This window comes from Prevotella bivia DSM 20514 (genome assembly GCF_000262545.1).
Lineage (GTDB): Bacteria > Bacteroidota > Bacteroidia > Bacteroidales > Bacteroidaceae > Prevotella > Prevotella bivia.
In genome coordinates this window covers 454,646-512,316 of sequence record NZ_JH660660.1, presented here as the reverse complement: position 1 = coordinate 512,316, position 57,671 = coordinate 454,646, and the positions used below count along the sequence as shown (strand labels likewise).

Below are 57,671 nucleotides of genomic sequence, written 5' to 3'. Positions count from 1 at the left end.
TCAAACAATAATTAACAATGATCTGCAAACACAACGCGAAATTGCAGCTTTGGTATATGGTGTCGATGTTGAAGATGCTCGACAAATTCCATTGAAAAAATATATTGAAGGCTGCATCAACGGAGAAGAAGACCACGACATAAATCAATATGCAGAGACTAATAAACAATTTGACACTGTATTAGAAGAAGTTATACAATGTATGGACAATGCGCTTATCGATAAGATTATACATTGTTTGCATAAATTAACTCGAAAGAGCGATGTTATTCTGCGTGTATGGCAAAGAATAGCACAATTGAAATTAAAAGAATCCATAGAGAAGCAGGTGTTCCCTGTCGAATACCAAGAACTGCTGTTGCATTTAGACACGGAAAGCCAAAACCATGTGATTGCTCAATTATATAAGAAGATAGTTCGGTTCAATGACTTCAATGGCGGCGACTATTTCAAAACGTTAGATGCAATAGACAGGTTTATTGCGCAAAATAAGTTGGCGTGCGATTTTACGTCATTGATTGAAGCAAAAACAGTCAAGCCAAATACATTTATCGATTATATTCAAGCTGCAAATGCAACAGATGCTGCCTATCGGGATAACGCGACAACTAAAGCATATAAATATTATCAAGTAGCAACAAATTCGGAGGCGCTCGATAATTATTTGGCAAACTTACTACCCGATAATTTCGACCATGCAGATATTGTAAAAACGTTAAAAGATAATTCTACCTATACGTTTCCAACGCTTTTGCAAGCGATCACGAATTGCATTGATGAACAGAATGTAAATAAAGATAATATAGGGGCTATATTTACAACCTATCGTTTATTGGCATCTGACGAAGAAAGACCTTTACCTGTAACGTTAGATTCAACCTACATAAATCAGTTGCATTCTGAATTAGAAACTGATGGCCGAAACATTAAAGAGTCTGGATATTACGATTTAGTCGCCATGCAATTGGCACATGGTCATTCCGTTTCCTTAATAGAGGGTGGAGATATAAAATATGTTGCAGAACTCATGGACTATTATGTGGATCATGGAGACTTATTAGTAAATAGTGTGGGATGGAATATACCGCTATTAAATGAAACACTACAATACATGGTAAATCATAAACTTGGCTATAAATTATTGCTCTCAGACATATTGCCCCAATTTGAAGATATTAAGAACAGAATAGGTGTAACGGATGAGGTATTTATCGAGCATTTAGCAGAGTGGAATACCGATTTGGATAAGTATATCACTAAGAACAATATTAAAGATGTAATTCCTGACGCATCTTTTTACGATTTGACCACTAAAATAAGCAATGTCCTGACCGATCATATCAATAAAATAGCGTTCGAAGCGTTGTCTGAAATAAGTGTTGATACATTATACGCCCAAAGAACAGCACATACATCATATTATTGGTTTGTCGCAATAAAACATTTACTGGCTAAAATCAAATCCTTGCCAGATAACTTGACTGAATTTGGCAAAAAGATTCTGATGGATATTGCTTCTGGAACTCAAAGTTTGAATCCTTTCCCTAATTGTTTCAAGAATATAGTTGAAAGATTGGATAAACGAAAAATTAAATCGACAGTTACCGATATAAGAAATGATTTCTGCATCGGTAAAAAGACTATCAATGCAATAAAGTTTCAATTTTTCGAAACATGGCTTAGATCGCATGGTAATTTGAAAAGTCAAGCTGGAGACGTTATTGATAAAATAGTGAAACCTGTAATTTCCGATGGGGCATGCCGTTCATTGATTCTGCAAAACAAAGATTTTTATATGGATTTAATAAATACAGCAGGGGATGATGCTTATGAATTGAAAAAGAGTCTCCGAAACCTCATACAAAAAGATTCAGATCCGCAATTGGTTAAATTTGTCAATTCGATAGATTCAGTACCTGAGGTTGAAACCGCGTAAGTATTTGTCTAACAAGTCCGAATTTTACGATTTTACCCGTCAGAACTGAAGTGCCCCCCAAAAAAATTGTATCCAACTTTTGGGGGTCACTTCAAACTTCGATAGGGATAATTTTCAATTTTGGGGACTTGTTAGACAGTCTCATTATCTGGTAGCAGTTTACACAGCACCGGATCGTTTTTGATACGCTCCAGTTCCTCCTGCACAATCTGCTTCACCTCTTCCTTGATGCGCCGGTAGTTCGCCTGCACCGTTTCCTTCATGCGGTCGTTGCCGTCCTCGTCCGTGAAGTTTGTAATGACGGGAATTTTCTTGTAGGCACTTTCTTCCCGTTTCACCTTTTCGGCATCCACCACAATCTCGCAATGAAAAATCTTCTGCTCGATACGCTCGTTGAAGTTGTCGGATACAGAACCGACAAACATTCCCTGCGTAAGCCCGGAAATCTTACTCGGTGGAATGAGCGCGTCCATCTGCGTGTTGATGGAGGTGGAAACATCCTGCCGGTTGATGGAGATGGACTGCCGTTTCTGCAACACCTTACCGAACCGCTCGGAGAGCGTCTTGGCTGTTTCCCCCACCACCTGACCGGAGAAAATATTGCCGACAGTGTTCATCACCACTTTCGCCTCTTTGTCCCCGTAGTCACGCACTAACTGGCTGAAATCCTGAAAGCCCAGACACACGGCAACCTTGTTGCTTCGGGCGGTAGCTATAAGATTGTCCAACCCTTTGAAGTATATTGTGGGCAACTCGTCGATGATGACCGATGACTTCAGCATCCCCTTCTTGTTGATGAGCTTCACGATACGGGAATTATACAGACCGAGTGCCGCACCGTAGATATTCTGACGGTCGGGATTGTTGGAAAAGCCACACTAATTTGACCCACGCTGGCAAGTATTTTAGACCCAGTAAGGTTAAAATAACCAGCCCCACCTTGCCAAAATAAGAATGACCCTTTGAAACGCTAGTTTTTTAGGGTCATTTTGTAGTTTTGTGTTACTGTCCTGGTCGGCATTAAAAACATAAAACTATTATTTATATGACAAAATTAAAGAATTTATTGCGCTGTTACGCATCTGGTATGGGAATAAGAAGTATTTCTAGTACTTTCCATATATCTCGTAACACCCTCCGCAAGTATGTCCGTAAATTCCAAGAAAGTGGCTTGTCTATGGAGCAAATTCTGTCGCTTTCAGATGATAAGCTAGCGGACTTGTTTTCAGATGGGCATTCTCGTAACCGTCCGCCTTCTGCTCGTAAGTTGGAGTTAGAGGCACTTGTTCCTGATTATGTGAAACGGCTTAGCAAGAAGGGTGTTTCTATCTTATCTCTTCACACGGAGTATCTCAAAACTCATCCTAATGGTTACCAGTATTCTACTTTCAAACACGCAATCCATGCCTACAGATGTCAAACACGAGCCGTAGGACATGTAGAGCACCTTGCTGGCGATCAGATGTATATTGATTATGCGGGTGATAAACTAGAGATAGTCGAAGAACAGACGGGTGAGGTGCGGAAGGTAGAGGTTTTTGTGGCTACCCTTCCATGCAGTCATTACACCTATTGCGAGGCAGTGTGGTCGCAGAAGAAGGAAGACCTTATCGTTGCTTGCGAGAATGCTCTTCATTTCTTTGGTGGTGTACCCAAGGCTGTTGTGCCTGACAACTTAAAATCAGCCGTTATCCGCAGTGATCGTAATGAGCCTGTTATCAATGACGACTTCGCTGCTATGGCTGAATTTTATGACATGGCTGTTTATCCAGCTAGGGTGCGCCGTCCCAAGGACAAGGCACTGGTTGAGAATGCTGTAAAGCTAATGTATCGGTCGGTATATGTAGATATTGAAGGGCAAATTTTCCATAATCTAGAATCACTTAATATTGCTATACGCACATCTTTAGAAGCATTTAATAGCCGTAGATTGAGTGGACGTAAGGAATCCCGCCAAGAACTATTTGAGGAAATGGAAAAAGATTTTCTTCGTCCTCTTCCTACCGCTCGCTATCAGATGAAGTCTAGAAAGTCTGCTACTGTCATGGCTAATAGCTTCGTTATGCTAAGAAAGCATAGTTATAGTGTTCCAACAGAGTATATCGGCAAACGTATGGAGCTTATTTACGATAATGACAATGTTCAAATCTACTATGGGTTAAAGTTAGTTACCATCCATCAGCGAGATGATACTCCCTATACCTACTCACAGAAAGATGCACATAATCTTCCTGGTCATCATGGTAGCTTTGAAAAGGATTTGGAGGAAATATATCAACGGGCAGGGCAAATAGACAACATCCTTCTGCTTTATCTCAAGGAAGTCGCTACGCAGATGAAATATCCACCAAAAGCCTTCCGCTCTTGCCGTGGTATCATGTCGCTGGAGAAGAAGTATGGCATGGCTCGTCTAGTAGCAGCTTGTAACTGTGCTTCGGAAGGACGACGCTATGGCTATAATGAGATAAAGGATATACTACAGAAGGGTGATGATGCTTCCTATATATCTATGGATGAAGATAATATGGAGCTATCTCCTGAATATAAATCAAAAACGCATAAGAACATACGAGGCAAGGATTATTTCTCAAAGCAATTATCCAATAATAACAATAATAGCAAACAATTAAAGTAAACAACTATGGAACTAAATAATAATAAGACAGCACCTATTGTGCAAGAAATGGATAAGAATCAGTTATCTCTTGATTTAATGCATAGAATGAGGCTTACGGGTATGGCAACTGCCTTTGAAGAAAGTCTAACAACTACAATTGCAGATACGATGACACCAGATGCCTTTTTATCATGGCTCTTATCTCGAGAATGGGACTATCGTTCCGCAGCTGCTATTGAAAGACTCATAAAATCAGCAGGGTTTAGATATAAAGCCTATCCTGAGCAAATAGATTATAATATCAATCGCAACCTTAGCCAAAACAAAATGGAGAGAATACTCTCACTTGATTTTATCAAGCAAGGACGCAATATATTTATTACTGGTTCATCAGGAACTGGTAAAAGTTTTATCGCTACAGCTATAGGCTATCATGCTTGTAAAAATGGTATTAGAACGATGTATGCTAATATGTCAAAATTACTAGGGATACTTAAAGTCGCCAAGAATAAAGGAACGTTAGAAACAGAGCTAAAGAAGATAGAGCGATGTCGCTTGTTAATCCTCGACGATGCCTTCCTTGTACCTGTAGATGCAAAAGAGCGTCCTATATTACTTGATATTATAGAAGATAGGCATGAAAGGAAGTCGATTATCATATCTTCTCAACTTCCTGTGGACAACTGGTACGATGCAATAGGCGACCCTACCGTGGCAGATGCTGTACTAGATAGAATCGTGCATAGCTCATATCAAATAGAACTAACTGGAGAGAGTCTTAGAAAGATAAAAGCAAAGAATATTGGTAGGTAATAGCGAAATAAAATGACCCACCCGACCAGGGCATTTAGTGGGTCAATAATAAATCGTTTTACTGGGTCTAAAATACTTTGCCAGCGTGGGTCAAATTAGTGTGGCTTTTCCAACACCAAACCGTCCGCTTACTTCGGGCGAACTCTTTCAAGGGATGAGCCGTGCCATACCAACGGGGCGTGTCGTACTGCCTTATGGTCTTGACGTTACCTTTGACAAGACCGTGCATCTTATCTTCCCTTCTACTATTCGTTATGTAGACTTAGGTTCGCAGAATATCATTGCAGGGAAAGCGGAGGATGCTGAGAACGTGTTGCGCGTGAAGGCTGCCGTGAAGGACTTTGAGACGGAAACCAACATGAGCGTGATTTGTGAGGACGGCTCGTTTTATGCTTTCAATGTCAAATATGCCGATGAGCCTGAGAAGTTAAGTATCGAGATGAAAGACTTCTTGTCACCAACGGACGGACGCCTGCCAAGTAATCGCTCTGACATTTACTTTAAGGAACTCGGCAACGAGTCGCCCGTATTAGTAAAGCTGATGATGCAGACTATCTATCAGAACGACAAGCGTACCATCAAACATATCGGTGCACAACAGTTCGGCATGAAGTTCCTGCTTCGTGGCTTGTATGCCCATAACGGCTTGCTGTATTTCCACACTCGTATGGAAAACGGCACGAATATGCCGTACTCAGTGGATTTTATCACGTTCAGGGTGGTGGATAAGAAGATGGCAAAGCGCACTGCCATACAAGAACAGGTGTTGCAGCCGCTTCGTGCCTATCATCAGGTGATGCAGGTAAAGGGCAAGGATAGCGAGCATTCCGTGTTCGTATTGGAGCAGTTTGCCCTCTCGGAGGATAAGCAACTTGAAGTGACACTCTATGAGAGAAATGGCGGTCGTACACTGACTTTTTATGTAACGGCAGAAGACCTGCAGTTGGCAAAGAAGATTGATAATCTCAAACTGAAATGGTAATGAAAAAAAAGAATATCATTTTGACAGTATGCGTTGCGGTGGCTATGACTTTCAGTCTGCCATCGCAGGCACAGCGACTTATCCCCAAGCAAAGGGGAATAGAGGTCGTAGGGAGTGTTCCGCTTATCAAGGGAGAGAAGCTTTTTACAGATGATAATTTCGGTGTAGGCATATCGCTTCCCCGTTATCTCAAAAAGGAGAACTACACCTTTGTTATGGCAGAGTATGAACAGCAGAATATGCCGTACAGGAGTTATAACGTAAACCTCAAGGATGCGCTTTTGCAGGTAGGCTATATGCACCAGATACTCTCCGACAATGGCAAGAACGTGTTCCTCTATGGTGGCATATCCGCATTAGGTGGTTATGAAGAAATCAACGAGGATCAAAAGCTGCTGCCCGATGGGGCTACGCTGCTCGACCGTTCCCGCTTTGTCTATGGTGGTGCCGTGCATGGCTCGGTGGAAGTATTCCTTACGGACAGGCTTCTGTTTCTTGTCAAGGCACAAGGGCGGTTGCTCTTCGGCTCTGACGTGCATCGTTTCCGTCCTGCGCTTTCGGCAGGATTTAGGTTTAATCTTTAACTGGTAAAAGCAATGAAAAAGAAAATATTGAGTACTATTTGGGTAATGGGTGTGCTGACTCTTGCCGTGTTTTGCCTATCTGCTTGTGATAGGGAATTGGATGTTCAGCAGTCTTATCCGTTTACGGTGGAGACAATGCCGGTTCAGAAGGACATCATAAGAGGACAGACGGCTGAGATACGCTGCACACTGAAGAGAGGCGGTGAGTTTGCCGACACTCGCTATACTATCCGCTATTTCCAGCCCGATGGAAAGGGAACATTGAGGATGGACGATGGCACAGTGTTTAAGCCCAACGATTGCTATCCGCTCACCAAAGATGTGTTCCGCTTATACTACACCTCGCTGTCATCTGACCGTCAGACGATTGACGTGTACGTGGAGGATAATATGGGCGGTATGCAGCGACTGACCTTCAGCTTCAATAATGAGAAGGAGGATAAGGAAAAATCCACCGCACAGTAGCTACCAAAGCCTTGAACGATGCGAACGGTTAAACGCTTTGCTTTATTCTGTATGGTGTGCTTGTTCTGCCATCCGATTCTTGCCCAACGCAGAGTACGGCTGGCAGACTTGCCACCTTTTGAGCGTGCGGTAGTTGTTGTTAAATACTTTGAGGGACTTCATAATAAGCCGAAGGATTTTCCGTATGTTGGATATGGTCATCAGCTGCAACCAGGAGAACGTTTCACTGCGGATATGACGGAACGGCAGGCTGACTCACTGCTCCGTGCCGACCTTTGGAAATGCTTTGAACACTTCAAAGGCTATGGTAAGGATGCCCTGCTGCTGACCTTGCTTGCCTATAATGTGGGTGTAGGACGATTGCTTGGTTATGGCAAGCACCCCAAGAGTAGGCTGCTACGAAAGATAGAAGCAGGAGATAGAAATATCTATCGGGAGTATGTTTCGTTCTGCCAATATAAGGGAAAAGCCTTGAATGGGTTAGTTAAACGCAGACAGGTGGAGTTTGCGCTGTTTTATATTCCATGATTTTACACAGAATGACTCTTGTGCAGATTCAAAATCGAAGTGCAATAAAAGAGTACCCCTCGCCGAGAGATGCAGACGTTCTCGAAGCGTAGCGAGAGGTTGTCTGCATCTCTCGGCGAGGTAAAGAAACAATCAGCAATACAAATAAAAAAAGGGAGACCGAAATCTCCCTAAGATTAATTAATTTTGTATTGCTATGTCAAATCAACTAATCGAAGCACAAAGATACGAAATCTATCTTGGACTTCAAAGGAAATGGAGCAAATCCCGTATAGCAAGGGAAATCGAAGTGTCCTGCTCAACGGTCATCCGTGAAATCAGGCGAAACTCCAAGCCAGACGGCACGCATGTGTGGAAGTATGCACAATCCAAGTGCGAAGCCCGCAAGCACGGCTTTAAAGGCAATCACCGCAAGCCTGAGGACTTATGGTGGCGTGTTGACCGCATGATAGAGGATGAGGACTGGTCTCCCAGCCAAATTGCAGGCGTGCTCAGACGTGAGGGTATTCACATCGTGAAGCAGACCATCTACAACCACGTCCATGCAGACACCACCGGAAAACTTGCTTCACATATGCCACATAGGCTCAAATACACAAAGAGGAGCAAGGCGTTGCGTCCTACGAAGGCTACCAATATCCCTAACCGTATAAGCATACACCAGAGACCAATGCAGGCTGACGGCACGCGCTTCGGAGACTGGGAACTGGACACTATCGTCGACTCGTACGGTCATGCCATTGTCACCTTAACGGAACGCTCGACTAACTACATTCTCATGGAAAGACTGCCGCAGGGACGGAAGGCGTTACCAACGGCAAAGACCGTGGCAAAATTGCTCTTTCCATATAGGGAATCACTGCTTACCATTACCACTGACAATGGATGTGAGTTTGCCGCACACGAGGAAATAACAAGGCGGCTCAGCATGAATGGAAGAAATCCGGTGGTGGTTTACTTCACCGATTCTTACTCCTCCTGGCAGAAAGGTGCTGTAGAGAACGCAAATAAACTCATTAGAAGGTACATACCAAAAAAGGCAAACTTCAACGATTTCTCTGACCGAAAAATAATGGAAATACAAAAGAAAATAAACAGAAGACCAAGAGAAAAATTAAATTTTGATACCCCTAAATACAAATTCTTCGAAAACTTTCCATAAATTTGCATTTGCTGTTGGACTCTACAAAATTGGTTTTACCTAGTTTAAAAAAGAAATTATAATGAAAATATGGAGGCTAAGAATATGAAGATTAATAATGAATGTTGTTGTGGATGCAAAACAGAAAAGCCGGATCAAATTAAAGACAATTGTCCTGTATGTAATAATGAAGGGATTTCCGTTAGTAAAGTAACTGTTGAACATCTAGTGGTAGATGATTATCGTAATGCTGTTAACGGAGATCAATATAAGATTTGCATGAACGAGGACTGCGACGTTGTTTACTATAACTTAGATAATGAAATAAAATTCTTGAAAGACCAAGTTAGAGTTCCTATCTGGTTTAAGAAAGATGCAGATCCTAAGTATGCTTGTTATTGTAGCGAAGTCACAGAAAATCAGGTAATTGAAGCAGTTGTAAAGCATGGCGCGAAATCCGTAAAAGAAGTAAATGCCATCACTGGGGCAATGAAAAATTCTAATTGTAAAGAAAACAATCCGTTGGGAGTTTGTTGTCATAAGATTATTCAGGAAGCTATCGATAAAGGCTTGAAAATGAAATGATTACAGTCGATATGTTCCTACAAACGAGAGCCAATCTTTGATATGTTTCCATCTACGAGCGTGGATATGTTCCCCATAACCATAGGGGTTGAGACTGTAGTATTGATGTCAAGAAAATAGAATAACAAGCTATAAAACTTATAAAATCAATGGCTTATAGGATTTTAAAAGAAATCAGTTTTATAATAAATTAAAAATCGTGTTGGTAGAAAAATCGTCTACTTCTACCAACACGATTTTACAAAGAGCCAGTACTTACATCTCTTTTTCTCCTGTAAAACTATTGTATCTTGATACTTTAAGGAGTTTCAATCATTCGATCTGTTAACCGTTATTTTTTGGATCTAAACTTAATAAAATAGCATTAATGGCGACGATGACTGTTGACACAGACATTAGAATTGCTCCTAATGCAGGGCTTAATGTGATACCAATAGGAGCCAAAATTCCTGCAGCTAGAGGGATAGCTATAATGTTATAACCAGCTCCCCAAAAGAGATTTTGTTTCATTTTACGAGTTGTCTTGTGTGCTAATTCAATAAATGATTCAATATCTCCTGGATCAGATTGAGTCAAGATGACATCAGCTGAATCCAACGCCACTTGGGTTCCAGCGCCTACAGCTATACCAACATCTGCCAAGGCAAGAGAAGGAGCATCATTGACACCGTCACCTACCATGATAACTTTCTTTCCTTCTTCTTTAAGTGTTTTTACTAACTCATATTTGTCTTGTGGAGATTGATTTGATCTATATTCAATCTCTAAATCTTCTGCCGCTCCTTGAGCTGCTTTTTCATTATCACCTGTTGCCATAATTGGTTGAATATTGTTCTTTTTAAGAACTTTAATTAACTCTTTGCTCGTTGGTTTTAATTCATCCCCTAAAGCTACAGCACCAATAGCATCATCGTTTTCTACTAAGACACTGAGAGTTGCTCCTTTTGGAATATCCATATCCAGATTACGTCCGTAGGCTTTTTGGCTGATTAATTGGTAACTATGGCCCTTGGCTTTGCCTTCTACGCCAGCACCGGAAATCACATCAATTGAATCAAAAGATACTGGACTTATACCTTGCTGCTTAGCGAAGCTTATAATTGATTGAGCAATCGGGTGGCTAGATCCTCCTTCAATACCTGCCAGTAAGGCAATGATTTCCTCTTTATTATATTTGTTATTAAAAAGTTCAACGTCTAATACTTTAAACTCACCAGTTGTTAAAGTACCCGTTTTATCTAAAATCATCACATCTGCATCTTGAGCTATTTCTAAGGCTTGGCGGTCTTTTACTAGTAAGCCACGACTTGCCCCTAAGCTTGTGCTACGAGCGGTGACCAATGGAATAGCTAGACCCAAAGCGTGAGGACAAGCAATAACTAATGTAGTAGTTGTAAATATAACTGCCGTTGGCACATCTTCTATAACCATCCATGTTACAAAAGCAATTAGCGCGACAATAACAGCAATATAGAAGAGCCATCCTGCAACCTTTTGAGCAATATTTTCTACTCTGGAAGGCTGACTTTGAGCTTGGCTGATTAAATTCTGAACTTGAGATATAAAGGATTGATCACCTGTCTCATTCACTTTAATATAAAGAACCCCTTCTCCATTTGTTGAGCCTCCGATTACTTCATCGCCAGGACCTTTTTTAACTGCTTTTGATTCTCCAGTTAGAAGAGCTTCATTTAAACGTGATTCGCCACGCTCGATAGTTCCATCTGCTGGCACATTTTCTCCAGCTTGAACTCGAATTAAATCACCTACCTTTAAGTCAGCAACTGGTCGTGTTTCTATTGAATCGTCATCTAATACTACATGAGCATCTTTTGGTACTAGCTTAGCCAGTTCTTCTTGTGCATCTCCTGCTTCTCCAATAGCTTTCATCTCAATCCAGTGACCTAATAACATGATTAATAGTAATGAAGCAAATTCAAAGAAAAAATCCATAATTTGTACACCTGTTACGTAGCTTGCTATTACAGTATAAATACTATATAAATATGAAACACTTAAACCTAAAGAAACGAGAGCCATCATTCCAGGTTCTTTTTGTTTAAATTCGTCAACTGCCCCTTGATAGAATGGACGTCCACCATAAATAATTAATATAGTAGATAAAATAGCTACTACAATATCAGAATATGGAAAAGCAAACTGGAATGGTAGTTCAAACCCAGCCATAGGGGATAAGAGCATAATAATGATTCCTATTGGCAATGACTTTAAGAAAAGTTCCTTAAAGTTACCGTGATGATGATGCTCATGCCCACCGTGCCCGCTGTGGTCATGCCCACTGTGCCCGCTGTGATCATGCCCAGCATGATGTTCTTGATGTTGATCCTTATAGTCTCCATGTTCTTCCGTGCTTACGTGCTCATGTTTTGAATGATCCATGTCGCCATGATTATGGTGACTGTGGGATAAATGTTTGTTGTAATTGTTCATTTTAAATTCCTCCTTATACTTAATAATGATGTAAATGACATTTGCATTGTCTATGCGATTCCTGAAAAAAGTACACAGTTGATTGAATATTACTGGGACTGTATACCGGTCATTGGATTAAGACCTGAGAGTGTACACACCCGAAACGGGTTAGGTGCCAACTCATATACAAAGGTACATATATTCTCTCGTTTGGCAAAATCCGACTTTGCACAGAAACGATCTGTGGCGTCCCTTTCGGCTTAAATGATGCCGCAATAAATTATATTTGGAATTTGGCAATTTATGATTTGTACCGTAAAATTATTTCCTATGGTATTGAATATTTCTCCAGTGCGATTAATTGGGAGGGTAAAAAATTAAAAACAATTGAAGACTTAAGAGAAGTAAAAGATTATCAAATTATCTCTGGTACTTTTTCTCTCGGCATCATTCCACATGAGGCCCATTTCTATCTTGAACAGTGTCGAGAAATACGGAATAATTTCTCAACAGCTCATTTTCCTATGGGTGCATTAGATAAGATAGAGACATTTAATTTTATCAAGAATTGCATAAAGTATGTTCTTACATACGATCTACCAGCTCCAGGATTGCAAATTAAAGACCTCATAGAAAATTTGTCATCAGAAAAACTTGAGAAAGGTGAGGAGATATGTGCTATTATAGAAAATCAGTCGTCAAAAATTCATGGTCCTATTTTACATAATTTGTTTTCAAATTATATCAAACCTGATTGTAATGCAAATCTAAAATACAATGTAAAATTGATTGCTCCATCATTATGGAATATTGTTTCTGAAGATGTAAAAAGTAGTATAGCTGTTAAGTTTGCATCTCTGCGAGAAGTTAAAGGGAAAGATGGAGCTAATGAAGCACTAAGCTTTTTAAAACTAGTTAATGGTGTTTCTTATATACCAGAATCTTATAAAGAAGTTATTTTTAAGAAACACGCTCAGTTTCTCATAGATGCTCATTATGAATGGAACAATTTTTATAATGAACCAAATTTTGCCAAAGAACTTGATGCCTTAGGATATGAAATTCCAATTGCATCCTTAAACACCTATTTAAAAGCAGTTTTATTATCTTATTTAGGAAATTGTTATGGAGTTTCTAAAGATGCCCAAGAATATAATGAAAAGATGCTTTTAAATTTAACCCAAACAGGAATAAGAGGATTGTTTAGATTAATTGACAAAAATGTAGATATCGTAAGAATTTTATCAAGTATAGGTCCTGTTAATAGGCTCAAATCCCTTATGGATTTAATAAAAGAAAAAACAATGCTCTGGAAAAGCCACACTAATTTGACCCACGCTGGCAAAGTATTTTAGACCCAGTAAAACGATTTATTATTGACCCACTAAATGCCCTGGTCGGGTGGGTCATTTTATTTCGCTATTACCTACCAATATTCTTTGCTTTTATCTTTCTAAGACTCTCTCCAGTTAGTTCTATTTGATATGAGCTATGCACGATTCTATCTAGTACAGCATCTGCCACGGTAGGGTCGCCTATTGCATCGTACCAGTTGTCCACAGGAAGTTGAGAAGATATGATAATCGACTTCCTTTCATGCCTATCTTCTATAATATCAAGTAATATAGGACGCTCTTTTGCATCTACAGGTACAAGGAAGGCATCGTCGAGGATTAACAAGCGACATCGCTCTATCTTCTTTAGCTCTGTTTCTAACGTTCCTTTATTCTTGGCGACTTTAAGTATCCCTAGTAATTTTGACATATTAGCATACATCGTTCTAATACCATTTTTACAAGCATGATAGCCTATAGCTGTAGCGATAAAACTTTTACCAGTTCCTGATGAACCAGTAATAAATATATTGCGTCCTTGCTTGATAAAATCAAGTGAGAGTATTCTCTCCATTTTGTTTTGGCTAAGGTTGCGATTGATATTATAATCTATTTGCTCAGGATAGGCTTTATATCTAAACCCTGCTGATTTTATGAGTCTTTCAATAGCAGCTGCGGAACGATAGTCCCATTCTCGAGATAAGAGCCATGATAAAAAGGCATCTGGTGTCATCGTATCTGCAATTGTAGTTGTTAGACTTTCTTCAAAGGCAGTTGCCATACCCGTAAGCCTCATTCTATGCATTAAATCAAGAGATAACTGATTCTTATCCATTTCTTGCACAATAGGTGCTGTCTTATTATTATTTAGTTCCATAGTTGTTTACTTTAATTGTTTGCTATTATTGTTATTATTGGATAATTGCTTTGAGAAATAATCCTTGCCTCGTATGTTCTTATGCGTTTTTGATTTATATTCAGGAGATAGCTCCATATTATCTTCATCCATAGATATATAGGAAGCATCATCACCCTTCTGTAGTATATCCTTTATCTCATTATAGCCATAGCGTCGTCCTTCCGAAGCACAGTTACAAGCTGCTACTAGACGAGCCATGCCATACTTCTTCTCCAGCGACATGATACCACGGCAAGAGCGGAAGGCTTTTGGTGGATATTTCATCTGCGTAGCGACTTCCTTGAGATAAAGCAGAAGGATGTTGTCTATTTGCCCTGCCCGTTGATATATTTCCTCCAAATCCTTTTCAAAGCTACCATGATGACCAGGAAGATTATGTGCATCTTTCTGTGAGTAGGTATAGGGAGTATCATCTCGCTGATGGATGGTAACTAACTTTAACCCATAGTAGATTTGAACATTGTCATTATCGTAAATAAGCTCCATACGTTTGCCGATATACTCTGTTGGAACACTATAACTATGCTTTCTTAGCATAACGAAGCTATTAGCCATGACAGTAGCAGACTTTCTAGACTTCATCTGATAGCGAGCGGTAGGAAGAGGACGAAGAAAATCTTTTTCCATTTCCTCAAATAGTTCTTGGCGGGATTCCTTACGTCCACTCAATCTACGGCTATTAAATGCTTCTAAAGATGTGCGTATAGCAATATTAAGTGATTCTAGATTATGGAAAATTTGCCCTTCAATATCTACATATACCGACCGATACATTAGCTTTACAGCATTCTCAACCAGTGCCTTGTCCTTGGGACGGCGCACCCTAGCTGGATAAACAGCCATGTCATAAAATTCAGCCATAGCAGCGAAGTCGTCATTGATAACAGGCTCATTACGATCACTGCGGATAACGGCTGATTTTAAGTTGTCAGGCACAACAGCCTTGGGTACACCACCAAAGAAATGAAGAGCATTCTCGCAAGCAACGATAAGGTCTTCCTTCTTCTGCGACCACACTGCCTCGCAATAGGTGTAATGACTGCATGGAAGGGTAGCCACAAAAACCTCTACCTTCCGCACCTCACCCGTCTGTTCTTCGACTATCTCTAGTTTATCACCCGCATAATCAATATACATCTGATCGCCAGCAAGGTGCTCTACATGTCCTACGGCTCGTGTTTGACATCTGTAGGCATGGATTGCGTGTTTGAAAGTAGAATACTGGTAACCATTAGGATGAGTTTTGAGATACTCCGTGTGAAGAGATAAGATAGAAACACCCTTCTTGCTAAGCCGTTTCACATAATCAGGAACAAGTGCCTCTAACTCCAACTTACGAGCAGAAGGCGGACGGTTACGAGAATGCCCATCTGAAAACAAGTCCGCTAGCTTATCATCTGAAAGCGACAGAATTTGCTCCATAGACAAGCCACTTTCTTGGAATTTACGGACATACTTGCGGAGGGTGTTACGAGATATATGGAAAGTACTAGAAATACTTCTTATTCCCATACCAGATGCGTAACAGCGCAATAAATTCTTTAATTTTGTCATATAAATAATAGTTTTATGTTTTTAATGCCGACCAGGACAGTAACACAAAACTACAAAATGACCCTAAAAAACTAGCGTTTCAAAGGGTCATTCTTATTTTGGCAAGGTGGGGCTGGTTATTTTAACCTTACTGGGTCTAAAATACTTGCCAGCGTGGGTCAAATTAGTGTGGCTTTTCCATTCGGGCATGGCAAGGGTAATAAGATGTCCCATCGCCCAAGTAACCACATAGCCACTACCTTCTATATATCCGTCTTGTCTATTATTTGCCCCAACGATACGGGCAATGTCTCTGGCTACCGAGGGTTTCTCGGCGATAATACAAGTTGTCATAGTCGGTAAAGGATTAAGGGTTACATCTTACGTCCACGGGACTTCTTCTGCTTGTTTTCGTCCTGCTTCTGCTTTTGGGCGGCAGTAGGTTGTGTCTGCCCGGTCTTCAACGGCTCCTTCACGTTCTTGGTGGCTTCGTTGGTCTTACCGTGATTATTCACGGCAACCTGTGTCTTGTGTTCCTCCGCCACGGCTTCGACCTTGACGTTTTTTTGGCTCTTATCGGGATTCCATTTATAGAAACGAGGACGGTTCTGCTCCTTGTCCATACGGACATAGGCATTAAATGAGTTGCCCTCCTTATCGACCATGTTCTTCAGATAGAGCGTGCGCCCATTGTCCAAGGCTTCACGCTGCTTCGCTGAGAGTTCCAAGCCGCAGAGTTTGCGGGGTGCGCCCTGCTGTTGTGTCTGCTGCTGGCGTTCCTTGAAACCACGGTTGTTGTCGAAGATAAACTCAATCCCCTTCCGTTCGGCATTGACCTGCAGGGTGGCATTGAAGGTCTTGCCGCTCTTGGCTGTCATGCCCTCCATCTTCACGGCTTTGCCCTCCACGAGGTCTTTGTATTGTGCATCGGAAAGCGTAACACCCTTGATTTCCTTGGGAATGTTCACGCGGTCGGCACGCAGGGCGACAAGTTCATTGGTCTGTGGGTCGATGGAAACGTAGGCGGCAAAAGGCTCTCCGTTCTTGGGTGTTACCTCAATGGTCTTGCCGAGGTTGCCTGTAGTGAGTAGTTGCTCCTTATCTTCGGGCGAGAACTTATACCCCATATAGGGAAAATCGAGTTGTGGCTCTTTCCTCAAAGGATGGATAGCCAGCCCGATGTTGCCCTCGCCGTCCGTGCGGAAGGCAAGACGTGCATCGGTGTAGATGGTGGTATCGCCCATCGGGATGGCAATCGTAACGAGATTGCTTTTCTGCCAGTTGAGCATATTTGTGAGTTCTCCGCTCTGCTCCAACTGCTCACGGGAAAGTCCGAGGCGGTCGAGTTGCTTCCAGTCCACTTTCTCCGGGTCGATGGCGGTGGTGTTCTTCTGCTGTGGCAGATAGTCCTCAAAGGGTACGCCAATCTCTGCCAGCTGCTGCTTGCTTTCGGGCTTCTCACGGCTTTGGAGCAGGGTGCGCAGGTTGCCCACGCCCTGCTCCACATTGCTTGCCACCACCTTGTACAGTCCGAAACGGGTCGGCTCGTTGAACTGACGAAGGAAATTCTTCATGAAGTTCTCCAAGAGTCCCTCCTTGCTGTTGAACTTCAGAAATGCTGCTTGGTTGACGGCGGTGGCTTCGGTGGTCTTGAGGTTGCCCTTGTCGTCGATACCAGATACTACGGAGAGTTTCCCCGTTTCTTTCTCGTTCTTTACCTCTGTGCGGTCTTCCAAGACCAGCACATAGTTGTCATTGCTGTTTGATTCCATTTTTTATAAATTGTAATGATGAATACTAAAATCATCTGCTAAATTATAGTTATAATAAGAGAATGAAGAAGATGAAAGAAAAGCGGGAATTATTGGGAAATAACAAGAAAGTCTTTCTGTTTTAAATGAGTTTTTATCAGATGGAATCTGAATGATTGTCACCGTAAAAGTGTTGCGAAAAGTTAAAAAATAGCATTATGAGCATTTTTTTTATTTTTTATTGCGAACGATGCAAAAAATTGCTATCTTTATGCCGTCAAAGACAATAGATGATTCCGGAATTTTATCGCGTCAAAAGACCTTACTATGGGATTCATAGTTCGTATATGTTTAACTTAAAGCACTTCATCGCTATGAAATTACTAAAAGTTGAAGCCATTGAAGACCTTTTCGCTGTAAAAGGTGGCATAGGAGAGAATGAGCCTGTTGAGCAGGACACTACAATCGTGGTTCATTGTAATGTTGCAAACTCAGGGATTATCGTAAAACATCAAACAGCTGGATAATCCCCACTATTAGGTAGGATTGGAGAATTTATGGTCTCCAATCCTACTTTTAAATATTCACGGTCGCAATGTATATTGTTTTTAATCCCAAATATGCTCTTCGTAGTGATGAAAAGAGAGTCGTTATCTTTGACTCTACTGATGGAGATGGTTGGATGTCATATATACATCCTATCCACGCTATTGTATTGGCTACAATAAGTTACACAAATAATGTAGCAGAAACAGAATCTTGGTTTTATGAAAACATGGGAATTTCTAAACAGATAATTACTTCTTTTGTACATTCTCTATTAGATAATCAAGAGATTACCTATGTTAAATTTGGGGATATGAACATTTCGTTCCCTCCTAATACATTAATATCATCTACAGAAGTAAATAAAAGGAAATTTGATGATATTATCCATATATCTCTGAATATGAACGATGTGGACTTGAAAACGAAAAGATTATATACAAGTCCCGACAAGATCGTTATTATGCTAAATAATAAATGTGCTGTCAAGTGTAATTATTGTTATGCTGATACATACACGACAAGCAGCGATTTAAATTTTGACGATTTTTGTAATCTCATTACAGAATGTAAGACCATTGGAGTAAGGAAAATAGAACTAATTGGAGGAGATGTTTTCGTCAAACCAAATTGGGAAGAATATATTTCATTCTTATTAAATTCTGGTTATCCTGTTGATTTTTTATCAACAAAAAAACCGTTGAAAGAGTCTGATGTCAATAAGTTAATAAATCTTCAATACAGAGGGGATTTGCAAATTTCATTAGACACAGTTGATGAAACAATACATAAATCATTATTATATGCTCCCAATGATTATTTAAAACAATTGCAACAGACATTTGATATATTATCTTCATTTCGTGAGTTACCATTTAAAGTAAGAATAAGTACAGTTCTTTGCTCTAATAACGCATCTTTTGATTCCATATTCCAACTGTTCTCTTTTTTAAATCAGTATAGTATAATTTCTCGATGGGATATTTGTTATGCATTATTGCCATTCAAAAAGGGCAATATTGAGTTATGTACATCTAGGCAAGAAAGTTTAGTACGCCAATACATTCGAAAGATTCAATTATCTTATAATCCATTTTTTGAGATTGTACTAAATGCCAAGGGTGTTGATTCCAAAAGCACAGAATTGCTTTGTAAAAATCAAGATGCTAATTATCGTTGTTCAGCCAATGTTAGTTCATGCTTTATTCTTCCAGATGGAAAAGTTACTTTGTGCGAACGATTATATTGGAACAAAAATTTTATCATAGGAGATTTGAAGCAAGATTCATTGGCAAAAATTTGGAGATCCCCACGAGCGATCTATCTGTCAGAATTAGAAAAACATATTGATGAGAAGAGTCCTTGTTTTTCTTGTATTGGCAAAACTGATTGTTATGGAAAAAACAAAAGATGTCTTGTTAATGTATTCTTACGATATGGTAATAATATTACCTTTCCAGACCCTTCATGTATAAATAGTATTTGAAAATGAAAAGATTCTTTATTTTTTTTATAGTTTTATTCTCGAATATCGTTATGTTCGCTCAGAATCAGAACTATAATATCAGATCACGAGTTTTAACCTTAGAAGATTCCATCCCAGTAAGTTTCGCAACAGTGAGACTCATGCAGACCGACTCCGTTATGGTTGGCTCAACCCTTACGGATTTGAACGGTCTGTTCGGTTTCGACACCCCATTAAAAGAAGGGATGTTTCTTTCCATATCCTCCGTAGGATGCAAAACCACAGATGTAATCCTTCCGTGTGATACCACGATTTATATTGAAAGCACCAATAAACTTGCAGAAGTCGTGGTTCGGGGAAGTAAGAGATATGTCAAGGGAACGCCGAGGGGCTTGCAAATCTCAATGGCAGGAAATCCTGTTGCAAAACTTGGCAATGCTATGGAGGCGATCAAGTACCTTCCGATGATTGACGCATCTGGCGGTGGGATATCTGTCCTTGGACATGGAACACCCGTTATCTATATCAACAACAGGCTTGTGCGTTCAATAAGTGAGTTGTCTTCACTTTCCGCCAACGATATATCCAATGTAGAAATTATCACCAACCCTTCATCAAAATATGGCGCCAATGTGTCATCTGTCATTCTCATACGCACAAAAAAACTTAATGAGGGATTCCATGCTGTCGCAGCAGGTAATGTTTCGGCAAGTGAAGAATGGTCAGAATCTGTCGATGTGTCACTGAATTACCATACAGAAAGCGGACTTACCGTCTTGGGAGATTTATCATACGGCTTTTCTGGCTTCAAACAGGATAGACATTATATTGAAGGTTTTTATTCAGAGAGTAACCCTGAATCAAAATATCGTACTGATACTTATTCCAAAGCCAAAAGCAGAAGCCAGTCCCTCATGGCAGACGCTGGCCTAAACTACGATTTCGGGAACAACTCCATTGGTGCAAAATACACGTTTCAGCGCACTCCCAAGAGTCACTATAGCGGCAATGCCAAATCCGTTATGGAAAATCAAGGGACCGAAGATGTAATAGCATCAATAAGTGACCTGCATAGTCAAAGCTCTATGCATCATGTCAACACCTTCGGCAGTTTTTCCTTGCCTGCCAATATCGGGTTACGCATAGACGCCGATTATGTAAAATCCTATCGTACTTCCAACTCGGGTGTAGATGAGAACAATTCTACCAATATGATCTACAATTCGAATGTAAGCAAAGCCTCTTTATGGTCAGGAAAAATTGTACTGTCAAGAAAAATCAGCAAGGTAGAGATAGAGGCTGGCTCGGAAATCTCATATACACGCAACAATCAGGATTATTTGGGGTCCTCCACCGGGAATCAGGATTTTATTGCTCCAGAAACAGACAATGTAAAACAAAATCTCTATGCAGGATTTGTCGGTTTTAACTGGACACCCAACAACACATGGAATATGTATGGTGGACTTAGACTTGAATCAACCAATACAGATTTCAGACAAAACAACGTTCTTCGTGAAGATTTATCAAAATCATATACAGACTTGTTGCCTAATTTGGGCATATCCTTTAACTCATCTATTCGTATGAGCTTGTTTTACAGAGCATCCGTGTCTCGTCCGGGATACCAATCTCTTGACAACACATACGTTTATGTTACTCCTACCCTTTGGGAAACGGGCAATCCTGAACTTCGTTCAACTCTCCGCCACAAAATAGGATTGAATCTTTATTATAAGAAATTTATCCTTCAAAGCTCATTCACAATGAACAAACGGAATGTGACCTCAATATATCGCTATGACAACACCGATCGTATTAATGTTGTACAACCAGTCAATCTGCCAGATTATAACTCATTCCAACTTGTGGCTGTCCAACAACTTGATTTCGGCTTTTGGCATCCCACCATACAGGGCGTGTTCTACGTTCAGGATTTGAAGTATGGCTCACCCGTAAGAAAATACAACAAACCACTCTATACTCTGTCGCTTAACAACCGGTTCGATATTCCCAGCAGCTTCTATGCTTATTTTAATCTGTTCGGTCTCGGGACCGGCAATCAAGATGTGATTTATAGCCGTGGTTCGTGGCAGGCATCGGTGACCTTGAACAAAACTTGGAGAAACTGGGTTTTCACACTCTCGGCTAATGATGTATTCAATACATGGAGACAGAAAATTGACACGTTCACCAATACTGTCGATTATTCTTCTGACATCCAAGGGGCATCCCGTTCAATCACATTAAGCATACGATATACTCTTAATGCAGCAAAGGGTAAATATAAAGGAAAAACATCTCGACAGGACGAGATAGATAGATTATAACTCCATACAATGAAGAAGATGAAAATTATCATGCAACGTGATGCTATGCAATGCGGTATAGCATCATTAGCTATGATTTCTAATTATTTTGGTCGATTTATTTCAATCGAAGAACTCTCCAAAATATGTTTTGCATCTTCGGAAGGTGTTTCTTTGCAAGGACTATGTGAAGCCGCAACCACTCTAGGCTTTCATTCTATTCCTGGCAAAGTAACTATTGAGTCTTTGTGTAATGAAAATCTTCCATGCATACTTCATTGGAATCAGAATCATTTTGTTGTATTATACAAGGTTAAAAGGAATAAGTTTTATATTGCTGACCCAAGTAAAGGTATCCAGAAATGCACTATTGATCAAGTGAAAACACATTGGATAGCCACAACTTCTAATAACGAAGAGAAAGGAATTGCTTTATTCCTTGAACCGAATGATAATTTCAAAACCTCAAAGCAACAGAAGAGATTCCATCCTCGATCTTTTAGATTTCTATATGGATATTTTAAACAATACCGTAATTTTTTTACTCAAATAATCATTGGCTTAGTTTTAGGATGTGTTTTGCAACTAATCCTACCATTTCTAACACAGTCAATCGTAGATATTGGAATTAAAAATAATAATATTGGTTTCATTTGGCTTATATTATTAGGAGAGTTTTTGATTGTTATAGGGCGCACGGCTACGGATTTTATTCGCAGATGGTTATTATTGCACATATCAATGCGGATTAACATTTCGTTGGTGAGCGACTTCTTTATCAAACTCTTAAAACTGCCCATGTCGTTCTTCGACACCAAACTGATGGGCGACCTTATGCAGCGTATGAGCGACCACAGCCGTGTAAACTCGTTTCTGACACAGCAAACGCTCAGCATCGTGTTCTCGCTTTTTACATTTGTGGTATTCAGCGTTGTACTGCTGTCTTATAACTGGCTCATCTTTACCATTTTCATGCTCGGCAGTCTGCTCTATGGCGGTTGGCTTGCGCTATTTCTCAGACGTAGAAAGATGTTGGACTATGAACTCTTCGAGCAACAAACCATCAATAACAACAAGACCTACGAGTTCATCACCTCCATGCAGGAGATAAAGCTCCAAGATTGTGAACAACGCCGTCGCTGGGAATGGGAGGATGTTCAGGCAGACCTTTTCGGGGTGCAGATGAAGTCGCTGAAGCTCCAACAGACACAGGAGGCAGGCAGCATCTTCATTAACGAACTCAAGAACATTGTCATCACGGTGGTGGCTGCAACAGCCGTCATTCACGGACAGCTTACTTTAGGTATGATGCTTGCCGTGCAGTATATCATCGGACAACTCAACTCCCCCGTTGAGCAGTTGATGAGTTTCTTCTATTCAGTGCAGGACGTGAAGATAAGCCTTGAGCGTATCAATGAGATACACCGCATAGATGATGAGAACGGAAAGCAAGGATTGGAAATGGCAGTAAAAGAAGAACATAAGGGAATTGACCTTGAAAGCGTAAACTTCAAGTACGACCCTCACGCCCTGAAAACTATCATTGATGATGTAAGCCTCACAATCCCCAAAGGCAAGGTAACAGCTATCGTAGGCGCATCGGGCAGCGGTAAGACAACACTCATCAAGCTTATGCTGGGCTATTACCCTGTATTGGGCGGAAAAATCACCATTGGAGGAACTGATGTAAATGAGCTCAATAAGAAGTGGTGGCGCAGACAATGTGGCGTAGTGATGCAGGACGGTGTGATATTCTCCGAGAGCATAGCAAGGAACATTGCCGTAGATGATGGCGAGATAGACAAGGAGCGGTTGCAGAAAGCTGCAGAAATAGCCTGTATTCACGATTATGTGATGGGGCTGCCCTTAAAATACAACACAAAGATTGGTCGCGATGGCGTGGGGTTGAGTCAGGGACAGAAACAGCGTATTCTGATAGCAAGAGCCGTGTATAAGAATCCCGATTACATCTTCCTTGACGAAGCCACCAACTCGCTCGATGCCAACAATGAGCGCATGATTGTGGAACATTTGGACGGGTTCTACAAAGGCAAGACAGTCGTTATCGTGGCGCATAGACTAAGCACAGTAAAAAATGCCGACCAGATAGTGGTGTTAGATAAAGGTAAGGTAGTAGAGACAGGCAACCACGAAGCACTTACAGCGAAGCGTGGTGCTTATTACAACCTTGTAAAGAATCAATTGGAATTGGGTAACTGACAGCAGAAAGGAAGATTATGGCAGACAACAAGATAGAACTCCGCAGCGAGAAGGTAAAACACATCATTGGCGAGATTCCTTCAGGTATTGTACGCTATGGCATCACTATTATCACCATTGTAATATTGGGACTGCTGGTGGGCGCATACTTTATACCTTATCCCGAAACCGTCAGTGCAAAGGTACAGATGACAAATGCCCGTCAAGGCACAATAGACATTCCCTATAAATACGTGAATACGATAACGAGAGGAATGACGGTAAACATCGAAGTTGAGGGTTACGATGCAGAAACATACGGAGCTGCCAATGGTATCATAACATCCACATCGCATACACCCCGACAAACGGCAGCAGGCAGCGTGTTCACGGCACAGATAAGGATAACGGATTGCAGGTATAAAATTATCAGTGGAATGACTGGTACAGCATCTATATTAATAAGCAATGAAAGCATACTTCAAAAGATTGTAAGGCGAATTATAAATGTCCAGTAACTTCCATTGTAATAAAGCGATGAAAGAGGGCAATGTCTATGTTAATATGTCCACATTGCTGTTCAATGGAAATGATCAAAAGTGAGAAGAAACGCAATGGCAAACGGTGCTACTAATGCAAACATTGCCAAAAACGTTTTATTACCGGTTACGCCGACAAAGCCTATCTTCCTGACACTGATTCTGAAATCATTCAACTGACCAAAGAAAAGTGGAGTATTCGTAGTACGGCACGAGTATTGGAAAGTTCAATTACCACTTTGCTTAAAAGGATTTTACAGATAACAAGTAAAATCAAATAACCGTCTATCGCTGTACGATAGAGAAATAAATCATGTAGTTGCCTTCAATGTAGGCAGAGTACCAATCGTACTTTGTCGGTAATACTTAAAAGCCCTTTCCTCTTCAAAGCTGAATTTATTTATACCGATAAATTGAAAAACTATGGCTATCTTATCAGTTAGGAAATACTCCATACCCGTTTTTCATTCCACCAACCATATCGAGCTGTACAATCTTACACTTCTCACTCACCTAAAACGGCTAAACCGGAAAACGATTTGTTACAGCCGTAGTTTATCAATGCTAACAGCTATCATAAGGATTTATCTGTGGGTATAGCCATGTTCCGTAATCATCACACTGCAACTACAATACCCAATCCGTGTTTGTATTATTTGTCTGGAATGAGATGGGACAAGGCAGGGGTGTTCTTTATCCTTTGAATCTCTGAATCAACCAGCGAGAGTATTTCTTGCTTTATCTTACGATAATTGGCTTCGATGGTTTCTTTGAGATTGTCTGAGCCATCTTCATTTTTGAATTCCACTATCATAGGGATGGGCTGGTATGCTTTCATTTCAGCCGACACCTTGGCACTATCCACAACAATCTCCGCGTGAAAAATCTTTTGGTCGATACGTTCATCAAAGTTGTCGGACACTGCACCCACAAACATACCCTGTGTAAGGTTACTGATTTTCGATGCAGGGATAAGGCTGTCCATCTGTGTGGAGATAGAGGTGGATTTGTCGTTTCGGTTGATGGTCATAGATTGTCGCTGCTGAAGTACCTTGCCGAAACGCTCGGAAAGAGTTTTGGCTGTTTCTCCAACCACCTGCCCTGAGAACACATTACCCACCGTATTCTGGATTACCTTGCTCTCCTTGTCGCCATAGTCACGGGTAAGCTGCGAAAAGTCCTGAAAACCCAAGCACACTGCCACTTTATTGCTTCGTGCTGTGGCTATGAGATTATCCAATCCACGGAAGTAAATCGTTGGCAACTCGTCGATAATTACCGAGCTTTTAAGTTGCTTCTTCTTGTTGATGAGCTTTACGATACGGCTATTGTAAAGTCCGAGTGCTGCCGAATAGATATTCTGCCGGTCGGGATTATTGCCCACAACAAGTACTTTCGGCTCGTTGGGATTGTTGATGTCAAGCGAGAAATCATCACCTGTCATCACCCAATAGAGAGCCGGAGAAATCATTCTTGAAAGCGGTATCTTGGCACTGGCAATCTGTCCCTGCAACTGGTCTTGCGCCCCTCCTTCCCACGCATCCATGAAGGGAGAAAGGTAGTTGGCAAGTTCATCGTAGGAGGTGAGTATGGGGAAAATCTGTGCGTAGGGGCGGTTCAGAAACTCAATAGCGTGTGGAAATGTGCAATACTTCCCGTTTTCATAGATTTTCAGAAACCAAATGATGGCAGCCAGCAAGATAATCGGTGACTCGACGAAGAAATCTCCCTGCTTCTGTATCCACGAGCGGTTGAGGTTAAGCATGATGGTGTAGGCACTCTCGTAGGCATCCGATATATCCGTCATAAAGGCAGGATTGATGGGGTTGCACCGGTGCGACTTGCGTGGGTCGTCGAAGTTGATTACATAGAACTGTGGCTTTACTTTGTAAGCGTTCAAATGACGGAGCAGGTGATTATAGGCTATTTCCGAAAGGTCGGGAAACTTATAGTCATAAATATACATGGCAAAGCCTTTTTCTATCTGCTGCTTGATATAGTTGTTCACAATAGCGTATGACTTGCCCGAACCGGGTGTACCGAGCACCATCGAGGCACGGAAAGGATTGACCACATTGATCCAGCCCTTGTTCCACTTCTTCTTATAGTAAAAACGTGTAGGGAGATTGACCGAGTATTCATTCTCCATCAGCCTTGTTTCCTGCATAAAACTCTCATTCTCCGTGTTGAATACATCGTCCATCAGGTTGTTTTTGAGCAGTCGACTCATCCATACGCCGCCCATCAGCAAGCAGATATAGCCAATGGACAGCGTAAATATATAGAGCGAAGCCGCCCCTATCTTGCCAATGGGCAATGCCAACAGCCACCAGTTGAGAAAGAAAAAGACGAAGCCGGAGAAAAGCACCGTCCAAATCTTTGGCCACGTGATTTTCTCTTCCTTCACGCCTTTTGTGCCTAAACACGATAAAGCGAGGAATACCACACAAAAGAGTTTCGTCCATAGGATAGATGAAAATAATCCCGTAGTACGTTGAAAATTCATGAGTATCTTGTCAATGATACCAAGCGTGAAGTGCCACGACTGAAACGCCTCGTAGCAGAACCAATAACAGTTAATCAGGAGGAAAATTACTGAAATCCCCCGCATAAAGTCCATGACCTTACCCAATGCCCTTAAATCGTCTTCTTGTGCCATAATGCTATTTTATTGTTGTTAGAAAATCCTTTGAATGTTATTTGAACGTGTACTTAACGTTTCCTGCGTTTAAGTTTTACCTTACTTTGCTTACGGAGTTTGCGTTGCCATGCCGCTTCTTTCCAATCATCATTGCCCGATGAAGAGAAGGATTCTCCCACCATATCGTCGATAAGTTCATCGACAAGGTTGTCGCCTTCCTGCTCATCAGACTGTATTGTCTGCATCTGTTGCTGTAAGGTGGTATCAATCTTTCCATAAAGCGATTCATCCAAGAATGGATTGTGTGCTGGATTAGATAGATATGCGTTGAATACATTGGCAGCATATCCTTTACCCAATCGGGAACCATTGAGCGCAATGCCTTCTTTGTCATCAATGAACGTAATACCATAGATGCGTCCATTATCATTCTTTCGGATTACCACTCGCAAGCCTTGTTCCTCCAATCTTTGTCGGAGTATTCCCTCCGTGTGGGGAGAAGTACGCATTACTTCTAATACCTTTCTTCTGATGGTTGGTATCAATGGCTTAACTATCTGCTTCGATTTCAGCATCTTGTTCTGAACGGCAGCATAGCCCACACCTCTACCAATGTCCGAGGCGTGAATGGGCGTGCTCACCTTATTGCCCTTGTCATCGGTAGGCACATAGACCAGCCCATCATATCGCTTGCCCCTATACTCGGTCTTTACCTCCTCTACTGCAAGGTTGTATTTACGCAGAACGGCATTTAGTTCACCTAAGGAGCAGAAGGTATAATGCTTCATCGCAGAACGAACAGTATTTGCCACTTGTTCCTTGATATTCCCTTGCGTAGTATCGACCTTTGGTGTTTCTTTTGTTGTTCTATCACTGACCTTTGAACTTGGAATGAGGTTATATTTCTTTTCCAAAGCATTAGTAATCTTCTTGCTTCGCCTGCCCTCATACTTGTCATTGATTTTTCTGCCTTGGCTATCCACTCGAAGCGAAACGATGTGGATATGCTCACGGGCAATGTCATTATGCTTAAAGACGATGTAGGGTTGCTTGCCATAGCCGAGTTCCTCCATATACTCCTTCGCAATCTGTGTGAGCCTTTCATCAGACAGCTTCTCGTCTGGGTGCGGATTGAGGGAGCAGTGAAAGACCGTTTTCTTTGTTCTGCATTGCTCAGGTATTGCCTTTTGCATATCGGCAAGTACCTTATCCATTTGAAAAGTGCCATCGAAGCCTTTCCGAAGTTCGTTCACGCAGAGAACTGCCGCTTCGTCGTGCTGCACCTTTTTGAAGTTATATCCCAATGCTCCTCCAAGGTTCTCGGTAGAAGAAATCTTTGCAATCATATTCCTTTATCGACTATCAAATTGTTCCGTCAGTTGGATGGCTTTCTGTTGTAGCGTGATGATTTGACAAGAGATTTTTTCCAATTTTTCAAGTAAAATCTGTGCAGTTTTCACGCTGTGATAAGAGTTTATTGCGCGTACTGTTTGGTTGTAGAGTACGCCTATCCGATGATTTTCGGCAATCAATTCCGAGAGTTTACGATAATAGTCCACAGCGGATTTATCCACTGTTATCACCTTGAACTTCCCTCCAAGAATACATCCACGCACAAAATCAGACTTCGATTTTGCACCGGATTTATGGAAAAGTTCAATGACTTTTTGCTGGTCTTTGGGGTTGGGCAACCGCACGTGCCAATTGTCCCAGCGTGGCTTTTCCGCTTTTTTCTCTCTGAACGAGATTTCTCTTCCTTATCCATAGCTTTACTTTTCTTTAATCACGACTTTGGAGTGATTTAATCCCCTTTGGGGCAAGGGTCTTTGTGGTACAACTGTAAGTTTGTGTTACAAAGACACACCTTGCCAATATTAAGAGTTGATACGATTGAAGTATCCACCCTTTTGGGGTGTCTGCTTCGGTACGTTACCTCCATGTATTATTCTCGCCTGCAAAGTTACGGCAGATTTTCAAATATCTCATTATCAGCGATATTCACTCTTTTTCCTCGTATTTCCCTGCACTTCATCGCTGTAATAAAATCAGCAGAAATATCATTTATTTTGCAGTCAGAGCGAGCGAACAATGGTATGATGTCACAAGCAAAAGACATATCATATTACCGCCTGCTTGCACCAAAGATGATAAGAAGGAACAATACATATTCATAACAATTTATTGTCATGACAAACTATTGTCAGTACAACAGATTGTAAGAACTCGAAATCGTTCTTTAGGACTATCGTATGAACCAAATGTAGTCAAAACAAACTGTCTGCTGATAACTCTTAAGAATAAAAGAACATCCAAACATCAAATAGACAAATAATATAAACTAAGAAATTATCATTATGGAGAACAAACAACAACACCCCCTCTTTCTGGGGTTCTCCTCGCAAAAGGGAGGAGTCGGGAAAAGTACGCTTGCCGAAATCATAAGTAGCATCCTTTTCTATGAGAAGGATGTCAATCTCTTCGTGGTGGACTGCGACTTGTCACAGGATTCCTTTTACAAACTCAGGGAGCGAGAGAAGAGTGTCATTCAGAAAAGCGAGGAACTGTCAAGGTCGATGGAAGCGTATTTTCAAACATTCGGTAAACAAGCATACCGAATTTACAAGTCCGCCCCCCGTGATGCGGTCAAAACAGCCAGTAACCATATCGAGAGACTCCATGACGAGGAGTTTCAGGTGGTAGTGTTCGACTTCCCCGGTCATGCAGGAACCTCTGAGCTGATGGAGCTGTCCCTTCAGATGGACTATATTCTTTCTCCGCTTGAAGCCGACATCCAGTCCCTGGTGTCATGTCTGGCATACGCCAAGACTATCACGGACATTGGAGTTTCTATGTCCGATTCCCAGATAAAGGACATCATACTGTTTTGGAACAAGGTGGACAGAAGGGTAAGGAACGTCATCATTGATGAATATACTAAGTTCATCAACGAGCAGCAAATCACGCTCCTTCCCGGCTATGTATATGCCATGCACCGCTTCTCCCACGAACTTTCCACATACGGGCTACGAGGAGTGTTTCGCTCCACCTATCAGCCTCCCGCAAAGGGGTTGAGAAGAGGCACAGGAGTGGATGAGCTCATATCAGATTTGATACAACGTCTCAAACTAAAAACGAAATCAGAAAATGGCAACGATTGAGGAAAGAAAGCAACAGCTGGAAACCAAGCTGAAGAAAATGGCAGAGGACAACGTCGTTGTGGAACCAGCAACGACTCCCAACTCCTTCGACCCGACCGATGAAGCTGCGCCTTTGCCTGAAACATCACGAGAGGAGGAAAGAGTTCCGAAAGAGGCAAAGACGTTAAAAGAGAAATTTGCAGAAGAAACTGAGGAGGAAACTGGGAAGACAAGGGATAAGGAAACAAGAAGAGAAAGTAATCCGAGAATGGAAAAGCCCATCAGGCTATCCCTTTCCATCGAGGAGTACCGTTCCCTGTACTTTCGTCCCGTCCGTTCCCAAATGCGGACAGCCTTCTCCATTAATCTGGAAACGCTGCAGAACCTGCGCAACGTGTTGCAGGACTTGGGGGAGCGTGTTTCCATAGCCGCATATATAGACAACATTCTTCGGGAACACCTGCGTGAACATTTGGAATTGCTCAACAGTGCGGCAGCAAAACAAAGACGCAAGACAACAATAACACTATGATGGAAACAATACTTTTCAGTTTTATACTGATACTCATCATCATTTGGATAATGCTGGGTATCCTGTACTTCTATATGCGGTATGTATCTCCGTATGGCATCCTTATCAAGAAAAATAAAAAGGGCAATGAGCAGACTAAGGAGAATGAAGCGACGAAGGAAAAAGACGGACAAAAAGGAGAAGGAACAGAAGATCAAGCCGAGTTTGTACTGATTGGCAAAAGCCGTTCCATTTCCCCTATTATCCCACAAGTTCCCTCTGCTTCTTCATCTGAAAATTCAAAGCAGAATAGTAATAATTTTGTACCGCAAAACTCCGAAAATAAAGATGACATGAAGGAAGAGGATAACGAGATGGAGGTTAGCTATGAGATGGAAAGAGAGGACGAAAACGAGGTTGCTCGCGAGGATCTGAGTCTGCCTATTGAGTCCGCATCTGAAGATGGCGAGGTATCCAGTCAATCTATCCTCGCACGTGACTTAGGTCGCATGAGAAAGTGGCGTAAGAACAGTGATGAGGTAGATGATGTCGAAGTCAAGGAAATTGTCGGTCAACTTAAAGGCACTGACTTTATGGAGAAATACAAGGAGTATGTCGCCAAAATGCAAGGTGAGCAGTCCATCCTGCTGGATAAAATCCGAAGCGCAGAGGAAGGAGAAGAGCAGACAGATGAATTGTCCACTTTCGATGCCTCCAGAAAGAACTCTTCTGACAATCTGATGACGGAAACTGACGATATGGGCGAGCGTCCACTGTCATACTATCTGTAAGACTAATGTTTTTATTCATATTGTAAAGTGATGCGGGGGTGGCTCAAAAGTAAAACAATCTGCCAATATCTGTCATACGATAAAACCGAGCTACCCCTTGTCACTTTCACCAAAATGAAAATAATTTGTTTAACAACTTAAAATAAAAACAGCAATGAACAACAAAAAGAAAATCACAATGCTGCTCCTGATGGCTGCCACCACCGTAGGAGCTTATGCGCAGGGCAATGGAATGGCGGGCATCAACGAAGCCACAAAGATGGTAACCAGTTATTTTGACCCCGGTACCAAATTGATTTATGCCATCGGCGCCGTGGTGGGCTTGATCGGAGGAATAAAAGTCTATAACAAGTTCTCTAGTGGCGACCCCGATACGAGCAAGACCGCAGCCTCTTGGTTCGGTGCGTGTATCTTCCTCATCGTGGCTGCCACCATCCTACGTTCTTTCTTCTTGTAACAATGGCTGAGTGGGAAATCAACAAAGGTGTAGGTCGGACGGTGGAGTTCAAGGGCTTGAAGGCGCAGTACCTATTCCTCTTTGCAGGAGGATTGCTGGCTGTCTTCATCCTCGTGGTCATTCTCTATCTCTGCGGAGTGAGCCAAATAGCCTGTCTGGTCATAGGCGTAGTGGGTGCCACCCTCGTGGTGTGGCAAACGTTTGCCATGAACCGAAAGTATGGGCAATACGGACTCATGAAAAAGGGAGCCGTGAGAATGCACCCACGCTACCTTTTGAACCGCCGGACGGTCTATAACCTTATCCGTAACCTTCAACCCAAAAGAAAGAAGCAATGAGAAACAACAGTAAGATAACTACCTTGGAGTCGAAGTTCCCGCTGCTCTCCGTCGAGCAGGGCTGCATGGTGAGCAAGGACGCAGATATTACGGTTGCATTCCGTGTGGAACTGCCCGAACTCTTTACCGTCACTTCTACAGAATACGAAGCAATGCACTCGGCTTGGCATAAGGCTATCAAAGTGCTGCCCGACTACTGCATCGTGCATAAACAGGACTGGTTCGTCAAAGAGGACTATCAGGGCAAGCTCTCCGACGGTGGATTAAGTTTCCTTGCCCGTGCATCAGAACGGCACTTCAACGAGCGTCCGTATCTCCACCATTCAGTCTATCTCTTCCTTACCAAGACGAACAAGCAGCGTATGGCACAGCAGAGCAACTTCTCTTCACTCTGTCGTGGACACCTATTGCCCAAGGAGATCACCAACAAGGATGAGGTGATGAAGTTTATGGAAGCCGTAGACCAGTTCGAGCGTATCATCAATGATACCGAGCAAATAAGAATTGTCCGCATGACTGAAGATGAGTTAGTTGGCAAAAATGAAAAGGGTGGTCTCCTTGACAGGTATTTCTCTCTTTCAGAAGAGGGACATGCCTCATTGGAGGACATCCGTCTGGGTGCAGACCTTGTGCGTGTGGGCGACAATATGCTCTGCTTACATACATTAAGCGATACAGATGATTTGCCCACAAGTGTGAGTACGGATAGCCGATATGAACGGTTATCCACCGACAGGAGCGACTGCCGTCTTTCCTTTGCCGCTCCCGTGGGTCTGATGTTGCCGTGTAACCACATCTATAACCAGTATATCTTCATTGAGGACAGCGATGCCAATCTGGAACGCTTCGAGAAGCAGGCAAGGAATATGCACTCGCTGGCACGCTACAGCCGTAGCAACCAAATCAACGAGGAATGGATACAGGAGTATCTCAATATTGCTCACTCACAGGGGCTGACATCTATCCGTGCCCATTTTAACGTACTGGCATGGAGCAGCGATAAGGAAGAACTTCGCCAGATTAAGAATGACGTGGGTTCTGCACTTGCTCTTATGGAATGCCACCCTCGCCACAATACCATTGATGCGGCAACGCTCTACTGGGCGGGTATTCCCGGCAATGCGGCAGACTTTCCCGCAGAAGAGTCATTTTATACTTTCATCGAGCCTGCCCTCTGTTTCTTTACGGCAGAGACGAACTACAAAGATTCGCTCTCTCCTTTTGGTATCAAAATGGCAGACCGCCTTTCGGGAAAGCCCATCCACCTCGACATCTCCGACCTGCCAATGAAGCGCGGCGTGATTACCAACCGTAACAAATTTATCTTGGGTCCTTCGGGTAGTGGTAAGTCTTTTTTCACCAACCACATGGTACGTCAGTATTACGAGCAAGGGGCACACGTCCTCTTGGTTGATACGGGTAACTCGTATCAAGGCTTGTGTGAACTTATCCACCGCAAGACCAAAGGTGAGGACGGTGTGTATTTTACCTATACCAATGAAAATCCGATATCCTTCAACCCTTTTTATACGGATGATTACTTCTTCGATGTAGAGAAAAGGGAGAGTATCTGCACATTATTACTTACACTTTGGAAAAGTGCTGATGAACATATCTCCAAGACCGAAGCAGGCGAACTCGGTTCTGCCGTCAATGCCTATATCGAACTTATCAGGACGGATCATACCATCGTTCCCTGCTTCAATACCTTCTATGAGTATCTGCGGGACGTGTACCGCAAGGATATGGAAAAGCGAGATATTAAGGTAACGCTCTCAGACTTCAATATTAACAACCTCTTAACGACATTGAAGCAATACTATCGTGGCGGTCGTTACGACTTTCTCTTGAACTCGGACAAGAACATCGATCTGCTCTCTAAACGCTTCATCGTCTTTGAGATTGACCAAGTAAAGGACAATAAAGACCTCTTTCCAGTGGTAACCATCATCATCATGGAAGCCTTCATCAACAAGATGCGCCGATTAAAGGGTATCCGCAAGATGATACTCATTGAGGAAGCGTGGAAAGCCATTGCTTCGGCAAACATGGCAGACTACATCAAGTATCTCTATAAGACGGTGAGAAAGTATTTCGGGGAAGCCATTGTCGTGACTCAGGAGGTGGACGATATCATTCAATCACCCATTGTCAAGGAAAGTATCATCAACAACTCCGACTGCAAGATATTGCTCGACCAAAGAAAATACATGACCAAGTTCGATGGTATACAGGCGATGCTCGGCTTATCTGAAAAGGAAAAGAGCCAGATACTCTCCATCAACCAGAACAATGACCCGAACCGACTCTACAAAGAGGTATGGATAGGCTTGGGCGGTATGCAGAGTGCTGTCTATGCTACGGAGGTGAGCATGGAGGAATACCTGACCTACACCACGGAGGAAACAGAAAAGGTAGAGGTCATGCAGCGTGCGGAACAACTCGGTGGCGATATAGAGACCGCTATCCGACAGCTTGCTAATGAGAAAAGAAATAATAAGAAGAAATAAGTACGAACAATCAAAATAGCAGTAACAATGAAAAAGTTTTTATTTATGGCTCTCTTAGGATTGAGCCTTTCAGTTTCCAAAGCCCACGCACAGTGGACGGTCTATGATCCCGGTAACTTTGCCGGCAACATTGCCAATACGGTCAAGGAGATTGCCACCGCCTCGAAGACAGTAAAGAATACCTTGGACGGATTCAAGGAGGTGGAGAAGCTCTACAACGACACCAAAAAGTATTACGATGCCTTGAAGAAGGTGAATAACCTTATTGGCGATGCCTATAAGGTCAAGGAGTGTATTCTCATGGTGGGCGACATCTCTGAGGTCTATGTCACTTCCTACAAAAAGATGCTCTCAGACAAGAACTTTCGCCCGACAGAACTCGCTGCGATGGCTTCGGGCTACACCAAGCTGCTCGAGCAGAGCGGTGAGTGTCTGAAGGAACTCAAGTCCATTGTCAAGAGTAATGTCTTCTCCATGAACGACCACGAGCGCATGCAGCAGATAGACCGTATCTATACAACACTACGTGAATACCGCTCTTTGGTATCGTACTATACAAGGAAGAATATCTCCGTGAGTTATGTGCGTGCAAGGGAGAAGAACAACCTTGCCTCCGTTAAGGCGCTCTATGGTAATACTGCAAGCAGGTATTGGTAAATCCACAGACAAAAAAAGAACTTGAAAAAAACTTTCATAAAACACTTTTGCTTATGGATTTTGCCAGTTTACATGAGCTGCTACGCTCCACCTATGACGAGATGATGCCCCTCTGTGCCCAGATGACGGGCATTGCCAAAGGCATTGCGGGCTTGGGTGCGCTCTTTTATATTGCCCTTCGGGTGTGGGCTTCCATTGCCCGTGCCGAGGCAATAGATGTTTTTCCGCTTCTCCGACCTTTCGTGCTGGGCTTCTGCATCATGTTCTTCCCGACAGTCGTACTGGGTACGATGAATGCCGTTCTCTCGCCTGTAGTGCAGGGAACGGAGATGATGGTACACCAGCAGGAGGGGAACCTTGCAGAACTTACTGCCAAGCGGGACAAGTTGCAGGAGGAAGCCTACCTCAGGAATCCCGAGACGGCTTATTTGGTTTCCAACGAGAAATTTGACCAGAAGATAGAGGAAATGGGCATTATCGGTCCAGAGGATGCCGTGACGATAGCGGGTATGTATGCCGAGCGTGCCGCCTATCAGACCAAGCAATGGGTCATGAAATTGGTACACGATTTTTTGGAATTGCTGTTCCATGCTTCGGGACTCATCATCGACACGCTTCGCACCTTTATTCTGATTGTCCTTTCGATACTCGGACCTATCGTGTTCGGCATAGCCGTATGGGATGGTCTTGCAGGATCACTTACGGCTTGGTTCTCACGCTATATATCGGTCTATCTGTGGCTGCCTGTCAGCTCTATTCTTACGGCACTGCTTACCAAGATACAGGTGCTGATGATGCAGAAAGACATCGATGCACTCAGCGATCCGAACTATCTGCCTGATTCGGGAACGTGGTATTACATCGTCTTCTTCCTTATCGGTATTGTAGGCTACTTCTGTGTACCTACTGTGGCAGGTTGGATTATTGAAGCTGGAGGCGGTATCGGCTCATACGGACGCAATGTTAATCAGACTGCACAGCGTGGCGCACAAGGTGCATACACTGGTGGCAAGGCTGCTATGGCAGGCGCAGGTGCTGCTGTGGGAAATATCGGTGGACGCATCAAGGGAGCGCTGCTCAGAGGAAAATAGAAATGGAGCAACTATGCTTAATTAATCAACGGGTATAAAAGAAAAAAATGGAATTCAAATCACTTAATAATATCGAGACCTCATTCAGACAGATACGGCTCTATGCCTTTGTCTTTGCCATCGTATGTGTGGTAGTAAGCGGTTATGCTGTCTATGCCTCGTACAGCTTCGCCAAGGAGCAGAGGGAGAAAATCTATGTGCTTGACCAAGGAAAGTCGCTCATGCTGGCTCTCAGTCAGGATGCAAGTCGTAATCGTCCCGTAGAGGCAAGAGAACACGTGCGTCGTTTTCATGAGCTGTTCTTTACCATTGCGCCCGACAAGGACGCCATTGAGAGGAACATGGAGCGTGCCTTCCTGCTATGCGACAAGTCGGCTTTCAATTATTATAAGGACTTGGCGGAGAAAGGCTATTATAACCGTGCCATATCGGGTAATATCAATCAGCGCATAGAGGTGGACTCTATCCACTGCAACTTTAATACTTACCCTTATGTGGTAACGACCTATGCACGGGAGTTTATCGTCCGTCAGAGTAATATTACAGAGCGCAGTCTTGTTACGACCTGCACGCTGCAGAACTCTGTCCGTTCGGACAACAACCCGCAAGGCTTCCTGATGGAGAACTTCCTTGTGAAGGAGAACAGGGACATACAGACTTATAAACGATAAGGCTATGGCAAGGAAAAGAAACTTTTTACTCTCACGTCAATATCTGCGCTCTCACCTGTGGCTCCGCCATCGTTGTGAAAGGCTCACGATAAGGCAGAGAAAGGAAATCGTCTATGGGCTGAGTTTCATCTATCTGCTCTGCTCGCTTTGGATGATAGCACAGTTCTTCCTTCCTCCAAAGAAGGAAAAACTACCCATCCCCACGGGAAAGCTGACGGACAGTCCCATACGGACGGACAGTACTTTACAAGAGTTACACGGTAATTTTTATCTACAACATCATCAAACAGTCAAAGAAAATGGATAATAAACAGAAAGAACAAATGAAGAAAGGCTTGGTCTTCGGAGGACTGGGACTGCTGTTTGCCCTCTCGATGTGGTTTATCTTCGCCCCTTCGGGCAAGGATAAGACCGCTGCGGAGCAGGGACTCAATGACAGCATCCCGCAGGCAACGACAGAAAAGCTCACCGAAAACAAGCTCAAAGCCTACGAATTAGGCGATAAGGCACACGAGGAAGAGCAGAGCCGCGAGGAGATGGGCAAGCTGTCGGACTATCTCGCACAGAACACAGCCCCCTCAGAAGCGCAGCGTGAGGAGGCGGCTGCATCAACAGCGAAGATAGAAAGCTCCATGCATCGCTATGAGGAGAATAATCGCCTTTTGAACTCCTTTTACGCTCCCGATCCGCATGAAGAGGAGCGTGAGGCAATGAGACAGGAGATTGACAACCTCAAAAAGGAATTGGCTTCCAAAGACAGCAGGGAGGACAATGAGGAGAAACGACAGCTTGCTCTGATGGAAAAGAGCTATCAGATGGCAGCGAAGTATCTTCCTAAGACATCATCTGTCCCTCCGTCATTGGAGAATGCTTTTGCGAATGATAAAGGAAACACACCCACAATCACCGATATTGGAACAGAAAAGGGGCAGATGCAAGCAAACGCTCCAGTTATGGAGGTCTTGGCGGAGCGCAAACAGGTGGTGACTTCACTCGGTCAGCCGATGAGCGATGCAGATTTTATCAAGGAATATGGAACAAGAGTACGCAACATGGGCTTCCATTCGCTAACAAGTACGGCTGCATCCACGATGCGCAACACGCTCAAAGTGGTGGTGGACAGAACGACCACGCTCAAGGAGGGCGACAATGTGGTGCTTCGTCTGCTGGAGACTGCCAAGGTGCAGGGACTGCGTATTCCAAGGCAGAGCCGGCTGATTGCATCTGCCAAGATTGAGGGCAACCGTATGCACCTGCTCATTAAGAGTATTGAGGTTGGTGGGCATATCATAGCCGTCAAGCTCTCGGCATACGACACGGACGGACAAGAGGGCGTGTATATACCAGGTTCGGAGGACATCAATGCGCTTAAGGAAGTCGGGGCGAACATCGGTGGTTCAATGGGCACATCCTTTACCTTCGCTTCCTCTGCCAAGGACCAGATTATCTCCGAGGCGGCTCGTGGTGTGATGCAGGGTGCAAGTCAGCTGCTTCAGAAGAAGCTGCGCACTATCAAGGTGACGCTCAAGGGTGGCTACCGCCTTTTCTTGGTTCAGTCCAAATAAAACAATCAAAAATGACAAGTAAAAAAAACATCAAATCAAAAGGAACAATGAAGAAACTTATTTTATCAATGGCTATGCTTGCCATGGTGGGAGCAACAGCCACAGCACAGGAAAACAATGATGGTCTGACACCGAGCCGTCCTCTCACTTCGGGAGAACTCTTTCAAGGAATGAGCCGTGCCATACCAACGGGGCGTGTCGTACTGCCTTATGGTCTTGCCGTTACCTTCGACAAGACCGTGCATCTTATATTCCCTTCTACTATTCGTTATGTAGACTTGGGCTCACAGAATATTATCGCAGGGAAGGCAGAGGATGCAGAGAACGTACTACGTGTAAAGGCTTCGGTGAAGGACTTTGAGACGGAAACCAACATGAGCGTGATTTGTGAGGACGGCTCTTTCTATGCTTTCAACGTGAAGTATGCCGATGAGCCGGAGAAGTTAAGCATCGAGATGAAGGACTTCCTGTCACCAACTGAGGGGCGATTGCCCAGCAATCGTGTCGACATTTATTTTAAGGAACTCGGCAATGAGTCGCCTATATTAGTCAAACTGATGATGCAGACTATCTATCAGAATGACAAGCGTACCATCAAACATATCGGTGCACAGCAGTTCGGCATGAAGTTCCTGCTTCGTGGCTTGTATGCCCATAACGGCTTGCTGTATTTCCACACTCGTATGGAAAACGGCACGAATATGCCGTACTCGGTGGATTTTATCACATTCAAGATGGTGGATAAGAAGATGGCAAAGCGCACTGCCATACAAGAACAGGTGTTGCAGCCGCTTCGTGCCTATCATCAGGTGATGCAGGTAAAGGGCAAGGATAGCGAGCATTCCGTGTTCGTATTGGAGCAGTTTGCCCTCTCGGAGGATAAGCAACTTGAAGTGACACTCTATGAGAGAAATGGCGGTCGTACACTGACTTTTTATGTAACGGCAGAAGACCTGCAGTTGGCAAAGAAGATTGATAATCTCAAACTGAAATGGTAGACATTATGAAGAAGATAATCATTTTATCGGTTTGCATAGCGGTGGCAATGGCTTTTAGCTTGCCATCGCAAGCACAGCGACTGATACCCAAGCAAAGGGGAATAGAGGTTGTAGGAAGCGTTCCGCTCATCAAGGGTGAAAAGTTCCTTGCAGCTGACAATTTCGGCATGGGAGCATCACTCACCCGCTATCTGGGTCGTGAGAGTTATACTTTTGTTATGGCAGAGTATGAACAGCAGAATATGCCGTACAGAAGTTATAACGTAAAACTCAAGGATGCACTCTTACAAGTGGGCTATATGCACCCTGGTCTCTCCGACAGGGGTAAGAACATGTTTCTCTATGCTGGCATATCCGCATTGGGCGGTTACGAGGAGTTGAATGAGGACAAGAAGCTGCTGCCCGATGGGGCTACGCTGCTCGACCGCTCACGCTTCGTCTATGGCGGTGCCGTGCATGGCTCGTTGGAAGTATTCCTTACGGACAGGCTTCTGTTTCTTGTCAAGGCACAAGGGCGGTTGCTCTTCGGCTCTGACGTGCATCGTTTTCGTCCGGCTGTTTCAGCAGGACTAAGGTTTAACTTTTAAGTAGAAGAAAAGATGAAGAAGATATTGAATACGATTTGGGTAATGGGCGTGCTGACCCTTGCCGTGTTTTGCCTATCTGCTTGTGATAGGGATTTGGATGTTCGGCAGTCTTATCCGTTTACGGTGGAGACAATGCCGGTTCAGAAGGACATTGTCAAGGGACAGACGGCAGAGATACGCTGCACACTGAAGCGGGGCGGTGAGTTTGCTGACACTCACTATACGATACGTTATTTCCAGTCTGACGGTAAGGGAACACTGAAAATGGACGATAGAACGGTATTCAAGCCCAACGACCGCTATCCGCTCACAAAGGACGTGTTCCGCTTATACTACACCTCGCTCTCCACCAACCGCCAGACGATTGACGTGTACGTGGAGGACAGTTTCGGTAAGATGCAGCAACTGACTTTCAGTTTCAACAACGAAAAGGCGGAGGAAAAGGGAAAGACCACCGCAGTAGTAACCAGAGTCTTGAACGATGCGAACAGCTAAACGCTTTGCTTTATTCTGTATAATGTGCTTGCTCTGCCAGCCGATCCTTGCCCAGCGCAGGGTACGGTTGGCAGACTTACCTCCTTTTGAACGCGCCGTGGTGGTCGTGAAATACTTCGAGGGGCTACACGGAAAAGGTTGCTATCCGTATGTCGGATATGGTCATCAGTTGCAACCGGGCGAGCATTTCTCTTCCAATATGACGGAACGACAGGCAGCCTCGCTGCTCCGTGCCGACCTTTGGAAATGCTTTGAACACTTCAAAGGCTATGGTAAAGATGCGCTGCTGCTGACCTTACTTGCCTATAATGTGGGTGTGGGAAGGTTGCTCGGATATGGTAAGCACCCCAAGAGCCGACTGCTGCGAAAAATAGAGGCAGGAGATAGGAACTTCTATCGGGAGTATGTTTCGTTCTGCCGATATAAGGGAAAAGTTTTGAATGGGTTAGTCAAACGCAGACAAGTGGAGTTTGCGCTGTTTTATTTAACTTGATTATCAAAGACGCCTCTTGCGACATTTTATGCTTCGCAAAAGGCGTTTTCTTGCTGTTTTATTTGCCTTTCTCGTTATGAATGAGTAGATTTGCAAAAAACACTAATATGAAAGAAAATATTTCTTTTGACAAAGATTTGTATGGGCTTACGACTTTAATAGAATGTGGTACTACCAAATTTAAATCACAGGGGTCTGGCTTTTATTATAATGAAATTTCTCCCAAAGATCCAAATGTAGATGGTGGTCAATGGAGAAAAATAAGGGGAACATATTTGATAACAAATAGACATGTTGCTCTACCAAAAATAAACGAATGTGAAGTTTTACCAGACCATTTTGTTTTTAATCTAAGAGAGGTTATCAATGATAAAGTAAAATGGGTTCCTATTATATTGAATCAAGAGCAATTGAAACAGAGATTATTATTACATAATAATAATGATGTTGATGTTGTAGCAATAAAAGTTGATGATGTGATTATAGAGGTAGTTAGCCACAATACCGATAGGAAGTTTATTATTGGAGGAAGTTTAAGCAATGACAATTTACCAATAAACTCTCCTATAGAGATTGATGTTACTAGCGACATTATAGTAGCAAGTTATCCTCGTGGCTATTATGATATAGCGAATAAATTCCCAATCGTGAAATCAGGTATAATATCCAGTGGCTGGGGGCTTCATTTTAATAATATGCCAACCTTCCTAATTGATGCACAACTCTTCCCGGGTTCATCTGGTGGTCTCGTAATTAGTAAACCTACGAAAATAGCCATGATAGATGGTCAATTGATGCACTCAGAAAAAAAACAATTTGTCTTTTTAGGAGTGTATTCTGGAGAACCTGTGCAACAATGTGCACCATTTGATCTTGGTGATATGACGATTATAAGGAAAAATTCTTACGGACTTGGTACTGTATGGTATTCTAGTTTAATTTCTGAGATTATCTCCAATGGAGTTCATTTGTAATTGAGAGAGGTGTTATTTTCGCTAAAGATTTTGTGGCATTTGAGAGAAACAAGGAAATGTGTTGTGTGGATTAGTTAAATGGAGACAAACAGAATACACCTTATTCTTTCTGCCATAATTAATGTTCCAAGCAACAATTTTTTTAATAATATTTTTTCTTTATCATTATTATTTTTCTTTTTCTACTATTTACTAAAAATAGAATAATTTCGTTTTTAAAAGAGAGAACATATGATAAACTTAAATTTTGAAACAATGCTATCTGAACTATGTAAATATTATGAAGAGATAGTTACCTATCATCTTAATGAGCATAAAGATACTATTCTAACAGATTCTGTGGTAGGGAAATGTAGATTCTGCGGAGGATCTGTTCCAAATGTTACTTTCGACAAGGTTGCTCACGCTATCCCTCATTTTATAGGTAATCAGACCTTAAAATCCAAATACGAATGTGATACTTGTAATCAACTATTTAGCAAATATGAGAGTCAGTTTGCCGAATTTATGAAATTACATCATGTCTTTGCAAAAGTGAACAAAGGTGGAGGAAAGATACCTAAGTATAAAAATAATTCATCAGAACAATCATCTATATCTATCGATACAAATGGCTTTAATATAAAATGTGTAGAAGGAGAACAACTAAAAGTAGACTTGGATATTAACAACAAATCATTTTCTGTTAAAGGCAAAAGAAGCTATATTCCACAGTATGTTTATAAAGCTTTAACCAAGATGGCACTAACAATAATGCCTGAAAGTGAATTAAAATATTTTGAACACACATTATCATGGTTGCAGGGACAACGAGAGTGTGGTCCTGGATTAAAGATGATAGAAAGATTATATCAAGCAAGATTTCCTTTTAATTCTTGTATGATTTTTAAAAGAAAAAATGATAACGATGATGTTCCTGCTTACATTTTCGGATTGGCATACTTTAATTTTTTTATCCAGATACCGATACCTTTGTGTGATAAAGATTTTTCGAAACAAAGAAAAAGTCTAACAATGCCCTATATACCGACACCATTAGATGAAGAAAAAATACCATGTTTTTGTGGAGTGAAAGATTTATCATCTACAGAAAAAGCAAAAGATGAAGATATTAGTATGGTATTTTCATTTGGTGCATTTGAAGAAATGTCTAGAAAATAGTATTCATCTAAAAATACTTGCGACTTTCTTTTGCTTCTTTGCTTTGGTCGCCTACTCGTTCAAAGAGAAAGAAAAGAAGCCACGCAAATTTTAGCTTGCGTGGCTTTTGCTATTATTTAGGAGGATATTTTTGCACTTTCATTATTCTGTCTATTCGTTTGTAGGGGTGTCTGTCAAATGCCCAATTTATCTCATCATCGGGCAAAGTGCTGTGAATGCTTCCACCCATAACCAACCCACAATGTTGCAGGACTTTCTGCCGTGCGTCTTCTTTGCTCTCCGCAACCACATCGAACACTCCTTCAAAGACATATTGCGTCCGAACTCTGTAAACTTTCTTCTTCATAATCTTAAAATTCAACCTTTAATAATCTGTATTCCTTTGGTTCTCCATTGGATAATTTGCGGTGTTTGAGCCAAAAGTGATGTGCGCCATAGCCATAGGCAAAGAACTTATCAAGTTCTGTTTCTTCGGCTATTTTGTTGATAGCCGCCCTTAACTCCTCTTTGCTGTCGGATAGGGTTATTGCATTGATAACCCTAATAAGAATATGCGGTATCTCATCCGCATAGTTGTAGATAATGTTTTCAATCTCTGTCTTCATATCTCTGATAATTTAATGGTTCATACTTTATGCTGTTGCTTTCATTCTTCGGCTTATAAGACCTCGATTGGCATTCACAAGGTTTACTATCTGTTCGTGATATTCCGTATTCTTGTTGCACACTCCACGACTTTGTACCACTTCCAAAGTTCGTAATGATACTTCAATGGTTTCTATTCGCTTGCCTTCAATGGTAGCCGATAGGATATGGAAAAGCCACACTAATTTGACCCACGCTGGCAAGTATTTTAGACCCAGTAAGGTTAAAATAACCAGCCCCACCTTGCCAAAATAAGAATGACCCTTTGAAACGCTAGTTTTTTAGGGTCATTTTGTAGTTTTGTGTTACTGTCCTGGTCGGCATTAAAAACATAAAACTATTATTTATATGACAAAATTAAAGAATTTATTGCGCTGTTACGCATCTGGTATGGGAATAAGAAGTATTTCTAGTACTTTCCATATATCTCGTAACACCCTCCGCAAGTATGTCCGTAAATTCCAAGAAAGTGGCTTGTCTATGGAGCAAATTCTGTCGCTTTCAGATGATAAGCTAGCGGACTTGTTTTCAGATGGGCATTCTCGTAACCGTCCGCCTTCTGCTCGTAAGTTGGAGTTAGAGGCACTTGTTCCTGATTATGTGAAACGGCTTAGCAAGAAGGGTGTTTCTATCTTATCTCTTCACACGGAGTATCTCAAAACTCATCCTAATGGTTACCAGTATTCTACTTTCAAACACGCAATCCATGCCTACAGATGTCAAACACGAGCCGTAGGACATGTAGAGCACCTTGCTGGCGATCAGATGTATATTGATTATGCGGGTGATAAACTAGAGATAGTCGAAGAACAGACGGGTGAGGTGCGGAAGGTAGAGGTTTTTGTGGCTACCCTTCCATGCAGTCATTACACCTATTGCGAGGCAGTGTGGTCGCAGAAGAAGGAAGACCTTATCGTTGCTTGCGAGAATGCTCTTCATTTCTTTGGTGGTGTACCCAAGGCTGTTGTGCCTGACAACTTAAAATCAGCCGTTATCCGCAGTGATCGTAATGAGCCTGTTATCAATGACGACTTCGCTGCTATGGCTGAATTTTATGACATGGCTGTTTATCCAGCTAGGGTGCGCCGTCCCAAGGACAAGGCACTGGTTGAGAATGCTGTAAAGCTAATGTATCGGTCGGTATATGTAGATATTGAAGGGCAAATTTTCCATAATCTAGAATCACTTAATATTGCTATACGCACATCTTTAGAAGCATTTAATAGCCGTAGATTGAGTGGACGTAAGGAATCCCGCCAAGAACTATTTGAGGAAATGGAAAAAGATTTTCTTCGTCCTCTTCCTACCGCTCGCTATCAGATGAAGTCTAGAAAGTCTGCTACTGTCATGGCTAATAGCTTCGTTATGCTAAGAAAGCATAGTTATAGTGTTCCAACAGAGTATATCGGCAAACGTATGGAGCTTATTTACGATAATGACAATGTTCAAATCTACTATGGGTTAAAGTTAGTTACCATCCATCAGCGAGATGATACTCCCTATACCTACTCACAGAAAGATGCACATAATCTTCCTGGTCATCATGGTAGCTTTGAAAAGGATTTGGAGGAAATATATCAACGGGCAGGGCAAATAGACAACATCCTTCTGCTTTATCTCAAGGAAGTCGCTACGCAGATGAAATATCCACCAAAAGCCTTCCGCTCTTGCCGTGGTATCATGTCGCTGGAGAAGAAGTATGGCATGGCTCGTCTAGTAGCAGCTTGTAACTGTGCTTCGGAAGGACGACGCTATGGCTATAATGAGATAAAGGATATACTACAGAAGGGTGATGATGCTTCCTATATATCTATGGATGAAGATAATATGGAGCTATCTCCTGAATATAAATCAAAAACGCATAAGAACATACGAGGCAAGGATTATTTCTCAAAGCAATTATCCAATAATAACAATAATAGCAAACAATTAAAGTAAACAACTATGGAACTAAATAATAATAAGACAGCACCTATTGTGCAAGAAATGGATAAGAATCAGTTATCTCTTGATTTAATGCATAGAATGAGGCTTACGGGTATGGCAACTGCCTTTGAAGAAAGTCTAACAACTACAATTGCAGATACGATGACACCAGATGCCTTTTTATCATGGCTCTTATCTCGAGAATGGGACTATCGTTCCGCAGCTGCTATTGAAAGACTCATAAAATCAGCAGGGTTTAGATATAAAGCCTATCCTGAGCAAATAGATTATAATATCAATCGCAACCTTAGCCAAAACAAAATGGAGAGAATACTCTCACTTGATTTTATCAAGCAAGGACGCAATATATTTATTACTGGTTCATCAGGAACTGGTAAAAGTTTTATCGCTACAGCTATAGGCTATCATGCTTGTAAAAATGGTATTAGAACGATGTATGCTAATATGTCAAAATTACTAGGGATACTTAAAGTCGCCAAGAATAAAGGAACGTTAGAAACAGAGCTAAAGAAGATAGAGCGATGTCGCTTGTTAATCCTCGACGATGCCTTCCTTGTACCTGTAGATGCAAAAGAGCGTCCTATATTACTTGATATTATAGAAGATAGGCATGAAAGGAAGTCGATTATCATATCTTCTCAACTTCCTGTGGACAACTGGTACGATGCAATAGGCGACCCTACCGTGGCAGATGCTGTACTAGATAGAATCGTGCATAGCTCATATCAAATAGAACTAACTGGAGAGAGTCTTAGAAAGATAAAAGCAAAGAATATTGGTAGGTAATAGCGAAATAAAATGACCCACCCGACCAGGGCATTTAGTGGGTCAATAATAAATCGTTTTACTGGGTCTAAAATACTTTGCCAGCGTGGGTCAAATTAGTGTGGCTTTTCCACTACCCGCAGGGCTGGAGATTTTTACCGAAAACAGGAGGCTTGACCTTGCTTTCCCGTCCAATCCCGGAATTACCTTTGCGCCCAGAACGAAAATGACTGACTGATGCGGCTTACTGAAAGGCGCAAAATGGAGGTAAACGAAAACAGAGGCAGATTGTGTAGAAAAAAACTTCAGGGGAAAATCCGTAAAAAAAAGAATCACCAAAAGGAAAAAGACATCACCGGAAGCGTGAAAAGGGCAAACCACAACAAAGGAAGTATGATTGTTTCCGATCCGACGGAACTTGTTCAGCCGGGTGGCAACAATCATTCTTCCCGGTTTGTCCGGCTGTGTGTGGGCGCCTGTTTCATTCATGGGGCAGGCTGACACACTCTGCATTCACTTTCCGCTTCCGGCAAAAGAGACAGCGAAAAAAGAAAAATCATTTGAAAACCCGTAAAAGCACCTCTTGGCATAGGCGCAAAAGAAAGGGGCATTGCTTCATCTGTCTAAACATCGTTTAGGCGTGAGGCAATGCCCTTTTCTCCAGCTATGCGGTAGTCGGCACACGTTTGTTCCAAACTCGTTTTGGGCAATGGTGTGCCGACGGACAATACCGCTTTTACGGAAAATTCTTATGAATGAGGGGATAAAAAACGGGAGTTTATATCAAAATCTCGAATTAAATAGCTACTTTTGCATACGAAGAGTTCTTTGAAGGTTACGCAACGCGCAGAAGGATAATGCAGTAGATAACTAACTAAATCGTAACCTATTACTATCAAGAGCAATTAACCTACGCTCATTTCCAATAAATTACACTCTTTTCGTAACTTCTCGCTGCAAAGGAAGTCATTATTTTTGAGAAGTAAAGGCTACAAACAAACTTTTTTCGGCTAGTCCTTAAAAAATTAAAAATAATTAGCATTTCTTTGTTTGCCACCTCATAAAAAAAGATTTACTTTGTGCCTACTAAATCTAAGTATAGAAATGAAAAGAATTCTAGTTATTGGCTCAACAGGCCAAATTGGCTCAGAGCTTACTCGCAAACTAAGAGCAAACTACGGAAGCAGCAACGTTGTTGCGGGCTATATCCCTGGTGCAGAACCTACTGGTGAACTACGCGATGGTGGTCCATGCGCAATCGCTGATGTTACTAACCCTCAGCAAATTGCTGAAACTGTGAAGAAATACGAGATCGACTCTATCTATAATCTTGCGGCTCTTCTCTCAGTAGTAGCCGAGAGCAAGCCACAATTGGCTTGGAAGATAGGTATCGACGGTTTATGGAACATCCTCGAAGTAGCACGCGAAAACAAGTGTGCTGTCTTCACACCTAGCTCTATTGGTTCTTTTGGTCCCGGTACTCCAAGTGAGAACACACCTCAAGACACCGTTCAGCGTCCAAAGACTATCTATGGTGTGTCAAAGGTTACCACCGAGCTTTTGAGCGATTATTACTTTAATAAGTATGGTGTTGATACGCGTTCAGTACGCTTCCCTGGTCTTATCTCTTATGTTACCCCTCCTGGTGGTGGTACTACCGACTACGCTGTAGATATCTATTACAGTGCTGTACGTGGCGAAAAGTTCGTCTGCCCTATCCAAAAGGGTACACGTATGGATATGATGTACATGCCCGATGCCCTCAATGGTGCTATCAACTTGATGGAAGCCGACCCAACACGCTTAATCCACCGCAATGGCTTCAACATTGCATCTATGAGCTTTGATCCTGAAAAAATATATCAAGAAATCCGTAAGCAGATGCCAAACTTTGAAATGGTTTACGATGTAGACCCATTGAAGCAAGCCATTGCGTCTAGTTGGCCCGACTCGCTCGATGACAGTTGCGCTCGTGCTGAATGGGACTGGAAGCCACAATACGATCTTGAAAGCATGACAAAAGATATGCTAGAAAAGCTAAGTGCTAAGCTTTTAGTAAAGTAAACACACTCTATTGGTAGATAAAAAAGAAGTAAATATTTTAGATTTTTTTCATAAATAAATTGTTGAAAGGGGATATCTTCGTGAGAAGGTATCCCTTTTTTCTTTAGCTTTTCTTAAACATCTCGCTCCAAAATACTATGAAGAGACAAGTTATAGGCTTTTAGAAGTAACTGTAAATATATTTCTTTCTCTCAAAATCGGCAAAAATAGAAAACACCTCTTTGTAACTATCGTTATATCAGGTAGTTGTAAGGGTAAAATAAAAGGTAATCTTTTATAATTGATTAAATATCAGTTTGTTACAAGGCTAATTTTTGCTAGTAAGCTCAAATGAATAATTTAAAGAAAACAAGAAGGATAATGGTACTTCCAAAATACTGGTCGGTATAACTATAATCATCAAGATCTATCCAGCGTATGAGCAATGTTTTCTTTTCCCCAACGTGGTTAGCATGCCACTGCTGGCTGTATTTTTTGAGCTTGGCACATAGCCATTTCATAAAATAAACGAACATAGTTATGATCCCGATAACTCGTATAATATCTAGTGTTGGTAGGAAATACTCGCCCCAATAGTCATAGCCTGGGAGCGTGGCGAGGTCGCAGTTACGCTTAAGGGTGTGTAATACAGAAAAAGAAATAACGTAGATATTGAATAATCTCATAACCCTGATCTTTTTATTTAGCAAAGAGTAAATCAATAGAAAAATGGCGAAGTGTACTATTTTTATCGTTAGTTCCATAGGCGTTGATAGAAGTTAGTAATATTTTGTTGATCGCAAAGATAAGAAAATATTTTTGAGTGTCATAATATCAAAAGTTGAAAGACTACTTAGTTTTTGTAAAATAAGATGTTGTTATTAGGAAAAACTTTCGGTATTTGCTTCATTTCCTTAACTATTAAACTTTTAACGCTCTTGTTACGCTCAATTTTATCAACTTTCAACTTTCAATTTTCAACTAAATTATTTATCTTTGCAAACTAGTATCACCATAATTAAATGTGTAGCTTATGAAAACATTTTTCCAAAACGTTTGTTCAACCGTTGTCGGCATCTTTGTTGCTGGCTTTATCTTCGTAGCTTTCTTGTTTGGTAGTATTATGCTGCTGGCATTGGCTGTAGATGGAGATGAAACGGAAATAAAGGACAATTCGGTATTAGCGATTAACCTTACAGGTATTATGAATGATAGAGAGAGGGGCTCTAATCCGCTGGAAAAATTAGTAGGGGAAGTGGCTACCCCTGTCTCTTTAAATACTTTTTTGCAGGGAATAGAAGAAGCTAAGACCAATGATAAGGTGAAAGGTATTTACCTAGAGGCAGGAGCCTTTCAAGCCGATTCGTATGCTACTTTACAAGAAGCTCGTAAGGCTTTGGTTGATTTTGAGAAAAGTGGTAAGTGGGTAATTGCATACGCTGATACCTATACACAGCAGGCATATTATCTTGCTTCGGCTGCAACAAAGGTGTATTTAAACCCATCGGGTATGATCGATTGGCATGGTGTCGCTTCTCAACCTATGTTTCTCAAAGATGCTTTGGCTAAATTTGGTGTGAAAATGCAGGTAGCAAAGGTGGGCAAATATAAAAGTGCTACCGAGATGTTTACTGAGGATAAGATGAGCGAACCAAACCGCGAGCAGACCAAGGCTTTTATTTCTGGTATATGGAACAATGTAGTAAAAGAAGTGGGCGCAAGCAGAAAACTTACTACAGCGCAACTTAATCAGTATGCTGATAGTGCTATAACATTTGCTGCTCCAACCGATTATCAACGTATGAAACTTGTAGATGGACTCCTATACACCGACCAAATAAAGAAAGTGGTAATGGCTAAAATGGGAGTTGATGATGCTGACGATTTACACCAAGTGTCGCTAGACGACATGGTTGGAACGATAAAACCTGCCTTTGATAGTGATGAGGTGGCTGTGTATTACATGGCTGGAGATATTGTTGATGGCGTGGCAAATAACCCAATGGCACAAGGTGAAGTTATTGATGCGCAGAAAGTTTGCAAGGATTTAGCAAAGCTTGCAGAGGAAGAGAGCGTGAAAGCGGTGGTACTTCGTATTAACTCTGGTGGTGGATCGGCTTATGCTTCGGAACAGATTTGGCATCAGATAATGGAATTAAAGAAGCAGAAACCCGTAGTAGTGAGTATGGGTGGTTTAGCTGCTAGTGGTGCTTACTATTCTTCAGCACCAGCCAATTGGATAGTAGCTAATCCTACTACTTTGACAGGTTCTATTGGTATCTTCGGTATGTTCCCAGATACTAGTGGATTGTTGACAGAAAAACTTGGTGTGAAGTTTGATGAAGTTGCTACCAATAAATATGCAGCTTTTGGATCACCAGCACGTCCATTCAATGCAGATGAGCTTCGCATTCTAGGACAATATATTGATCGTGGATATGCACTTTTCCGTCATCGCGTGGCAGAAGGTCGTAAGATGACTGAACAACAGGTGGAACAATTAGCACAAGGTCATGTTTATACGGGTGAATATGCTAAGACTATCGGGCTTGTTGATGAGCTTGGAGGTATAGATGTTGCTATTGCAAAGGCTGCCAAACTAGCTCGTTTAACAGATTATGCAATAGCCGACTATCCTGCTCCTATGGGCTGGTTGGAGCAACTTATGCAACAAAATGTTGTAGATAACTATCTCGATGAGAAATTGAAAGCGCAGTTAGGCGACTTCTATCAGCCTTATACATTGCTCAAAACGATGAATAAGCAGAGTGCTATTCAGGCGCGTATTCCATACGAGTTAAATATTCATTAAAATATTGGAAGGCGATTACATTAAAATAAACCGTTGGCTTTTGCCCTTTAGTTGGCTTTATGGCTTAGGAGTAGGGATCAGAAACTATCTCTTCGATGCGGAAATACTAAAGAGCAAGAGCTATTCGATACCTGTTATTTCAGTGGGGAATATCACAGTGGGAGGTGCGGGGAAAACACCTCATGTGGAATATCTCATTGATTTATTACGTGATGAAATGCAGGTAGCAGTGCTTTCACGTGGCTATAAGCGAAAGAGTAGAGGGTATGTGGTAGCAGATGAAGATACCACAATGCGCGATATTGGCGATGAACCTTTTCTGATAAAGCAAAAGTTTGAAGGTGTGTATGTGGCAGTTGATAAGGATCGTTGTCATGGTATTGATCACCTTATTTCAGATGAAGATACAAAGGATGTAGAGGTTATTTTGCTCGATGATGCTTTTCAACACCGCTATGTCAAGCCGGGGGTTAATATTCTGTTGGTGGATTATCATAAATTTATTAATTATGATAAGCTCCTTCCTGCAGGAAGATTACGTGAACCGCAAAGTGCGAAGGTGCGTGCAGACATTGTGATCGTAACAAAGTGTCCGAAAAATTTAAATCCTATAGATTATCGAGTTCTCTCAAAAGCTATGGATCTAAAGGCTTTTCAACAGCTATATTTCACAACGCTTTCCTATTGTGATTTAAAACCAATATTCAACGGAGGTGATACGGTTCCATTAAACGAAATTATGGGCGAAAACATCCTTTTGTTAACAGGAATAGCATCGCCAGAGCATTTGCAAGTCGATATAATGGAGTATACCCGAGGTGTAAAGCTTGAAACTATGGCATTTCCCGACCATCATAACTTTACCGAACGTGATGTGGAACGTATCAACGAACGGTTTGCTGCTATGCCCTCGCCTAAACGTATCATCACTACAGAGAAAGATCAGGTTAGACTCTTTTATTTGGAAGGCTTGTCAGAAGAAGTAAAACAAAATATTTATGCTCTGCCTATCAAGGTGGAATTCATGCTTGAAGGTGGTAAAACATTCAACGAAAAAATAGAATCTTATGTACGAAAAAATTCAAGAAACAGCATCTTGGCTAAGAGAAAGAATGTCAACAAACCCAGAAACAGCAATCGTTCTGGGAACAGGCCTAGGACAATTAGCTTCAGAGATAACAGATAGTTACGAATTTTCATATAGCGATATTCCAAACTTTCCAGTATCAACAGTTGAAGGACATTCTGGGAAATTGATCTTCGGTAAGCTCGGAGGTAAAGATATTATGGCTATGCAGGGAAGATTCCACTACTATGAAGGTTATGATATGAAGCAGGTAACTTTCCCTGTACGTGTAATGCACGAGTTGGGTATTAAAACTTTGTTTGTTTCTAATGCATCGGGTGGTATGAACCCTGAATTTAAAATAGGTGAGTTAATGATTATAACTGATCATATTAACTTCTTCCCAGAGCATCCTTTGCGTGGTAAGAATTTCCCAACAGGACCTCGTTTTCCTGATATGCACGAGCCTTACGACCATGCTTTGATAGCACTTGCTGATAAGATTGCAGCCGAAAAAAATATCCGCGTAAAGCATGGGGTTTATGTTGGAGTGCAAGGTCCTACTTTTGAGACACCTGCTGAATATAAGATGTATCGTATCCTAGGCGGAGACGCTGTAGGTATGAGTACTGTTCCAGAGGTTATTGTAGCTCGCCACAGTGGTATTCGTGTGTTTGGTATCAGTGTTATTACCGATCTTGGGGGCTTTGATGTGCCTGTAGAGGTGAGCCATGAGGAGGTGCAAGAAGCGGCTAATTCTGCCCAACCTCGTATGACAGAGATATTCCGCGAGATCATAAAGAGATCATAAGGTACTATTATTAGCGTGGATAAAGATACTAAGGTGTTTAGAGTACGAAACGTATAATACTTCTAAAAACCACTTATCTTTATCTACTCCTTTAGCTCTTCATTCTCTCTATTAGCCTTAACAAATAATAATGGAAATAAAAGAACTTGGCGAATTCGGCTTGATCGATCGCTTTACAAAAGATATAAAGATACAAAACACATCAACTGTGGTAGCACTTCGCGATGATGCAGCAGTGGTGAGCTATGGTGATAAGCAGACACTTGTTACTACACAAATGTTTATGGAAGGTATCCAGTTTGATCTTACTTACATTGATATGGAACACCTAGCTTATAAGTGTGCTATGGCAACGATAAGCAATATATTTGCAATGAATGGTAGTCCACGTCAAATATTATGTACTATCGCACTTGGTAAGCGTTTTGGAGTGAGCGATCTTGACAGCTTTTATCTAGGATTGCGTCGTGCTTGCAAGAAATGGAATGTGGATATAGTAGGTGGTGATACCACTTCTTCTTATACAGGATTAGCTATTACTTTAACTTGTTTAGGTGAAGCTGCTCCAGAAGACATAGTACTTCGCAGTGGGGCGCATGAAACCGATTTGATTTGTGTAACAGGCGATCTCGGTGCAGCTTATATGGGGCTTCAGATCTTAGAGCGTGAAAAAACCGTTTACTATCAGCAAATACAAGAGTATCAGCAGAAGGTGAAAGCTGCTCAAGATGCAGATGACAAGTTACGATTGCAAGCTTTGGCGAAAGAGAAGGAACTTCTTGATGCTTTTCAACCCGACTTTGCTGGTAAGGAGTATCTCATAGATAGACAGTTAAAACCAGAAGCACGTGGTGATATGTTAGAGGTGCTTCACACCGCTGGTATTCATCCAACTTCAATGATAGACATTTCTGATGGATTAGCTTCCGAACTCAAACACATCTGTAAAGAGAGCGATTGCGGTTGTCGAGTGTACGAAGATAAACTTCCTATTGATTTCCAAACGGCTTCTACTTGCGAAGAGTTTAATATGAACCTTACTACTGCCGCACTGAATGGTGGTGAGGACTATGAGTTGCTTTTTACTTGTCCTATTGGCGATCATGAAAAGCTTGAGCATATCGAAGGTGTTCATCAAATAGGCTATATTACCAAATCAAACCTTGGTGCTTTTCTCATTGCTCGTGATGGCAATGAGTTTGAACTTCAAGCACAAGGATGGTCTAATCAATAATTAATGTGTGATGAACTTTATTGGTGAGTTTATTAGTTTAGCTGTTGCTGCACTATGGACAGCAGCAGCGCTTACATGTGAGGTGTCGAGCAAGCGCTTTGGCGTATCTGTTACCAATGTTTGGCGTATGCTTTTAGGTTTGGCTTGCTCTATGATACTTTGTTGGGTGCTTATGGGAAGTGCCTTACCACAGTATGCTGATGTAGAAACGTGGGTGTGGCTTTTATTATCAGGAGCGGTAGGCTTCTTCATAGGTGATATTTGTTTGCTTAATAGTTATTTGTCTATTGGGTCAAGATATGGTCAACTTTTTATGACTACAGCCCCTATTTTCTCTGCTATTTCGGCTTGGGTGTTGATGGGTCAGCGCATGACACTTATGAATATTGTGGCAATGCTTGTAACACTCCTAGGTATTGCAATTTCAGTGTTAGGACGTGGGCAAGGTAAGAAGCTTGTTAGCCTTGATCTTCCTCTTCGGGGGGTTCTCTTCGGTTTAGGTGCAGGAATAGGGCAGGGCGTGGGCTATGTGTTAAGCGTTATTGGTCTGCATCACTATACCCATATAGTTCCGAAAGACTATTTAGCTAAGTTTTCGCTTGAAATACCGTTCTCTGCAAATATCATACGCTTAGTAGCTGGATTACTTTGTTTCTCTGCTTTACTAATTGTAAAGGGAAAGCTTTCCGACTTTAAACGCAGTAGTACCGATCTAAAGGGAATGTTTTTTATCATATTAGCAGTATTAACAGGACCTGTTATCGGTGTCGGGCTCTCATTGATGGCTTCGCAATATACGGTGGCTGGTGTCGCTAGTACCATTATGGCTACTACCCCAATTATGATTTTGCTACCTACTTATTTTCTTTTTCATCAGAAGATAACAGTAAAAAGCGTATTAGGAGCAGTAATATCTGTAGTGGGAGTGGCAATGTTCTTTGTGTAGAGAAGGTGTTGAATATAAAACAAACGTTAAAAAGACAAACTTTTTTAATCTCTCGCTTGCTAGTATAGAAAAAGTTTGTACCTTTGCACTCGCAAAACAGAAATGAGTGTAACGCTCATAAATGTTTAAATAAATCAGAAGGGGTGCTTTAGCTCAGGTGGTAGAGCATCGGACTGAAAATCCGTGTGTCCTTGGTTCGACTCCAAGAAGCACCACTCCTCCTTTCATCAGGGCGACATCTAGTAATAGATTCGTCCTTTTTTTATTTCATATAGTTAGGTTGTTTATTGCCATCAAATGATAGATAAATTAATATCGCAATTATTCCTAATTGTTTAGAATTCAACTTTAAAATCTCTATTTCTTATGTCTATGTTTCCTTTTCAACAAGATCTCACTCAGTATTTACTTTCACGTGGTTTAATAGATGAAATCCTACCTACTACTCCTGATATTGCCGATAAATGGCAGCAAATAGCCGAAGCATATTTGCCTGATGGTATCCGCGAGTTTGCACTATATCCTACTGCTGCTTTAGGGTGGATGATGTATATTGGAATGGCTATTGCTAAGTATTGGGACGAAGATTGGGAATTATATAATAAGGTAGATAATCTTTACCTCTATCTTCGTGATCGTATCAATTATGATCACATGGACGAATATATCCTCCAAAAGGTACTCTTGTTAAGTGAGGACGATCAGAAATTCTGGTTAGAGGTAGTAGGAGAATGTGCATCTCGTACTAATAACAAACTTATGCACCTCGGTATTCAGCCCGGTAGTAAAGAGGCTTTTCTTGCTTTTGTTGATGCACTCCAGCAATTGTATGTAATGGGGGCTGCTGTTGAATTAAACGCGTTGGGGTATAGAATGATAAAAGGCTAATTTGACTTAATAATTGTATTTTCATCTTTGTCGATTTATTAAATATTTGTATCTTCGCAGTTAAATAGATAAAGCGTAGAAATATAAAATAATATATGGAAAAAATTCAGACATTAATCATCGGCAGTGGTCCTGCTGGATATACAGCAGCCATTTATGCTGGACGTGCTAACCACCAACCAGTGCTTTATGCTGGATTACAACCAGGTGGACAGCTTACTACTACTACAATAATTGAGAATTTCCCAGGGTTTCATGAGGGTATTGATGCTAACCAACTTATGTTAGAGATGAAGCAACAAGCCGAGAATTATGGTGCTGATATTCGCGATGGCTCTATTGTTGAAGTGGATCTAAGTAAGCGACCCTTCATTGCTAAGGACGAACGCGGTAACGAGATAGAAACACAAACCATTATTATTGCTACAGGCGCATCGGCTAAATATCTAGGTTTGGCAGACGAGGAGAAGTATCGTGGACAAGGTGTCAGTGCTTGTGCTACTTGTGATGGTTTCTTTTATCGTAAGCGCGTGGTAGCTGTTGTGGGTGGTGGCGACACTGCTTGTGAAGAGGCAATGTATCTCTCTGGATTGGCTAAGAAGGTATATATGATAGTTCGTAAAGATCATCTTCGTGCGGCTGATATTATGCGTAAGCGTGTGGAAAAGCAAGAAAATATTGAAATCCTTTACAATACCAACACCGTAGGACTCTATGGACAAGACGGTGTTGAGGGTGCTCACCTCGTTCGCTTTAAG

Annotated in this window: 54 protein-coding genes, 1 tRNA gene and 3 pseudogenes (2 of these 58 running past the window's edge); 44 read left to right on the top strand and 14 right to left on the bottom strand. The window is 41.8% G+C overall.

What is annotated here, in order from left to right; all coding sequences use genetic code 11:
* Window positions 1-1,936: the 3' portion of a P-loop NTPase fold protein gene (locus PREBIDRAFT_RS04530; RefSeq protein ID WP_004291481.1), read on the top strand. Its footprint begins 1,319 nt before the window's first position; only the last 1,936 of its 3,255 coding nucleotides appear in the window; its start codon lies off the left edge, out of view; its stop codon occupies window positions 1,934-1,936.
* Window positions 1,937-2,067: 131 nt separating this feature from the next.
* Here the strand turns inward: PREBIDRAFT_RS04530 and PREBIDRAFT_RS04525 are convergent.
* Window positions 2,068-2,802 (bottom strand): annotated as a pseudogene (locus PREBIDRAFT_RS04525) (TraM recognition domain-containing protein); the annotation flags it as partial.
* A gap of 179 nt (window positions 2,803-2,981) precedes the next feature.
* Here PREBIDRAFT_RS04525 and istA (PREBIDRAFT_RS04520) point away from each other — a divergent pair.
* From istA (PREBIDRAFT_RS04520) to PREBIDRAFT_RS04485, 8 genes are all read left to right on the top strand, one after another.
* Window positions 2,982-4,571 (top strand): IS21 family transposase, encoded by a 1,590-nt coding sequence (gene istA / locus PREBIDRAFT_RS04520; protein ID WP_004337046.1) that lies wholly within the window; start codon window positions 2,982-2,984, stop codon window positions 4,569-4,571.
* Window positions 4,572-4,577: 6 nt separating this feature from the next.
* A complete protein-coding gene (istB, locus tag PREBIDRAFT_RS04515) occupies window positions 4,578-5,366 on the top strand; it encodes an IS21-like element helper ATPase IstB (protein WP_004337048.1) in 789 nt (262 codons plus the stop codon).
* An 85-nt stretch (window positions 5,367-5,451) separates the two neighbouring features.
* Window positions 5,452-6,348, top strand: a complete 897-nt coding sequence (traN, locus tag PREBIDRAFT_RS04510; protein WP_004339338.1) for a conjugative transposon protein TraN — start codon at window positions 5,452-5,454, stop codon at window positions 6,346-6,348.
* Window positions 6,342-6,932, top strand: a complete 591-nt coding sequence (locus PREBIDRAFT_RS04505; protein WP_004336249.1) for a conjugal transfer protein TraO — start codon at window positions 6,342-6,344, stop codon at window positions 6,930-6,932. Before traN (PREBIDRAFT_RS04510) ends, PREBIDRAFT_RS04505 begins: the two co-directional genes overlap by 7 nt.
* A gap of 12 nt (window positions 6,933-6,944) precedes the next feature.
* Complete coding sequence (locus PREBIDRAFT_RS04500; RefSeq protein WP_004336250.1) at window positions 6,945-7,397, top strand: DUF3872 domain-containing protein; 453 nt, start codon at window positions 6,945-6,947, stop codon at window positions 7,395-7,397.
* An 18-nt stretch (window positions 7,398-7,415) separates the two neighbouring features.
* A complete protein-coding gene (locus PREBIDRAFT_RS04495) occupies window positions 7,416-7,925 on the top strand; it encodes a glycoside hydrolase family protein (protein ID WP_004336251.1) in 510 nt (169 codons plus the stop codon).
* A gap of 196 nt (window positions 7,926-8,121) precedes the next feature.
* Complete coding sequence (locus PREBIDRAFT_RS04490; RefSeq protein ID WP_004336252.1) at window positions 8,122-9,087, top strand: IS30 family transposase; 966 nt, start codon at window positions 8,122-8,124, stop codon at window positions 9,085-9,087.
* An 84-nt stretch (window positions 9,088-9,171) separates the two neighbouring features.
* Window positions 9,172-9,651, top strand: a complete 480-nt coding sequence (locus tag PREBIDRAFT_RS04485; protein WP_000700631.1) for a Csac_0668 family 2Fe-2S cluster-binding (seleno)protein — start codon at window positions 9,172-9,174, stop codon at window positions 9,649-9,651.
* Between the two features lie 324 nt (window positions 9,652-9,975).
* Here PREBIDRAFT_RS04485 and PREBIDRAFT_RS04480 read toward each other — a convergent pair whose 3' ends face one another.
* Window positions 9,976-12,102: a heavy metal translocating P-type ATPase gene (locus tag PREBIDRAFT_RS04480; RefSeq protein WP_004336256.1), complete on the bottom strand. Its 2,127-nt coding sequence runs from the start codon at window positions 12,100-12,102 to the stop codon at window positions 9,976-9,978.
* 275 nt (window positions 12,103-12,377) lie between these two features.
* Between PREBIDRAFT_RS04480 and PREBIDRAFT_RS04475 the strand changes: the two genes are divergently transcribed.
* Window positions 12,378-13,439 (top strand): hypothetical protein, encoded by a 1,062-nt coding sequence (locus PREBIDRAFT_RS04475; RefSeq protein WP_036875457.1) that lies wholly within the window; start codon window positions 12,378-12,380, stop codon window positions 13,437-13,439.
* Window positions 13,440-13,506: 67 nt separating this feature from the next.
* On the opposite strand, the gene istB (PREBIDRAFT_RS04470) is transcribed toward PREBIDRAFT_RS04475, so the two are convergent.
* From istB (PREBIDRAFT_RS04470) to PREBIDRAFT_RS04455, 4 genes and pseudogenes are all read right to left on the bottom strand, one after another.
* On the bottom strand, window positions 13,507-14,295 hold the full coding sequence (gene istB / locus PREBIDRAFT_RS04470; protein ID WP_004337048.1) for an IS21-like element helper ATPase IstB: 789 nt from the start codon (window positions 14,293-14,295) through the stop codon (window positions 13,507-13,509).
* A 6-nt stretch (window positions 14,296-14,301) separates the two neighbouring features.
* The gene (istA, locus tag PREBIDRAFT_RS04465; protein WP_004337046.1) at window positions 14,302-15,891 is read right to left on the bottom strand and encodes an IS21 family transposase; all 1,590 of its coding nucleotides are present in this window, start codon (window positions 15,889-15,891) and stop codon (window positions 14,302-14,304) included.
* Between the two features lie 180 nt (window positions 15,892-16,071).
* A pseudogene (locus PREBIDRAFT_RS11880) lies at window positions 16,072-16,224 on the bottom strand (toprim domain-containing protein); the annotation flags it as partial.
* A gap of 20 nt (window positions 16,225-16,244) precedes the next feature.
* Complete coding sequence (locus tag PREBIDRAFT_RS04455; protein ID WP_004336030.1) at window positions 16,245-17,642, bottom strand: DUF4099 domain-containing protein; 1,398 nt, start codon at window positions 17,640-17,642, stop codon at window positions 16,245-16,247.
* A gap of 353 nt (window positions 17,643-17,995) precedes the next feature.
* Here PREBIDRAFT_RS04455 and PREBIDRAFT_RS11425 point away from each other — a divergent pair, with 353 nt between their 5' ends.
* The 6 genes from PREBIDRAFT_RS11425 (at window position 17,996) to PREBIDRAFT_RS11875 (ending at window position 25,279) form a co-directional block, all read left to right on the top strand.
* Window positions 17,996-18,148 (top strand): hypothetical protein, encoded by a 153-nt coding sequence (locus PREBIDRAFT_RS11425; RefSeq protein ID WP_004339333.1) that lies wholly within the window; start codon window positions 17,996-17,998, stop codon window positions 18,146-18,148.
* A 68-nt stretch (window positions 18,149-18,216) separates the two neighbouring features.
* Window positions 18,217-19,653 carry a radical SAM/SPASM domain-containing protein gene (locus PREBIDRAFT_RS04445; RefSeq protein ID WP_004336029.1) on the top strand — a complete coding sequence of 479 codons (1,437 nt, stop codon included), beginning with the start codon at window positions 18,217-18,219 and terminating at the stop codon, window positions 19,651-19,653.
* A gap of 536 nt (window positions 19,654-20,189) precedes the next feature.
* On the top strand, window positions 20,190-21,962 hold the full coding sequence (locus PREBIDRAFT_RS04440) for an outer membrane beta-barrel family protein (RefSeq protein ID WP_244864324.1): 1,773 nt from the start codon (window positions 20,190-20,192) through the stop codon (window positions 21,960-21,962).
* A 9-nt stretch (window positions 21,963-21,971) separates the two neighbouring features.
* Window positions 21,972-24,161 carry a peptidase domain-containing ABC transporter gene (locus PREBIDRAFT_RS04435; RefSeq protein WP_004336027.1) on the top strand — a complete coding sequence of 730 codons (2,190 nt, stop codon included), beginning with the start codon at window positions 21,972-21,974 and terminating at the stop codon, window positions 24,159-24,161.
* A gap of 17 nt (window positions 24,162-24,178) precedes the next feature.
* The gene (locus PREBIDRAFT_RS04430) at window positions 24,179-24,658 is read left to right on the top strand and encodes a hypothetical protein (protein ID WP_004336026.1); all 480 of its coding nucleotides are present in this window, start codon (window positions 24,179-24,181) and stop codon (window positions 24,656-24,658) included.
* A gap of 444 nt (window positions 24,659-25,102) precedes the next feature.
* Entirely contained in the window at window positions 25,103-25,279 is a 177-nt protein-coding gene (locus PREBIDRAFT_RS11875) for an IS1 family transposase (protein ID WP_080547849.1), read from the top strand.
* Between the two features lie 52 nt (window positions 25,280-25,331).
* Here the strand turns inward: PREBIDRAFT_RS11875 and mobC are convergent, their stop codons facing one another.
* Genes mobC through PREBIDRAFT_RS04415 form a run of 3 tightly spaced genes read right to left on the bottom strand, consistent with a single transcriptional unit; the run spans window position 25,332 to window position 29,068 of the window.
* The gene (gene mobC / locus PREBIDRAFT_RS04425; RefSeq protein ID WP_004336024.1) at window positions 25,332-27,338 is read right to left on the bottom strand and encodes a conjugal transfer protein MobC; all 2,007 of its coding nucleotides are present in this window, start codon (window positions 27,336-27,338) and stop codon (window positions 25,332-25,334) included.
* Between the two features lie 53 nt (window positions 27,339-27,391).
* Window positions 27,392-28,666 (bottom strand): conjugal transfer protein MobB, encoded by a 1,275-nt coding sequence (mobB, locus tag PREBIDRAFT_RS04420; RefSeq protein WP_004336023.1) that lies wholly within the window; start codon window positions 28,664-28,666, stop codon window positions 27,392-27,394.
* Window positions 28,667-28,672: 6 nt separating this feature from the next.
* On the bottom strand, window positions 28,673-29,068 hold the full coding sequence (locus PREBIDRAFT_RS04415) for a plasmid mobilization protein (RefSeq protein WP_004339331.1): 396 nt from the start codon (window positions 29,066-29,068) through the stop codon (window positions 28,673-28,675).
* A gap of 606 nt (window positions 29,069-29,674) precedes the next feature.
* On the opposite strand from PREBIDRAFT_RS04415, the gene PREBIDRAFT_RS04410 reads away from it, so the two are divergent.
* The 17 genes from PREBIDRAFT_RS04410 (at window position 29,675) to PREBIDRAFT_RS04330 (ending at window position 43,756) form a co-directional block, all read left to right on the top strand.
* Window positions 29,675-30,478 (top strand): nucleotide-binding protein, encoded by an 804-nt coding sequence (locus PREBIDRAFT_RS04410; RefSeq protein WP_004336021.1) that lies wholly within the window; start codon window positions 29,675-29,677, stop codon window positions 30,476-30,478.
* The gene (locus PREBIDRAFT_RS04405; RefSeq protein ID WP_004339329.1) at window positions 30,465-30,989 is read left to right on the top strand and encodes a DUF3408 domain-containing protein; all 525 of its coding nucleotides are present in this window, start codon (window positions 30,465-30,467) and stop codon (window positions 30,987-30,989) included. Before PREBIDRAFT_RS04410 ends, PREBIDRAFT_RS04405 begins: the two co-directional genes overlap by 14 nt.
* Complete coding sequence (locus PREBIDRAFT_RS04400) at window positions 30,986-31,759, top strand: hypothetical protein (protein WP_004339328.1); 774 nt, start codon at window positions 30,986-30,988, stop codon at window positions 31,757-31,759. Before PREBIDRAFT_RS04405 ends, PREBIDRAFT_RS04400 begins: the two co-directional genes overlap by 4 nt.
* A gap of 154 nt (window positions 31,760-31,913) precedes the next feature.
* Window positions 31,914-32,216, top strand: coding sequence for a DUF4134 domain-containing protein (locus PREBIDRAFT_RS04395; RefSeq protein ID WP_004336018.1), 303 nt, complete (start codon window positions 31,914-31,916; stop codon window positions 32,214-32,216).
* A 2-nt stretch (window positions 32,217-32,218) separates the two neighbouring features.
* A complete protein-coding gene (locus PREBIDRAFT_RS04390; protein WP_004336017.1) occupies window positions 32,219-32,554 on the top strand; it encodes a DUF4133 domain-containing protein in 336 nt (111 codons plus the stop codon).
* Window positions 32,551-35,064, top strand: a complete 2,514-nt coding sequence (locus tag PREBIDRAFT_RS04385; RefSeq protein WP_004339326.1) for a TraG family conjugative transposon ATPase — start codon at window positions 32,551-32,553, stop codon at window positions 35,062-35,064. The genes PREBIDRAFT_RS04390 and PREBIDRAFT_RS04385 overlap by 4 nt, the downstream gene beginning before the upstream one ends.
* Before the next feature lie 27 nt (window positions 35,065-35,091).
* A complete protein-coding gene (locus tag PREBIDRAFT_RS04380) occupies window positions 35,092-35,721 on the top strand; it encodes a DUF4141 domain-containing protein (protein ID WP_004336015.1) in 630 nt (209 codons plus the stop codon).
* 53 nt (window positions 35,722-35,774) lie between these two features.
* Window positions 35,775-36,812 (top strand): conjugative transposon protein TraJ, encoded by a 1,038-nt coding sequence (gene traJ / locus PREBIDRAFT_RS04375; protein WP_004339324.1) that lies wholly within the window; start codon window positions 35,775-35,777, stop codon window positions 36,810-36,812.
* 47 nt (window positions 36,813-36,859) lie between these two features.
* Window positions 36,860-37,483, top strand: a complete 624-nt coding sequence (gene traK / locus PREBIDRAFT_RS04370; RefSeq protein ID WP_004336011.1) for a conjugative transposon protein TraK — start codon at window positions 36,860-36,862, stop codon at window positions 37,481-37,483.
* A gap of 4 nt (window positions 37,484-37,487) precedes the next feature.
* Window positions 37,488-37,790 (top strand): hypothetical protein, encoded by a 303-nt coding sequence (locus tag PREBIDRAFT_RS04365; RefSeq protein WP_004339322.1) that lies wholly within the window; start codon window positions 37,488-37,490, stop codon window positions 37,788-37,790.
* Window positions 37,783-39,048 carry a conjugative transposon protein TraM gene (gene traM, locus PREBIDRAFT_RS04360; RefSeq protein ID WP_004336008.1) on the top strand — a complete coding sequence of 422 codons (1,266 nt, stop codon included), beginning with the start codon at window positions 37,783-37,785 and terminating at the stop codon, window positions 39,046-39,048. The genes PREBIDRAFT_RS04365 and traM overlap by 8 nt, the downstream gene beginning before the upstream one ends.
* A 47-nt stretch (window positions 39,049-39,095) precedes the next feature.
* Window positions 39,096-40,046 (top strand): conjugative transposon protein TraN, encoded by a 951-nt coding sequence (gene traN / locus PREBIDRAFT_RS04355; protein WP_036875631.1) that lies wholly within the window; start codon window positions 39,096-39,098, stop codon window positions 40,044-40,046.
* Window positions 40,040-40,633: a conjugal transfer protein TraO gene (locus PREBIDRAFT_RS04350; protein WP_004336006.1), complete on the top strand. Its 594-nt coding sequence runs from the start codon at window positions 40,040-40,042 to the stop codon at window positions 40,631-40,633. Before traN (PREBIDRAFT_RS04355) ends, PREBIDRAFT_RS04350 begins: the two co-directional genes overlap by 7 nt.
* A gap of 12 nt (window positions 40,634-40,645) precedes the next feature.
* Window positions 40,646-41,128, top strand: a complete 483-nt coding sequence (locus PREBIDRAFT_RS04345) for a DUF3872 domain-containing protein (RefSeq protein WP_004336005.1) — start codon at window positions 40,646-40,648, stop codon at window positions 41,126-41,128.
* Window positions 41,115-41,621, top strand: coding sequence for a glycoside hydrolase family protein (locus tag PREBIDRAFT_RS04340; RefSeq protein ID WP_004336003.1), 507 nt, complete (start codon window positions 41,115-41,117; stop codon window positions 41,619-41,621). The genes PREBIDRAFT_RS04345 and PREBIDRAFT_RS04340 overlap by 14 nt, the downstream gene beginning before the upstream one ends.
* A gap of 107 nt (window positions 41,622-41,728) precedes the next feature.
* Window positions 41,729-42,595: a S1 family peptidase gene (locus PREBIDRAFT_RS04335; protein ID WP_004336002.1), complete on the top strand. Its 867-nt coding sequence runs from the start codon at window positions 41,729-41,731 to the stop codon at window positions 42,593-42,595.
* A gap of 231 nt (window positions 42,596-42,826) precedes the next feature.
* Window positions 42,827-43,756 (top strand): HNH endonuclease, encoded by a 930-nt coding sequence (locus tag PREBIDRAFT_RS04330; RefSeq protein ID WP_004335999.1) that lies wholly within the window; start codon window positions 42,827-42,829, stop codon window positions 43,754-43,756.
* Between the two features lie 112 nt (window positions 43,757-43,868).
* Here PREBIDRAFT_RS04330 and PREBIDRAFT_RS04325 read toward each other — a convergent pair whose 3' ends face one another.
* The 3 genes and pseudogenes from PREBIDRAFT_RS04325 to PREBIDRAFT_RS11065 form a co-directional block, all read right to left on the bottom strand.
* A complete protein-coding gene (locus tag PREBIDRAFT_RS04325) occupies window positions 43,869-44,102 on the bottom strand; it encodes a hypothetical protein (protein WP_004339320.1) in 234 nt (77 codons plus the stop codon).
* 4 nt (window positions 44,103-44,106) lie between these two features.
* Window positions 44,107-44,361 carry a VOC family protein gene (locus tag PREBIDRAFT_RS04320; protein WP_004335996.1) on the bottom strand — a complete coding sequence of 85 codons (255 nt, stop codon included), beginning with the start codon at window positions 44,359-44,361 and terminating at the stop codon, window positions 44,107-44,109.
* A gap of 27 nt (window positions 44,362-44,388) precedes the next feature.
* Window positions 44,389-44,568, bottom strand: a pseudogene (locus PREBIDRAFT_RS11065) (PcfJ domain-containing protein); the annotation flags it as partial.
* Between the two features lie 181 nt (window positions 44,569-44,749).
* On the opposite strand from PREBIDRAFT_RS11065, the gene istA (PREBIDRAFT_RS04315) reads away from it, so the two are divergent.
* On the top strand, window positions 44,750-46,339 hold the full coding sequence (gene istA / locus PREBIDRAFT_RS04315; protein WP_004337046.1) for an IS21 family transposase: 1,590 nt from the start codon (window positions 44,750-44,752) through the stop codon (window positions 46,337-46,339).
* 6 nt (window positions 46,340-46,345) lie between these two features.
* Window positions 46,346-47,134 carry an IS21-like element helper ATPase IstB gene (gene istB / locus PREBIDRAFT_RS04310; RefSeq protein WP_004337048.1) on the top strand — a complete coding sequence of 263 codons (789 nt, stop codon included), beginning with the start codon at window positions 46,346-46,348 and terminating at the stop codon, window positions 47,132-47,134.
* Window positions 47,135-47,224: 90 nt separating this feature from the next.
* On the opposite strand, the gene PREBIDRAFT_RS11630 is transcribed toward istB (PREBIDRAFT_RS04310), so the two are convergent.
* Window positions 47,225-47,602: a hypothetical protein gene (locus PREBIDRAFT_RS11630; protein WP_244864323.1), complete on the bottom strand. Its 378-nt coding sequence runs from the start codon at window positions 47,600-47,602 to the stop codon at window positions 47,225-47,227.
* A 615-nt stretch (window positions 47,603-48,217) separates the two neighbouring features.
* On the opposite strand from PREBIDRAFT_RS11630, the gene PREBIDRAFT_RS04300 reads away from it, so the two are divergent.
* Entirely contained in the window at window positions 48,218-49,177 is a 960-nt protein-coding gene (locus PREBIDRAFT_RS04300; protein ID WP_004338538.1) for an NAD-dependent epimerase/dehydratase family protein, read from the top strand.
* A 326-nt stretch (window positions 49,178-49,503) separates the two neighbouring features.
* On the opposite strand, the gene PREBIDRAFT_RS04295 is transcribed toward PREBIDRAFT_RS04300, so the two are convergent.
* The gene (locus PREBIDRAFT_RS04295) at window positions 49,504-49,842 is read right to left on the bottom strand and encodes a hypothetical protein (protein WP_004338537.1); all 339 of its coding nucleotides are present in this window, start codon (window positions 49,840-49,842) and stop codon (window positions 49,504-49,506) included.
* A gap of 347 nt (window positions 49,843-50,189) precedes the next feature.
* On the opposite strand from PREBIDRAFT_RS04295, the gene sppA reads away from it, so the two are divergent.
* From sppA to trxB, 8 genes are all read left to right on the top strand, one after another.
* Entirely contained in the window at window positions 50,190-51,968 is a 1,779-nt protein-coding gene (gene sppA / locus PREBIDRAFT_RS04290) for a signal peptide peptidase SppA (protein WP_004338536.1), read from the top strand.
* 4 nt (window positions 51,969-51,972) lie between these two features.
* Entirely contained in the window at window positions 51,973-53,154 is a 1,182-nt protein-coding gene (gene lpxK, locus PREBIDRAFT_RS04285; RefSeq protein WP_004339317.1) for a tetraacyldisaccharide 4'-kinase, read from the top strand.
* Complete coding sequence (locus tag PREBIDRAFT_RS04280) at window positions 53,036-53,845, top strand: purine-nucleoside phosphorylase (protein ID WP_004339315.1); 810 nt, start codon at window positions 53,036-53,038, stop codon at window positions 53,843-53,845. Before lpxK ends, PREBIDRAFT_RS04280 begins: the two co-directional genes overlap by 119 nt.
* 130 nt (window positions 53,846-53,975) lie before the next feature.
* The gene (locus PREBIDRAFT_RS04275) at window positions 53,976-55,079 is read left to right on the top strand and encodes a thiamine-phosphate kinase (protein WP_004338533.1); all 1,104 of its coding nucleotides are present in this window, start codon (window positions 53,976-53,978) and stop codon (window positions 55,077-55,079) included.
* Window positions 55,080-55,089: 10 nt separating this feature from the next.
* Window positions 55,090-56,025: a DMT family transporter gene (locus PREBIDRAFT_RS04270; RefSeq protein WP_004338532.1), complete on the top strand. Its 936-nt coding sequence runs from the start codon at window positions 55,090-55,092 to the stop codon at window positions 56,023-56,025.
* 142 nt (window positions 56,026-56,167) lie between these two features.
* Window positions 56,168-56,240: transfer RNA gene (locus tag PREBIDRAFT_RS04265), tRNA-Phe, on the top strand.
* A 151-nt stretch (window positions 56,241-56,391) separates the two neighbouring features.
* The gene (locus PREBIDRAFT_RS04260) at window positions 56,392-56,913 is read left to right on the top strand and encodes a hypothetical protein (protein ID WP_004338531.1); all 522 of its coding nucleotides are present in this window, start codon (window positions 56,392-56,394) and stop codon (window positions 56,911-56,913) included.
* A gap of 95 nt (window positions 56,914-57,008) precedes the next feature.
* Window positions 57,009-57,671, top strand: the 5' portion of a protein-coding gene (gene trxB, locus PREBIDRAFT_RS04255; RefSeq protein WP_004338530.1) for a thioredoxin-disulfide reductase. Its footprint extends 273 nt past the window's final position; only the first 663 of its 936 coding nucleotides appear in the window; it begins with the start codon at window positions 57,009-57,011; its stop codon lies beyond the right edge, outside the window.

What these genes read in the sequence shown, in the direction of transcription:
- PREBIDRAFT_RS04280 (WP_004339315.1), top strand. Translation starts at nt 53,036, where the DNA reads ATGTACGAAAAAATTCAAGAAACAGCATCTTGGCTAAGAGAAAGAATG.
- traM (WP_004336008.1), top strand. Translation starts at nt 37,783, where the DNA reads ATGGATAATAAACAGAAAGAACAAATGAAGAAAGGCTTGGTCTTCGGA.
- PREBIDRAFT_RS04400 (WP_004339328.1), top strand. Translation starts at nt 30,986, where the DNA reads ATGATGGAAACAATACTTTTCAGTTTTATACTGATACTCATCATCATT.
- istA (WP_004337046.1), bottom strand. Translation starts at nt 15,891, where the DNA reads ATGACAAAATTAAAGAATTTATTGCGCTGTTACGCATCTGGTATGGGA.
- traJ (WP_004339324.1), top strand. Translation starts at nt 35,775, where the DNA reads ATGGATTTTGCCAGTTTACATGAGCTGCTACGCTCCACCTATGACGAG.
- istB (WP_004337048.1), top strand. Translation starts at nt 4,578, where the DNA reads ATGGAACTAAATAATAATAAGACAGCACCTATTGTGCAAGAAATGGAT.
- PREBIDRAFT_RS04410 (WP_004336021.1), top strand. Translation starts at nt 29,675, where the DNA reads ATGGAGAACAAACAACAACACCCCCTCTTTCTGGGGTTCTCCTCGCAA.
- PREBIDRAFT_RS04345 (WP_004336005.1), top strand. Translation starts at nt 40,646, where the DNA reads ATGAAGAAGATATTGAATACGATTTGGGTAATGGGCGTGCTGACCCTT.
- PREBIDRAFT_RS04445 (WP_004336029.1), top strand. Translation starts at nt 18,217, where the DNA reads ATGTATATTGTTTTTAATCCCAAATATGCTCTTCGTAGTGATGAAAAG.
- PREBIDRAFT_RS04495 (WP_004336251.1), top strand. Translation starts at nt 7,416, where the DNA reads ATGCGAACGGTTAAACGCTTTGCTTTATTCTGTATGGTGTGCTTGTTC.
- PREBIDRAFT_RS04335 (WP_004336002.1), top strand. Translation starts at nt 41,729, where the DNA reads ATGAAAGAAAATATTTCTTTTGACAAAGATTTGTATGGGCTTACGACT.
- PREBIDRAFT_RS11630 (WP_244864323.1), bottom strand. Translation starts at nt 47,602, where the DNA reads ATGAATGAAACAGGCGCCCACACACAGCCGGACAAACCGGGAAGAATG.
- PREBIDRAFT_RS04295 (WP_004338537.1), bottom strand. Translation starts at nt 49,842, where the DNA reads ATGAGATTATTCAATATCTACGTTATTTCTTTTTCTGTATTACACACC.
- PREBIDRAFT_RS04390 (WP_004336017.1), top strand. Translation starts at nt 32,219, where the DNA reads ATGGCTGAGTGGGAAATCAACAAAGGTGTAGGTCGGACGGTGGAGTTC.
- PREBIDRAFT_RS04275 (WP_004338533.1), top strand. Translation starts at nt 53,976, where the DNA reads ATGGAAATAAAAGAACTTGGCGAATTCGGCTTGATCGATCGCTTTACA.
- PREBIDRAFT_RS04260 (WP_004338531.1), top strand. Translation starts at nt 56,392, where the DNA reads ATGTCTATGTTTCCTTTTCAACAAGATCTCACTCAGTATTTACTTTCA.
- PREBIDRAFT_RS04430 (WP_004336026.1), top strand. Translation starts at nt 24,179, where the DNA reads ATGGCAGACAACAAGATAGAACTCCGCAGCGAGAAGGTAAAACACATC.
- PREBIDRAFT_RS04320 (WP_004335996.1), bottom strand. Translation starts at nt 44,361, where the DNA reads ATGAAGACAGAGATTGAAAACATTATCTACAACTATGCGGATGAGATA.
- istA (WP_004337046.1), top strand. Translation starts at nt 44,750, where the DNA reads ATGACAAAATTAAAGAATTTATTGCGCTGTTACGCATCTGGTATGGGA.
- mobB (WP_004336023.1), bottom strand. Translation starts at nt 28,666, where the DNA reads ATGATTGCAAAGATTTCTTCTACCGAGAACCTTGGAGGAGCATTGGGA.
- PREBIDRAFT_RS11875 (WP_080547849.1), top strand. Translation starts at nt 25,103, where the DNA reads ATGGCTATCTTATCAGTTAGGAAATACTCCATACCCGTTTTTCATTCC.
- PREBIDRAFT_RS04300 (WP_004338538.1), top strand. Translation starts at nt 48,218, where the DNA reads ATGAAAAGAATTCTAGTTATTGGCTCAACAGGCCAAATTGGCTCAGAG.
- sppA (WP_004338536.1), top strand. Translation starts at nt 50,190, where the DNA reads ATGAAAACATTTTTCCAAAACGTTTGTTCAACCGTTGTCGGCATCTTT.
- PREBIDRAFT_RS04330 (WP_004335999.1), top strand. Translation starts at nt 42,827, where the DNA reads ATGATAAACTTAAATTTTGAAACAATGCTATCTGAACTATGTAAATAT.
- PREBIDRAFT_RS04395 (WP_004336018.1), top strand. Translation starts at nt 31,914, where the DNA reads ATGAACAACAAAAAGAAAATCACAATGCTGCTCCTGATGGCTGCCACC.
- istB (WP_004337048.1), top strand. Translation starts at nt 46,346, where the DNA reads ATGGAACTAAATAATAATAAGACAGCACCTATTGTGCAAGAAATGGAT.
- PREBIDRAFT_RS04500 (WP_004336250.1), top strand. Translation starts at nt 6,945, where the DNA reads ATGAAAAAGAAAATATTGAGTACTATTTGGGTAATGGGTGTGCTGACT.
- mobC (WP_004336024.1), bottom strand. Translation starts at nt 27,338, where the DNA reads ATGGCACAAGAAGACGATTTAAGGGCATTGGGTAAGGTCATGGACTTT.
- PREBIDRAFT_RS04455 (WP_004336030.1), bottom strand. Translation starts at nt 17,642, where the DNA reads ATGGAATCAAACAGCAATGACAACTATGTGCTGGTCTTGGAAGACCGC.
- istB (WP_004337048.1), bottom strand. Translation starts at nt 14,295, where the DNA reads ATGGAACTAAATAATAATAAGACAGCACCTATTGTGCAAGAAATGGAT.
- PREBIDRAFT_RS04505 (WP_004336249.1), top strand. Translation starts at nt 6,342, where the DNA reads ATGGTAATGAAAAAAAAGAATATCATTTTGACAGTATGCGTTGCGGTG.
- istA (WP_004337046.1), top strand. Translation starts at nt 2,982, where the DNA reads ATGACAAAATTAAAGAATTTATTGCGCTGTTACGCATCTGGTATGGGA.
- PREBIDRAFT_RS04380 (WP_004336015.1), top strand. Translation starts at nt 35,092, where the DNA reads ATGAAAAAGTTTTTATTTATGGCTCTCTTAGGATTGAGCCTTTCAGTT.
- PREBIDRAFT_RS11425 (WP_004339333.1), top strand. Translation starts at nt 17,996, where the DNA reads ATGAAATTACTAAAAGTTGAAGCCATTGAAGACCTTTTCGCTGTAAAA.
- traK (WP_004336011.1), top strand. Translation starts at nt 36,860, where the DNA reads ATGGAATTCAAATCACTTAATAATATCGAGACCTCATTCAGACAGATA.
- PREBIDRAFT_RS04270 (WP_004338532.1), top strand. Translation starts at nt 55,090, where the DNA reads ATGAACTTTATTGGTGAGTTTATTAGTTTAGCTGTTGCTGCACTATGG.
- PREBIDRAFT_RS04480 (WP_004336256.1), bottom strand. Translation starts at nt 12,102, where the DNA reads ATGAACAATTACAACAAACATTTATCCCACAGTCACCATAATCATGGC.
- PREBIDRAFT_RS04365 (WP_004339322.1), top strand. Translation starts at nt 37,488, where the DNA reads ATGGCAAGGAAAAGAAACTTTTTACTCTCACGTCAATATCTGCGCTCT.
- PREBIDRAFT_RS04385 (WP_004339326.1), top strand. Translation starts at nt 32,551, where the DNA reads ATGAGAAACAACAGTAAGATAACTACCTTGGAGTCGAAGTTCCCGCTG.
- PREBIDRAFT_RS04490 (WP_004336252.1), top strand. Translation starts at nt 8,122, where the DNA reads ATGTCAAATCAACTAATCGAAGCACAAAGATACGAAATCTATCTTGGA.
- traN (WP_036875631.1), top strand. Translation starts at nt 39,096, where the DNA reads ATGAAGAAACTTATTTTATCAATGGCTATGCTTGCCATGGTGGGAGCA.
- PREBIDRAFT_RS04340 (WP_004336003.1), top strand. Translation starts at nt 41,115, where the DNA reads ATGCGAACAGCTAAACGCTTTGCTTTATTCTGTATAATGTGCTTGCTC.
- PREBIDRAFT_RS04350 (WP_004336006.1), top strand. Translation starts at nt 40,040, where the DNA reads ATGGTAGACATTATGAAGAAGATAATCATTTTATCGGTTTGCATAGCG.
- PREBIDRAFT_RS04485 (WP_000700631.1), top strand. Translation starts at nt 9,172, where the DNA reads ATGAAGATTAATAATGAATGTTGTTGTGGATGCAAAACAGAAAAGCCG.
- PREBIDRAFT_RS04325 (WP_004339320.1), bottom strand. Translation starts at nt 44,102, where the DNA reads ATGAAGAAGAAAGTTTACAGAGTTCGGACGCAATATGTCTTTGAAGGA.
- PREBIDRAFT_RS04405 (WP_004339329.1), top strand. Translation starts at nt 30,465, where the DNA reads ATGGCAACGATTGAGGAAAGAAAGCAACAGCTGGAAACCAAGCTGAAG.
- PREBIDRAFT_RS04435 (WP_004336027.1), top strand. Translation starts at nt 21,972, where the DNA reads ATGAAGAAGATGAAAATTATCATGCAACGTGATGCTATGCAATGCGGT.